Annotated in this window: 44 protein-coding genes, 2 tRNA genes and 1 CRISPR repeat array (1 of these 47 running past the window's edge); of the genes, 19 read left to right on the top strand and 27 right to left on the bottom strand. The window is 29.5% G+C overall.

Features of this window, described 5'->3' with window-relative positions:
- Together cas13b and FIA58_RS20380 are read left to right on the top strand one after the other, a co-directional pair.
- A protein-coding gene (gene cas13b / locus FIA58_RS20385) for a type VI-B CRISPR-associated RNA-guided ribonuclease Cas13b (RefSeq protein ID WP_140964549.1) crosses the window boundary here: on the top strand, positions 1–2,156 show its 3' portion. The gene continues 1,312 nt to the left of window position 1, outside the view; only the last 2,156 of its 3,468 coding nucleotides appear in the window; its start codon lies off the left edge, out of view; the stop codon is at positions 2,154–2,156.
- A 141-nt stretch (positions 2,157–2,297) separates the two neighbouring features.
- Positions 2,298–3,258: direct repeats of the CRISPR family, unit length 36 nt; unit sequence GTTGTGAAAGCCTTTATTTTGAAAGGTATATACAAC.
- A 588-nt stretch (positions 3,259–3,846) separates the two neighbouring features.
- Complete coding sequence (locus FIA58_RS20380; RefSeq protein WP_140964548.1) at positions 3,847–5,604, top strand: aromatic amino acid hydroxylase; 1,758 nt, start codon at positions 3,847–3,849, stop codon at positions 5,602–5,604.
- 144 nt (positions 5,605–5,748) lie between these two features.
- Here FIA58_RS20380 and FIA58_RS20375 read toward each other — a convergent pair whose 3' ends face one another.
- Positions 5,749–7,371: a T9SS type A sorting domain-containing protein gene (locus FIA58_RS20375; protein ID WP_140964547.1), complete on the bottom strand. Its 1,623-nt coding sequence runs from the start codon at positions 7,369–7,371 to the stop codon at positions 5,749–5,751.
- A gap of 99 nt (positions 7,372–7,470) precedes the next feature.
- Between FIA58_RS20375 and FIA58_RS20370 the strand changes: the two genes are divergently transcribed.
- Positions 7,471–7,779, top strand: a complete 309-nt coding sequence (locus tag FIA58_RS20370) for a rhodanese-like domain-containing protein (RefSeq protein WP_140964546.1) — start codon at positions 7,471–7,473, stop codon at positions 7,777–7,779.
- 136 nt (positions 7,780–7,915) lie between these two features.
- Here the strand turns inward: FIA58_RS20370 and FIA58_RS20365 are convergent, their stop codons facing one another.
- The 13 genes from FIA58_RS20365 to FIA58_RS20305 form a co-directional block, all read right to left on the bottom strand.
- Complete coding sequence (locus FIA58_RS20365; protein ID WP_140964545.1) at positions 7,916–8,545, bottom strand: DUF4230 domain-containing protein; 630 nt, start codon at positions 8,543–8,545, stop codon at positions 7,916–7,918.
- A gap of 74 nt (positions 8,546–8,619) precedes the next feature.
- On the bottom strand, positions 8,620–10,692 hold the full coding sequence (locus tag FIA58_RS20360; RefSeq protein WP_140964544.1) for an OmpA family protein: 2,073 nt from the start codon (positions 10,690–10,692) through the stop codon (positions 8,620–8,622).
- A 107-nt stretch (positions 10,693–10,799) separates the two neighbouring features.
- Entirely contained in the window at positions 10,800–12,872 is a 2,073-nt protein-coding gene (locus FIA58_RS20355; RefSeq protein ID WP_165928968.1) for an OmpA family protein, read from the bottom strand.
- Positions 12,873–12,954: 82 nt separating this feature from the next.
- Complete coding sequence (locus FIA58_RS20350; RefSeq protein WP_140964542.1) at positions 12,955–13,596, bottom strand: response regulator; 642 nt, start codon at positions 13,594–13,596, stop codon at positions 12,955–12,957.
- Between the two features lie 4 nt (positions 13,597–13,600).
- Entirely contained in the window at positions 13,601–13,858 is a 258-nt protein-coding gene (locus FIA58_RS20345; protein ID WP_140964541.1) for a hypothetical protein, read from the bottom strand.
- 24 nt (positions 13,859–13,882) lie between these two features.
- Positions 13,883–14,617 carry a DUF6498-containing protein gene (locus FIA58_RS20340; RefSeq protein WP_140964540.1) on the bottom strand — a complete coding sequence of 245 codons (735 nt, stop codon included), beginning with the start codon at positions 14,615–14,617 and terminating at the stop codon, positions 13,883–13,885.
- Between the two features lie 11 nt (positions 14,618–14,628).
- Positions 14,629–17,481, bottom strand: coding sequence for a CHAT domain-containing protein (locus FIA58_RS20335; protein ID WP_140964539.1), 2,853 nt, complete (start codon positions 17,479–17,481; stop codon positions 14,629–14,631).
- An 11-nt stretch (positions 17,482–17,492) separates the two neighbouring features.
- On the bottom strand, positions 17,493–18,236 hold the full coding sequence (locus FIA58_RS20330) for a hypothetical protein (RefSeq protein ID WP_140964538.1): 744 nt from the start codon (positions 18,234–18,236) through the stop codon (positions 17,493–17,495).
- A 188-nt stretch (positions 18,237–18,424) separates the two neighbouring features.
- Complete coding sequence (locus tag FIA58_RS20325) at positions 18,425–20,248, bottom strand: hypothetical protein (protein WP_140964537.1); 1,824 nt, start codon at positions 20,246–20,248, stop codon at positions 18,425–18,427.
- Positions 20,249–20,338: 90 nt separating this feature from the next.
- A complete protein-coding gene (locus FIA58_RS20320; RefSeq protein WP_140964536.1) occupies positions 20,339–22,231 on the bottom strand; it encodes a tetratricopeptide repeat-containing sensor histidine kinase in 1,893 nt (630 codons plus the stop codon).
- Between the two features lie 277 nt (positions 22,232–22,508).
- Positions 22,509–23,582, bottom strand: a complete 1,074-nt coding sequence (locus tag FIA58_RS20315) for a hypothetical protein (protein WP_140964535.1) — start codon at positions 23,580–23,582, stop codon at positions 22,509–22,511.
- Between the two features lie 81 nt (positions 23,583–23,663).
- Positions 23,664–24,614: a GSCFA domain-containing protein gene (locus FIA58_RS20310; protein WP_140964534.1), complete on the bottom strand. Its 951-nt coding sequence runs from the start codon at positions 24,612–24,614 to the stop codon at positions 23,664–23,666.
- Positions 24,615–24,727: 113 nt separating this feature from the next.
- Positions 24,728–25,507, bottom strand: a complete 780-nt coding sequence (locus FIA58_RS20305) for a hypothetical protein (protein WP_140964533.1) — start codon at positions 25,505–25,507, stop codon at positions 24,728–24,730.
- Positions 25,508–25,639: 132 nt separating this feature from the next.
- Here FIA58_RS20305 and FIA58_RS20300 point away from each other — a divergent pair, with 132 nt between their 5' ends.
- On the top strand, positions 25,640–25,981 hold the full coding sequence (locus tag FIA58_RS20300; protein WP_140964532.1) for a RidA family protein: 342 nt from the start codon (positions 25,640–25,642) through the stop codon (positions 25,979–25,981).
- A gap of 53 nt (positions 25,982–26,034) precedes the next feature.
- Here FIA58_RS20300 and FIA58_RS20295 read toward each other — a convergent pair whose 3' ends face one another.
- Both FIA58_RS20295 and alaS read right to left on the bottom strand, forming a co-directional pair.
- Positions 26,035–26,529, bottom strand: a complete 495-nt coding sequence (locus FIA58_RS20295) for a hypothetical protein (protein ID WP_140964531.1) — start codon at positions 26,527–26,529, stop codon at positions 26,035–26,037.
- A gap of 13 nt (positions 26,530–26,542) precedes the next feature.
- Positions 26,543–29,179 carry an alanine--tRNA ligase gene (gene alaS / locus FIA58_RS20290; RefSeq protein WP_140964530.1) on the bottom strand — a complete coding sequence of 879 codons (2,637 nt, stop codon included), beginning with the start codon at positions 29,177–29,179 and terminating at the stop codon, positions 26,543–26,545.
- Between the two features lie 209 nt (positions 29,180–29,388).
- Here alaS and FIA58_RS20285 point away from each other — a divergent pair, with 209 nt between their 5' ends.
- The 6 genes from FIA58_RS20285 (at position 29,389) to FIA58_RS20260 (ending at position 33,675) form a co-directional block, all read left to right on the top strand.
- A complete protein-coding gene (locus FIA58_RS20285; protein WP_140964529.1) occupies positions 29,389–30,366 on the top strand; it encodes a M23 family metallopeptidase in 978 nt (325 codons plus the stop codon).
- A gap of 82 nt (positions 30,367–30,448) precedes the next feature.
- On the top strand, positions 30,449–30,781 hold the full coding sequence (locus tag FIA58_RS20280) for a MerR family transcriptional regulator (protein ID WP_140964528.1): 333 nt from the start codon (positions 30,449–30,451) through the stop codon (positions 30,779–30,781).
- An 11-nt stretch (positions 30,782–30,792) separates the two neighbouring features.
- Entirely contained in the window at positions 30,793–31,386 is a 594-nt protein-coding gene (locus tag FIA58_RS20275; RefSeq protein WP_140964527.1) for a LemA family protein, read from the top strand.
- 7 nt (positions 31,387–31,393) lie between these two features.
- Positions 31,394–31,831: a TPM domain-containing protein gene (locus FIA58_RS20270; protein WP_140964526.1), complete on the top strand. Its 438-nt coding sequence runs from the start codon at positions 31,394–31,396 to the stop codon at positions 31,829–31,831.
- Positions 31,831–32,631: a TPM domain-containing protein gene (locus tag FIA58_RS20265; protein ID WP_165928967.1), complete on the top strand. Its 801-nt coding sequence runs from the start codon at positions 31,831–31,833 to the stop codon at positions 32,629–32,631. Before FIA58_RS20270 ends, FIA58_RS20265 begins: the two co-directional genes overlap by 1 nt.
- 156 nt (positions 32,632–32,787) lie before the next feature.
- Positions 32,788–33,675 (top strand): hypothetical protein, encoded by an 888-nt coding sequence (locus FIA58_RS20260; protein WP_140964524.1) that lies wholly within the window; start codon positions 32,788–32,790, stop codon positions 33,673–33,675.
- Between the two features lie 54 nt (positions 33,676–33,729).
- Here FIA58_RS20260 and FIA58_RS20255 read toward each other — a convergent pair whose 3' ends face one another.
- The 5 genes from FIA58_RS20255 to FIA58_RS20235 all read right to left on the bottom strand — a co-directional run bounded on the left by FIA58_RS20255 (position 33,730) and on the right by FIA58_RS20235 (position 40,894).
- A complete protein-coding gene (locus FIA58_RS20255; RefSeq protein ID WP_140964523.1) occupies positions 33,730–36,510 on the bottom strand; it encodes an outer membrane beta-barrel protein in 2,781 nt (926 codons plus the stop codon).
- An 83-nt stretch (positions 36,511–36,593) separates the two neighbouring features.
- Entirely contained in the window at positions 36,594–37,715 is a 1,122-nt protein-coding gene (gene leuB / locus FIA58_RS20250) for a 3-isopropylmalate dehydrogenase (RefSeq protein WP_140964522.1), read from the bottom strand.
- Positions 37,716–37,727: 12 nt separating this feature from the next.
- Positions 37,728–38,336, bottom strand: a complete 609-nt coding sequence (gene leuD, locus FIA58_RS20245) for a 3-isopropylmalate dehydratase small subunit (RefSeq protein ID WP_140964521.1) — start codon at positions 38,334–38,336, stop codon at positions 37,728–37,730.
- 1 nt (position 38,337) lies between these two features.
- On the bottom strand, positions 38,338–39,723 hold the full coding sequence (gene leuC / locus FIA58_RS20240; RefSeq protein WP_140964520.1) for a 3-isopropylmalate dehydratase large subunit: 1,386 nt from the start codon (positions 39,721–39,723) through the stop codon (positions 38,338–38,340).
- Between the two features lie 4 nt (positions 39,724–39,727).
- Positions 39,728–40,894: a 2-isopropylmalate synthase gene (locus tag FIA58_RS20235; protein WP_140964519.1), complete on the bottom strand. Its 1,167-nt coding sequence runs from the start codon at positions 40,892–40,894 to the stop codon at positions 39,728–39,730.
- Positions 40,895–41,049: 155 nt separating this feature from the next.
- Here FIA58_RS20235 and FIA58_RS20230 point away from each other — a divergent pair, with 155 nt between their 5' ends.
- The 3 genes from FIA58_RS20230 (at position 41,050) to FIA58_RS20220 (ending at position 45,747) form a co-directional block, all read left to right on the top strand.
- Entirely contained in the window at positions 41,050–42,594 is a 1,545-nt protein-coding gene (locus FIA58_RS20230; RefSeq protein ID WP_140964518.1) for a hypothetical protein, read from the top strand.
- A 169-nt stretch (positions 42,595–42,763) separates the two neighbouring features.
- The gene (locus tag FIA58_RS20225) at positions 42,764–44,659 is read left to right on the top strand and encodes a T9SS type A sorting domain-containing protein (RefSeq protein ID WP_140964517.1); all 1,896 of its coding nucleotides are present in this window, start codon (positions 42,764–42,766) and stop codon (positions 44,657–44,659) included.
- Positions 44,660–44,850: 191 nt separating this feature from the next.
- A complete protein-coding gene (locus tag FIA58_RS20220) occupies positions 44,851–45,747 on the top strand; it encodes a T9SS type A sorting domain-containing protein (protein ID WP_140964516.1) in 897 nt (298 codons plus the stop codon).
- 65 nt (positions 45,748–45,812) lie between these two features.
- Here FIA58_RS20220 and der read toward each other — a convergent pair whose 3' ends face one another.
- On the bottom strand, positions 45,813–47,123 hold the full coding sequence (gene der / locus FIA58_RS20215) for a ribosome biogenesis GTPase Der (protein ID WP_140964515.1): 1,311 nt from the start codon (positions 47,121–47,123) through the stop codon (positions 45,813–45,815).
- Between the two features lie 156 nt (positions 47,124–47,279).
- Between der and FIA58_RS20210 the strand changes: the two genes are divergently transcribed.
- Positions 47,280–47,768: a hypothetical protein gene (locus FIA58_RS20210; protein WP_140964514.1), complete on the top strand. Its 489-nt coding sequence runs from the start codon at positions 47,280–47,282 to the stop codon at positions 47,766–47,768.
- Here the strand turns inward: FIA58_RS20210 and era are convergent, their stop codons facing one another.
- Positions 47,769–48,653, bottom strand: a complete 885-nt coding sequence (gene era / locus FIA58_RS20205) for a GTPase Era (protein ID WP_140964513.1) — start codon at positions 48,651–48,653, stop codon at positions 47,769–47,771.
- A gap of 115 nt (positions 48,654–48,768) precedes the next feature.
- Here era and FIA58_RS20200 point away from each other — a divergent pair.
- Positions 48,769–48,841, top strand: a tRNA-Met gene (locus FIA58_RS20200).
- Positions 48,842–48,874: 33 nt separating this feature from the next.
- Positions 48,875–48,947: transfer RNA gene (locus tag FIA58_RS20195), tRNA-Met, on the top strand.
- 39 nt (positions 48,948–48,986) lie between these two features.
- On the opposite strand, the gene FIA58_RS20190 is transcribed toward FIA58_RS20195, so the two are convergent.
- Positions 48,987–49,817 (bottom strand): Shedu immune nuclease family protein, encoded by an 831-nt coding sequence (locus FIA58_RS20190; RefSeq protein ID WP_140964512.1) that lies wholly within the window; start codon positions 49,815–49,817, stop codon positions 48,987–48,989.
- Between the two features lie 8 nt (positions 49,818–49,825).
- On the bottom strand, positions 49,826–51,790 hold the full coding sequence (locus tag FIA58_RS20185) for a DUF4365 domain-containing protein (protein ID WP_140964511.1): 1,965 nt from the start codon (positions 51,788–51,790) through the stop codon (positions 49,826–49,828).
- Positions 51,791–52,425: 635 nt separating this feature from the next.
- Between FIA58_RS20185 and FIA58_RS20180 the strand changes: the two genes are divergently transcribed.
- The 3 genes from FIA58_RS20180 to FIA58_RS20170 all read left to right on the top strand — a co-directional run bounded on the left by FIA58_RS20180 (position 52,426) and on the right by FIA58_RS20170 (position 56,323).
- Positions 52,426–53,811 (top strand): hypothetical protein, encoded by a 1,386-nt coding sequence (locus tag FIA58_RS20180; protein WP_140964510.1) that lies wholly within the window; start codon positions 52,426–52,428, stop codon positions 53,809–53,811.
- A gap of 125 nt (positions 53,812–53,936) precedes the next feature.
- A complete protein-coding gene (locus FIA58_RS20175; protein WP_140964509.1) occupies positions 53,937–55,766 on the top strand; it encodes a BamA/TamA family outer membrane protein in 1,830 nt (609 codons plus the stop codon).
- Between the two features lie 110 nt (positions 55,767–55,876).
- Positions 55,877–56,323, top strand: coding sequence for a KTSC domain-containing protein (locus FIA58_RS20170; protein ID WP_140964508.1), 447 nt, complete (start codon positions 55,877–55,879; stop codon positions 56,321–56,323).
- A 215-nt stretch (positions 56,324–56,538) separates the two neighbouring features.
- Here the strand turns inward: FIA58_RS20170 and FIA58_RS20165 are convergent, their stop codons facing one another.
- Positions 56,539–57,210: a response regulator transcription factor gene (locus FIA58_RS20165; RefSeq protein WP_140964507.1), complete on the bottom strand. Its 672-nt coding sequence runs from the start codon at positions 57,208–57,210 to the stop codon at positions 56,539–56,541.
- A 5-nt stretch (positions 57,211–57,215) separates the two neighbouring features.
- Complete coding sequence (locus FIA58_RS20160; RefSeq protein WP_140964506.1) at positions 57,216–57,506, bottom strand: sensor histidine kinase; 291 nt, start codon at positions 57,504–57,506, stop codon at positions 57,216–57,218.
- Positions 57,507–57,671 lie beyond the last annotated feature (165 nt).

Below are 57,671 nucleotides of genomic sequence, written 5' to 3'. Positions count from 1 at the left end.
ATGATTATTTTGAAAAAGAAGAAAACAAGGAAAAAATTTTAGAATGGGAATTATTTCCAAATCCTAGCTATCATTTTCAAAAAGAAAACATTCCCATTTTTATAGATTTAGAAAAGAGTAAAGAAACTAATGAACTAGCTAAAGAATATGCTAAAGAAAAAAAGAAAATATTTGGAAGCTCGAGAAAAAAACAGCAAAATACTGCTAAAAAAAATAGAGAAGCAATTATCAATCTTGTTTTTGACAAATATAAAACAAGTGACCGTAAAACAGTAACTTTTGAACAACCTACTGCTTTATTAAGTTTCAATGAACTAAATGCTTTTTTGTATGCTTTTTTAGTAGAAAATAAAACTGGTAAAGAACTCGAAAAAATAATTATTGAAAAAATAGCGAACCAATATCAAATTCTAAAAAATTGTTCTTCAACTGTTGATAAAACTAACGATAGCATTCCAAAGTCTATTAAAAAAATTGCTCATCCAACTACAGATTCATTTTATTCCGAGGGCAAAAAAATTGATATTGAAAAACTAGAAAGAGATATTAAAATTGAAATTGAAAAAACGAATGAAAAATTAGAAACAATAAAAGAAAATGAAACATCCGCAAAGAATTATAAAAGAAATGAAAGGGACATTCAAAAAAGAAAACTATATCGAAAATATGTATTTTTCACAAACGAAATAGGAATTGAAGCCACATGGATAACCAATGATATTCTTCGTTTTTTAGATAATAAAGAAAACTGGAAAGGATACCAACATAGTGAATTACAAAAATTTATTTCACAATATGATAATTATAAAAAAGAAGCTCTTGGGTTGCTAGAATCAGAATGGAATTTAGAGTCTGAGGCTTTCTTTGGACAAAAATTAAAAAGAATCTTTCAAAGTAATTTCACTTTTGAAACATTCTACAAAAAATACTTAGATAATAGAAAAGATACTTTAGAAACTTATTTAAGTGCAATTGAAAATCTAAAAACAATGACAGATGTACCTCCTAAAATTCTTAAAAAAAGTTGGGCAGAACTATTTCGTTTTTTTGACAAGAAAATCTATCTATTATCTACTATTGAGACTAAAATAAACGAACTTATTACAAAACCTATCAATTTATCAAGAGGTGTATTTGATGAGAAACCTACTTTCATAAATGGGAAAAGTCCAAACAAAGAAAATGATCAGCATTTGTTTGCTAACTGGTTTATCCATGCAAAAGAACAAACTATTTTTCAAGACTTTTACAATTTAGCTTTAGAGACTCCTAAAGAAATTAACAACCTTAAAAAACAAAATTACAAATTAGAAAGAAGTATAAACAATTTAAAAATCGAAGATATTTACATCAAACAGATGGTTGATTTTTTGTATCAAAAACTATTCGAACAATCTTTTAAAGGGTCTTTACAGGATCTTTATACTTCAAAAGAAAAAAGAGAAGTTGAAAAAAGCAAAGCTAAAAATGAACAAACACCTGATGAAAGTTTTATTTGGAAAAAACAAGTTGAAATTAATGCTCTCAATGGAAGAATCATTGCAAAAACTAAAATAAAAGACATTGGAAAGTTTAAAAATCTTCTAACTGATAATAAAATAACTCATTTAATTTCTTATGATAATAGAATATGGAATTTTTCATTAGATAATGATGGTGATACTACTAAAAAATTATATAGTTTAAATACCGAATTAGAAAGTTATGAACGCATTAGAAGAGAAAAACTACTAAAACAAATACAAGAATTTGAACAATTTCTTTTAAAGCAAGAAACTGAATATAGTGCAGAAAGAAAACACCCTGAAAAGTTTGAAAAAGATGGTAATCCTAATTTTAAAAAATACATTATTGAAGGTATGTTAAACAAAATTACACCCGTAAATGAAATAGAAGAACTTGAGATTTTAAAAAGTAAAGAAGACGTATTTAAAATAGACTTTAATGAAATAGTAAAACTCAATAATGAAAGTATAAAAAAAGGATATTTACTAATTATGATTAGAAATAAATTTGCACATAATCAATTAATTGATAAAAACTTATTTACTTTTTCATTACAACTTTATTCAAAAAATGAAAACGAAAATTTCTCAGAGTATTTAGATAAAGTATGCCAAAAAATTATTCAAGAATTCATAGAAAAACTAAAATAACAATAATAACCGCTCCTTGAAATACTGTACTACTAGAAATTAAAAAATGACTATTTTAACACAAAAACCGTTCAAAAAATTCATTTTTTTTATTAAAAATATACTAGAATCCCTTTTAATATCTAGGTTTCTCGACTATACGTTGTGAAAGCCTTTATTTTGAAAGGTATATACAACCTAATTCTGCAAAGCTTTCGTTGTTTAGTGGTTGTGAAAGCCTTTATTTTGAAAGGTATATACAACCAACCGAACTTTTTACGGATGTAGTAAATGGTTGTGAAAGCCTTTATTTTGAAAGGTATATACAACTTTGTATATCTGTTTTTATCAAAGTATGCAGTTGTGAAAGCCTTTATTTTGAAAGGTATATACAACCAGTTTGGATTTCTATAGTTGGAAAGGCTGGTTGTGAAAGCCTTTATTTTGAAAGGTATATACAACTTAGTCATTTACCTAGTTACGCTTATAAAGGTTGTGAAAGCCTTTATTTTGAAAGGTATATACAACCACAACCTCCAGAACCACTATTTTGTGCAAGTTGTGAAAGCCTTTATTTTGAAAGGTATATACAACTGAGTTTTTCTTGTTTTTCTGAAACTTTACGTTGTGAAAGCCTTTATTTTGAAAGGTATATACAACGTCCTACTTCAGAATTAACTAATGCTATAGGTTGTGAAAACCTTTATTTTGAAAGGTATATACAACTGTCTTAGACTAAAAGAAACTAAGTCTTGAGTTGTGAAAGCCTTTATTTTGAAAGGTATATACAACAAGGCGAGCAAATCTCTTTTCCTTCTGTCCAGTTGTGAAAGCCTTTATTTTGAAAGGTATATACAACGCTTACCTTTTGATATTACGTTATGGATGAGTTGTGAAAGCCTTTATTTTGAAAGGTATATACAACTGTAAAAGCGTCCCTATAAAAGAATGAAGTGTTGTGAAAGCCTTTATTTTGAAAGGTATATACAACTTGGAAGTAAATCTATATCAAATGGAATACGTTGTGAAAGCCTTTATTTTGAAAGGTATATACAACGGAGAAGCTCGGCGACAAATTTTGAATGTGGTTGTGAAAGCCTTTATTTTGAAAGGTATATACAACTAAACCAGCAGCATATTTTACAGTTGACTTGTTGTGAAAGCCTTTATTTTATTCACTGTTCTTCTATTGCTTTTTATAGGAGTTCATGAATCTTCGATTTGAAAGGTATATATAACGATTATTTCCCTTTGACAAAGTTCTCAGCACAAACTAAAAACTTTGTCAAAGGTTTTTTAAAGAACTATATCATTTAAACCCAAATCCCCTAGCCCAGAGTATAATAAAACGCTTTTTGTGAAAGAAGGCTATTTTTTGTTTGGGTAAAAAAGCGACCAAAGGAAGCTCTTTTTAGTCTTTACAAAAAAAGCCTTCTTTGCAAAAACGTGTAATGGAAAGCTGGAAATGGCTCCTAAGAGAAGTTATCTGTTTTCTGTTGTCAGTACTCTACTTTCAATAGTTAGTCTATTCATACCCATTTTCTTTCTTCTTGCTTCTTTCCTCTTGCTTCTTTCCTCTTGCTTCTTTCCTCTTGCTTCTTACTTCTTGACACTTCCCTCATTTTACACATTCAACAAAAATTCCCTGCTTTTGGCTTAAAAAATCACGTAAAATTTTCGTATTTTTACACATATAATAATTAGCACTACTATGGAAACGCATTTTGAAAGCAACCCTTTGATAGACAGGTTACCTAAGCATTTGAAACAGTTTATAAAACCACAAGATTATAGCGATTATACACCTATTAATCAAGCCGTGTGGCGTTATGTGATGCGTAAAAATGTTGATTATCTATCCAAAGTGGCTCATGAATCGTATTTAGAAGGACTGGAAAAAACAGGTTTGGAGATTGATAACATTCCAAACATGTATGGCATGAACCGTATTTTGAAAGAGATTGGTTGGGCTGCTGTAGCTGTAGATGGTTTTATTCCTCCTAATGCTTTTATGGAGTTCCAAGCTTATAATGTGCTAGTTATTGCTTCCGACATTCGTCAACTTGAACATATAGAATATACACCTGCTCCAGATATTATTCATGAAGGTGCTGGTCACGCTCCTATTATTGCGAATCCAGAATATGCGGAATATTTACGTCGTTTTGGAGAAATAGGCTGTAAAGCAATTTCGTCTTCGCATGATAACGAAATGTATGAAGCAGTACGTTTGCTTTCTATTTTAAAAGAAGCAGAAGATACTCCTGAAGCGGAAATTAAAGCAGCAGAAGAACGTGTGGAATACTTGCAAAACAATATGGGTGAGTTATCGGAAATGGCTCGTATCAGAAATCTACACTGGTGGACAGTAGAATATGGTTTAATTGGTACTGTGGAAAATCCAAAAATATATGGTGCTGGTTTACTATCTTCAATAGGTGAAAGTGCTTGGTGTATGACGGATAATGTGAAGAAAATTCCTTACGACATCTCAGCAGCCGATCAAAGTTTTGATATTACAAAACCGCAACCTCAATTGTATGTAACGCCTGATTTTGCACATTTGAGTTTGGTTTTAGAAGAGTTTGCTAACACCATGGCTATCCGAAAAGGAGGTCCAAAAAGTGTGAAAAAACTAATCGACTCTGGTGCTTTAGGAACTATCGAGTTGAGTACAGGTTTACAAATTTCAGGTGTGTTTACCAATGTTATTGAGGATGAAGGCAAATCAGTTTACATTCAAACAACTGGTAAAACAGCTTTGGCTTCCCGAGAAAAAGAATTAGTAGGTCATGGAACAGAATATCATGCGGAAGGATTTGGTAGCCCAATAGGAATGTTAAAAGGCATCAATCTGGCTATTGAAGATATGGGTCCAAGAGACTTAAAAGCATATGATATTTATGAAGGCAAACAAGTAACTTTAGAATTCGAAGGTAACATAGTAGTTTCAGGTGAGATTGTAACTGGAACTCGCAATTTACAAGGCGAAATTGTTCTGATTAAATTTAAAAACTGTACAGTAACTCACAAAGATACTATCTTGTTCCAACCAGAATGGGGTATTTACGATATGGCTGTAGGAAAGAAAATCACCTCTGCATTTAGTGGTCCAGCTGATGTGAATAGTTTTGATATGATTACACATGTACCTTCTTCAACCACTATTAAAGCAAAAGTATCTCCTGAAAGACAGGAATTAGAGATTTTATATCAAAGTGTGAGAGACATTCGCGAAGGGAAAACAGCAACAACCACTTTAAAAGAAGCTTTTGGAGCAGTTTCTGCAAATCATCCTAATGATTGGTTGTTGTGTTTGGAAATTGCTGAATTGGTTTACAAACAAAATGATAACGACTTTTTAGATAAAATCATCAATCACTTAGAGTTAATAAAAGTCAAAAGACCAGAAGTCGTCCTTTTAATTAATAATGGTCTTGAATTAATTTTTGAGAAGAATTTAGTCTAAGGTTTAAATGATTTAGACATAAAATCGAGTTTTTTTCAATGTAAAGCAGTGAAATTGAAAATGTATCGAGATTCAAATATAGATTCTCGATACATTTTTACTTCGCTATATAAAAACAGTCAAACTGACGTAAAAAATAAAAACCTACTCTTTTTTAATCTTTTTCACTACTTTTCCACTACTCGTTTCTAAATGCAAAAAGTAAATTCCTGTTGGTAAAAAAGAAATATCTATTACACTTCCGCTAGCTTTAATAAATACTTTTTGACCTAAATGATTGAATAATTGCATTTTAGAAATCCTTTCTTTTGAATTAATAGTTATACTAGAAGTAGCAGGATTGGGATAAATCGTTACATCAAAGTTTTCAAAACTACTTGTACTCAAGCTTCCTAAACTTACTGTTTGAGATAAATTATTCATGCCACTTGAAGCTTCCCAAATACCATCATTAGCAAATCGTATCGCATATTTTGGATTGGTAGCTAAACTATTTTCACTATCTGGAAGGAATAAAAAACTGCTATAATCACCCATTGGCAAACTACTTACATCTATTATTTCAGATAAGTTAATGGTATTCTCCCAAGTTCGACAATCGGTATTTATTAAAAAACTAGTTTGTTGTGAAGTGGTGTTGTTTTTTAAAACCAAATACACTTTTCTTTCCTTAAAAATTCTAGCATAACCTTCATTAATAAGGTTAATTTGAACCGATAAATTAGTCCCTTGTAAATCAAAAATAGAATTATTTAAAACAAATCGATAGCCTAATTTTCGTTTGATATCATCAATATGATTTGAGTTTGTCCAATTGGTAATGTTTTGTTCGAAATAGTCTCTATTTAAGAAAGACCAATTGGTGTTTTCCAATTCTAAAACAGCATTTGCACCATCTGTTCTTGGTGGATTTAAACCATTTGTTTCACCAGACATTGGAAGATATTTAGTCTCATTACTAATATAAATATAGTCTGAAGTTCCCACAGGATTTTGATACTGACTACTTACTTCATAAGTACCTTGATCTCCGTAATCATTTAGAAAAGCATCGTTAAAAAAACCTATTCTAGCAATTGCTGTATTTTGATAAGCTGTTGAAGCTGTTAACGGAGTATTACCATACATTATTTTTTTCAAAGTAGCATAACGTAGTTGAATAGGAATCGAAACAGGTGTTGCCGTTAGCATGGCATCTACTACTTCTTTTCTATTTAACCATTGCGTTGGAGTAATGTTTCCATCTGTTCCAAATTCAGTAGCATTAGTATAATACCATTCGCCCCAAGTACCTATAAAACCAGCTTGATGTGAAATAATAATATCTTTATTGGTATTTATTATGGGCGCTAATTGATTCAAATGAGCAAGAATTAGGGCTTTATTAGCTTGTTGAACACCTGTTCCTTGCTCATTCGAATACGAAAATCTAATAATGCATTTTAAACCTGTTGTTCTAATTCTATCAAAATCCAACTGCATATTGCTTAAGTAAGTTGCATTAATATTGGTATTTAAAAAATCTTCTAAAAGAAAATACCTAAAAATAACGCTAACTTTATCTGGTCCTGAATACCAACCATTCAACTCATTTATACTAATATTACTATAATTAGCAGTAGTCGCATAATTAGCATCTGTAATAGAGTATTTCTGAAAGCCTCTTTCTGGATTGGCAAAAATTTCATTTGAATTTGTATAATTAACTGTATTTTGTGAAAATAGAGAGTGACACAAAATAAATAGAATGAAATTAATTTTTCTCATTTGTTTGTTTTGTTTGTTTTATTAATAACGTAACTTAGTAACAATTGTTACAATTTATTAGCAAATAGGAACTTACATTTGTATAAAAAATAAGAGATTATGGGAATTTTAGATATACTCGGTTTTGGAAACAAAGCCAATGAAATTAAAGAATTTGTGGCAAATGATGCCATTATTCTAGATGTAAGGACTCCAGAGGAATACAATGAAGGACATATTAAAGGCTCTAAAAATATAGCTTTACACAGTTTGAATGGAAAAATTGCTGAAATAAAAAAATGGAACAAACCCATTATAGCTTGTTGTCGTTCAGGAATGCGAAGTGCACAAGCAACTTCAATTTTAAAACAAAATGGAATTGAGTGTATGAATGGTGGTGGTTGGACGAGTTTACAAAGTAAATTGTAAAACAAACAACTTCATAAGAACTTTATAAAAAAATGTACCAAGACATCTCAATCTTGGTACATTTTTATTTCATTTAGTGATACTATTTACAAGCTAGATCTAAATTCTACTCAACTTGACAAACTGATTACTGAAATTACAACTTTAAATCGGCTTCTTTTTGAATGATATTTCCTTTGTATTGCAGTGTCCAACCCATAGAATTGGTTAAGACAAGCATTTTAGTTAATTCAGAAAGCAATCTGTTTTTAGCGTTTGATTTAAGTGTTGATTGCTCTATTTTCTTAGCTAAATTTTCTTTCGCTATTTTATTAATTTTATTGTAATCTTCTCCTTTAAATTCATTGAAAGTAGACGATTCCGTATTGTAATATTTAATATCTGGACTAATTTTAATCTCTTCTTTTGGGATATTGGTAATCGTTAAAATCTTATTTTCTGTATCAATATCGTATGTTACTTTACTTAAATCAAAGCCTACAGTTACATCTGCATTGATTACTACTAAGGCCTTTTTATCAAATGTCAATCCAGGAATATAGGTTTTCTTTTGGTCTTTATAGGTTAACACTTCTGCGAAATGCCCTTCAGTAACAACAAGCTTTCCTACATTCTTAATTTGCTGCTGGATTAAATTGGTATCATATTCAACAGTAGTTTCATTTGAAGTAGTAGTAAAATAGTTGTATCCAAAAAACAAGACTAAACCTAGTAAAATTACTACTAACCATTTTCTTAATTCGGAAATTGCGGAAAAAAGACCCATAATCATCTATTTTAATTCGTAACGAAGATACTAAACAAACAGATAAAAACGGAATGGCTTCAAAAAAACTTATTTTACATTGTCACAATGGAAAACTCTACTCTCCTATTCAGTTGTTTGCCATCTTCAGTTTCATTAGTAGCTATAAATTTTGTTTCTCCATAGCCTTTTGCCGTTAATCGCTCTTTCTTAATTCCTTTTGTTACAAGATAATTCATTACTGAATTAGCTCTATTAGTAGACAAAACTAAATTATCTTTATCACTACCAATAGCATCAGTATGTCCAGAAATTTCTATTTGCAACAGTTTGTTTTCCAATAAAACTTTATATAATTTATCCAACTCTGCATTAGATTCGGGAAGTAACTCATACTTTCCAGATTCGAAGAAAACATTATTTAAACGTATGGTTTGTCCTTTTTCAATAGGGTTCAAGTACAAATCCACTGTTATTTCTTTGTATTCTTTAAGATCAGATAAGTCTACATTTTGGGTAACTGCATAATAACCTTCCTTTTCTGCCATAAAACTATATTTTTCTCCATAAGGCAAGACGATAGAATAACTACCAGTTACAGGGTCAGAAGTAGCAGTTCCTAATTCTTCATTATTTCCTAGATTATTGTACGCTATAGGTGCACTTATAATTTGATTGGATTTGCTATCATACACTTTCCCTTTGACCAAAGCAACAGGATCTTGTTTTACTTTATTTGTAATTTCATACAAATCTTTATCTCTGCTCAAATAAGCTTTATCTCCTTTTGCAGTTAAAAAAATACTATAATCATTATTTGAAGAATTGATTACATTACCTAAATTTTTAGGTTTGGTCCAATGAACCCAAGAATCATCTAGTCTTTTACTAACAAACAAATCTAAACCACCGTAACCTGGATGACCATCACTAAAAAAATATAAAGTCTTTCCATCAGAAGCTAAAAAAGGATTTCCTTCATTGTATTCGGTATTAACAACATCTCCTAAATTTATGGGTGTAGACCATTGCTTATCTTCTTTTAAAAAACTAATAAATAAATCTAATTCTCCTAATCCCTCTTCTCTCTCAACAGACATTAATAGATGTTTATTGTCATTGGCTAGAAAAAAACCAACATAGTTACTTTTATTTACATAGTTTTTAATCTTCAATTCTTTTGGCAAACTCCACCCTTTGTTAGTTCTAGTACTCAAAGAAATACCTTGTCTATCATACATTCCATCTGACTTATATAAACCATTAACCAACAAACTATTATTATCTGGAGAAACTGAAATAATAAAATTATGAGTATCATTATTTATGGGCTTACCTATACTTTTTGGAGAGGTCCATTTTTTATTTACAAATTTTGAAAACCAGACTTTATTTTTATTTTCTTTACTCGAAGTAACCGAATTCTCTGTACGAACAAAGTAAAGTGTTTTACCATCTGAAGAAATAACAGGATTTTTTTCATCTGTTTTTGAATATGAAATATAATCTGGTAATTTTTGGATTTTTAAGCTAGGATCAAAATCAGGAACAACATCAATAGACAATGGAAATTCTGTTATTTTAAGGTTTTTAACTTTAATGGTCATTTTAGGATCAAGAATAAAACCAAAATTTTCTCCATAAGCAACTATATTGCTAGTCTTTACTACAAAGTTACCATTAATATAAATAGATATATATTGCGCTCTTTTACTTATCTTAATTGTATTATCTGAATTACTGCTAATTTTATGATTTGCAGTCCAAGGCAAATCATAATTATATTTTTGATTATTATACCAATATATTTGATTTTGCTTGTTTTTATTTAAATTGACAACATGATAATCAGAATAATCAGAATTACAAGCCCAAACTAAACCATAACTAGACAAATTTGAATTAGATTCTACCAATGAAATTGTGGTTTCAATATCAAAATCTATGGTTTCATATTGCTTACTAATATTTAATAATTGCCACTTTGTACTTTTTTTATGTTCATTTTTTAGAAACAAAGCCTCCTTTTCAAAATAAACTTTAAAATTCCCTTCATCTAAACTAAGGTTATAATTATCTACCTTAAAATCATCTTTAAAAATGATATTTTGAGAATACGATTTCAGAATTAGGAAAAGAAGTAGTGCCAAAAAATAATTTGATTTCATGCTTTTTTATCAAAAATATGAAAAATAAAACAATAGTTTTATTAAGCTTATTATTTTAATTTTCTAAATAATAAACTTAGTAAAAACTCACTTTTTTAAAATTTACATTACATTTCTACAATCGAAAACTCTACTCTCCTATTCAGTTGTTTGCCATCTTCAGTGTCATTTGTAGCCATAAATTTTGTTTCTCCATAGCCTTTTGCTGTTAGCCGTTCTTGTTTAATTCCTTGGCTTATAAGATAGTTCATTACAGCATTAGCTCTATTTGTAGATAGCACTAAATTATCTTTATCTGCTCCAACAGCATCAGTATGACCTGCAATTTCTATCTGTAATTGGTTGTTTTCCAATAAAACTTTATATAACTTATCCAATTCTGCATTCGATTCGGGAAGCAAATCGTATTTCCCAGAATCGAAGAATATATTATTCAAACGAATCGTTTGTCCTTTTTCTATAGGATTTAAAAATAGATCCACTGTAATTTCTTTATATTCTTTTAAGTTGGATAAATCCACATTTTGAGTAACCGAATAATAATCTTCTTTTTCAGCCATGAAACTATATTTTTCTCCATAAGGTAAAACTATTGAATAACTTCCTGTCTTGGGATCAGAAATAGCTGTTCCCAATGGTTCATTAGTTTTCAAGCTATTGTAAACTATAGGTGCACTTATAATTTGATTGGTTTTACTATCATATACTTTTCCTGTAACTAAAACTACAGGATCTTGTTTTGCCGTATTTCTACTTTCGTATAAATCACTGCCTCTTCCTATAAATGCTTTATCCCCTTTTGCTGTTAAAAAAAGGCTCAAGTCATCTGATGCAGAATTAATTACATTCCCTAAATTCTTTGGCTTAGACCAATTAGTCCAACTATCGTCTAATCTTTTAGTAACATACAAATCATAACCGCCATAACCAGGATGTCCTTTACTAGAAAAGTATAATGTTTTACCATCAGACGCTAAAAAAGGATTAGCTTCTTCACTAAAGGTGTTCACCATATTACCAAGATTAAGCGGTGTTGACCAAGAGCCTTCTTTTTCCAAAAAACTCACATAAATATCTTTTAACCCAAACCCTTCTTCTTTTTGAATTGCCAATAACAAATGCTTGTTATCATTTGCAAGGAAATAGCCTACATACTTATTTTTATTAGAGAAATTTTTAATTTTTATTTCTTTAGGAATTCCCCAACCCTCTTCATTTTTATAGGCTATTGAAAGGCCAGAACCTCTTAAGGACATACCATCTTCATTATAAACATTAGCTAAGAGCAAACTATTATTATCTGGAGAGACTGAGATTACAAAATTATTCCCATTATTGTTTATTGGTCTGCCTATATTTTGAGTTTCTGACCATGTCCCATTTTCAAAAGTTGAAAACCAAACATCTCCTTTCGAACTATCGCCTATGTTAAACTCACAATATTGTCTTTCAAAAAAGAGTGTTTTACCATCAGGAGCAATTACAGGGTTTTTTTCAGTATAGTCTTTTGAGGAAATAGTTTCAGGTAATTTTTCGATTTTAAGATTAGAATCATAGGTTTCAACTACATCAATTGACAATGGGAATTCCGTTATTTTAAGATTAGAAACTTTAATGGTCATTTTGGGTGCTAGTATAAATCCAAATTTATCGCCATAATAAATTGTATTATTAGTTTTCAAAATGATTTCATCGTTTACATAAACAGTAACATTTTGAGCTCTTTTACTTACTTTAATGGTGTTTTCTCTTTTGCTTTTTACATTTTTGTTATCAGTCCAATTCAAATCATAATAAAAATTTTTATTGTAATACCAATAGGCTTGATGTTGTCTTTTTTCATTTAAATTAACCACATGGTAATTTGAATTGTCATTATAGCAAGCCCAGACCAATCCGTAGCCAGAGGTTTCAGAATTTGTTTTTTCCAGACACATAGTAACTTCTACATCAAAATCGTTTGCTTCTAAATTGCGATTTACATCGATTAAACTCCATTTTGCATTTGTATCATGATTGTTTTCTAGAATCAAACCCCCTTTTTCAACATAAACATTATAATTATCATTATGTATGCTTAGATTATGATTGTCTTTTTCAAAAGTGTCGTTTAAGATAATGTTTTGGGAATAAGCATTCGATATGAATAAAAACAGAAAAAATAAGTAGTTATTTTGCATAGGATTCATTTTAAAAACAAAATTGAAAAAAATCCTACTCAAAAAAAATAAGGCAATTGCCTTATTCTATATCATTCATTTGTTAAATGAGGTTGTTGCGCTTGGCTTTTTGAACCGCTTCCAATTTTGAGTGTACTTGTAATTTTGAATAAATATTCTCAATGTGTTTTCTTACAGTAGAAGGAGATAAAAATAAATTTTCAGCTATTACTGTATAACTTAAGCCTTGTGCTAACTGTTCTAAAACATCAATTTCTCTAACTGTTAAATTAATCTCTTCTTTAGTTGCATCTTCAAAACTAATAGGATTTCGCAATAATTTTAAAGTCTTCAAAGCTATAGAAGGATTCATTGCCGCACCTCCATTTAAAGTTTCTACTATCCCATTAAATAAAGCATGTGGATTGACATCTTTTAACAAATAACCATCCGCTCCAGCTTTAATAGCATTGAAAATATTTTCATCATTATCAAAAACGGTAAGCATAATAATTTTAATTTGAGGGTATTTTTGTTTGACAACTAAAGTCGCTTCTATACCATTCATAATAGGCATTTCAATATCCATTAAAATAGCATCTAAGTGGCTATTTTTACCTAATTTTTCCATTAATTCTGAGCCATTAGATGCTGTAAACTTAATTTGGATTTCTTCAAAAAAAGACAATTTCTCTTTAATGGAAGAAATTAGAAAACTGTTATCATCTACAATTGCTATTCTCATTATTTTATTCTTTTATTTGAGAAATTTCAGTTAGTAAAGTTGCTTGCTGTTTTAGAATGTCTACTTTAAAATGAATACTTTCATAAACATTATTATCAGATGTGCTTTTAATTAGTGCATTTTTATTTTTTTGAAACGCAATCTCTTTTTCTAAATCAAACATTAAAACGAGATGTATTTGCTTTTCTTTTTTTATTATAGTGATATGCCAAACAATAATCGAAAGACTTATTAAAAGTAGAAAAATTAAAATACTATTCATAATTGTTTAATTTAATTTTGCTTTTTATTCTTCAAAAAAAACTTTTAAAGTAGCTTCAATTTTAGGTAATTCTTCAGGTTTATTTTGATCCATTATTCGTATGGCAAGTGCCTTAATTTTTTTTGAATCCTTAGCAATTGTAGTTAAATAATAATCTAATATTGTTCGCATAATTATTAATAGAATTGCTGCAGTTAAACCAACAGCATTTGTAAAAAACAAAAACAAGAATGGAATAATTGCCAGAAATTGTTGCATAAAAATACGCAAATAGGGTTTAATCATGTACGCTCCTAGATTTTGATTCTCATACTTTTTTGTCTTTAAAAAAGAAAAGTATAACGAAGCTACATGTGTTGCAAGTATAGACAAAGCGACCAACTTAAAGCCTTCTAAGTGAAATATTTCAACGAAATTAGAAAAACTTAACGAAGTTGAAAAACGATCATCATTAATAGCAAAAGCAGTGTATAAAAAAATACTCTGAATGGCTACAAAAATACCATAATGAATAATGAAGAAAGGAATTAAAAGAAAGTTACCTACTTTAGATTCTCTTTTCCCTGGTTTATTATTCCTGATGATGTAAAATAATTTCACTACATGAACTAATCCAATTATAATAGTTTCAAAAACATAAGCAAAAACAATTGCCATAGGATCTACTTTACCAATTAGCACAAGTGCTATTAAAAATAGAGCATTAGCTATTATTGAAGGATTATTTTGAAGCTTATTTTTAAAAAAATCATATTTCATAATTACCGTTTCTATCTTCCGTTGTATAAAAAAGGAGCCCAGAATTTAGGTGATTTTACATTCTCCCCAAAATCTCCATTTATAAAAGCTCTTTTAATATCATTCAAAACTACGTTTGCTTTTGCATTATTTTGAATGATATTTTTGAATAACAATTGCATAGTTAAAGCTGTGCTAGCATCATCCACTGACCAAAGGGATAACATAGTACTATTTGAACCTGCAACTAAGAAAGAAGTATTTAATCCATTGATACCTTCTCCACCATATAATTTACCAACACCAGTACTGCAAGCACTTAAAATAGTTAAGTTGGCATTTAGATTTAATTTTGCTATTTCTGGAGCCAATAAAAAAGTATCTTCTTTGCCATCACCTCCATTTGGTTGTGAAAACATAACACCACTAAACTCTGGAATTACATCTCCTGTAAAACCGTGAGTGGATATGATAAGGTTTTTATATTGTTTTAATTCCCCAGAAAGATTGGCTTTTTTGAAGTTACTTTCTGTCATATTTTGACCAGTAATCACTTTGGCATCATTTGAAAGTGTGCCAATATATTGTACTTCTTTCAAAGTGCCTTCTAAATATTTGGCCCCACCAAAACCAATGGCTTCTAATTCTGGTTTGAAGTTATAAATGCCTTGACTTAGTTTTTTGGACACAGCATCTGAAATTTGGTAAAAATCGTCTATGGTTCTAACAGTTGCTTTTACATTTCCTGAAGGTTGATATTGTGCTCCTCCATAAGCTATAACTGATTTTCTATCCTCACTATAATTTCTATTTGCAACCATTTTCCAAACGGTTACATTTGGAATATAACGTACATTATTCGTACTTACAAAGTATTGGTTTTTTGGATTTATAAAGGCTTCAAAAGGCAAATAATTTAATTCAGACGAAGCACTTATGATGACATTTTTGTATTGTGCCGTCAAATCTTGAACTGGAAGTAAAACTAAGTTGTACCAAAAATGAAGAAAATCGGCTTGTGGTTTTTGATATTCTGGCTTAGTTGAGTTTTCCAAAACATCTCTTGTCCATTGCACTAAAGTAAGCAAATCTTCTTTTTTAAAATTGGATTCCTTATTAGCATATCGAATCAATTTACCATTTTCATAATCAACATTATAATCTTGCATATAAGGATTCAAATCAGAAGGCACTTTTTTTATTCTATCGGTATAGGTCTTTTTGATAGTAATTAAGTTATCAATTGGATAATTATATCTGATTTCAGCTTTGTTTTTTGTAATGGCAGTTATGATAATTTCCCCTGGTTTTCCAATACTATAAGTCAATAATAACTCATCGTCTTTAAGCATGTTTTGTGCGTCTTTCACATTGGCAACAACCGAATTATTTTTTAACAACTCTTTTAAATAGCCACTTCTTGTTCGTTCTTGTAAATCAAATAATTTATCCGTTTGATTGGTTTCTTTATAACATAGAATCAAACCCGTATAGGCTCCTGAAACATTATTCATGTACTCTAATTTCTGTTTGGCATTCAACTCTTTTTTAATATTTTCCGCCAAAGCGATACTTTTTTCAAATTCAATAATGGCATTTCTGTAGTCTTTTCTGATGTAAAGAATAAAAGCCATATTATTGTAAAGATTTTGTGCATCTATATATTTTTTATCTTTTAAATAATTTTGAGCCAATTCTTCATTGATTTTTGATGCATCTGTGTATAAACCTTGCTTCACTTTTACCATGGCATAATTCTCATTTACTTCATTGGTAAGATTTTCATCGTTAACTGTTTTAGCTAAATTGTAAGCTCTGGTTATATATTCAGTCCCTTTTGCCATTTCTGATTGCTGTCCTTCCGTGAAATAATATACACCAAGAGAACTATAGGCTTTTACTCTAAAATAATCGTTATCGATATTTTTTGCGGTTTGTTCCAACTGAAAAGCCGTTTGCAATTTTTCGTCATTTTTATCTCCTAGCATTTTTAGTACTAAAATTTTATGCATTTGCATGTTTGCCAAAGCTAATGAAGCATAAGGCAATTTGGCATATTCGGCTAGTGCTTCATTTATGGTTACCAATGCTCCTCTACTATTGTAAGAATTATTCTTTATAACAGATAAAAAGTACAAAGCATAACTTCTTTTGCTATACAAAGCAGGATCGTTTTTACTAATTTCTATAAAATTTTCAAATTGCTTAATACTTTCATTGGCATTACCACCATAATAATAAGTAACAGCTTTTAGTAATGGCAACATTTTTTGAAACAAAGGATTGGCATTTTTCATGCTTGAAAACTGAGCAAATTGAGTATCTAAGTTTTCACATTCTGTTCCTGAAGTTAATATCCCATACACACAATTATCAAGGTTTAAAGCTTTATTAACATCAACTGTTTTAGCTTGATAGTAAGCAAGCCATTGTTTTTTTAAAACGGATAAATCTTTTTTTGTGAAAGACTCAATCTTTTCAATATCTTCCACTATATCTTTTGCCTCTTGAAAAGTACTTAATTGCATGGCCCATTCTAAATTTTTCAATGCATTAGCCGTATTTCCTTTGAGACAATCAATATAAGCTTGTGTATAATAAGGATATTGCATTAAAGGTTGAATATTCATAGCCTGAGTAGTACTGGCTTGAGCTTGGTTTAAATCACCTTTGAGAATTTGGTAATACGAATTGAGATAAAAGCCAGCAAACTCATCTGAAAAATAGGTTATCAAACCTTCACTTCCTGCTTTCATTTTCACTAAATCATTCGTTTTATAACCGTCTATATAGTTGTTATAATAATCGTCAAAGGTTTTTTGTGACCAAGCATTTGAAACACTAACTAAAAGTAAAATCACTGCAAATTTTATCCAATTCTTCATAACACTATTTTTTAAAGACTCATTTTTAGTTCTGCATTATCATAATATCCTTTTTCGGTAACAGTTCCATTTGCATCTAATTTAAAGCCTAAACCTTCTTGATTATTTTTATGCCAAGCACCTACATAAATACTTTTGTTAGGAAAAAAATAAACACCAAATTCTTTTCGTTCTCCTTGAATGCATTGTCCGTAATAAGAACCACCTGCATCCCAAACTTGAATAATAGGAAAAGCCTTTCTATTGTATGCAAAATATCCTAAAGCTATAGAACCCTTATATTGATCTATTCCAAAACCTTCTAAGACTGATTCTGGTCTTTTTGTATAATAATCAAAATCGTGATTAACCGTATATCCGTTTGGGTCTTCAATTCCTTTTTTAAATTGTTTGGTCCAAGCCACTTTGCCATTTGCCATTTTAAAAGCAGGTCCATCCATGATATTATTTCTGTAAGTATATAGAGTAATTTCACCCGTATTACTATTCATAATAATTGTGGTTCCATCCATGTCATGATCTTTATTGTAATTAGAATAAGTTCTTATCCCAGCTGCGTCTATATTCAATTGTGGACCAACTGGCAAATCGTCCATTCTAAAACCAATGCTTACATTTCCTTTATCATCAGTAGTGTTTACAAAAGAAATTAATCCTTTATCTACGTCTTTTTTCTTGACTTGTTTTCCGTAATCAATTTGTGAGAAACTTAAAGAAGTAATTAGTAAACTAATAAAAAGTAGGGCTTTTTTCATGACTTATAATTTTAATATTTATACTAGTAAAATTACTTTTGCAAAAGGAGTTTTGAAATGGGGCAATTGCCTTATATTACAATTGAGCTTTTAGATAGATTTTTTTTGCAGTAGGTAAGTATCTAAATTTATTATTTTACTTTATTGAATAATAGTGATTCTTTTTTTTAGTTAGGCTTTACTAGAGTTTAAAAAACTATTTCTCGGAAGACTCTCACACTGTTATCCACTTTTTTATTTCCAGTACCATTGCAAATAGGACAAGGAATGGTTTTATAATCATCAAATACTGTTTTTTCATGAGTATACGTTTGTTTTGTTTTGGTTGTATAATAAGTCGTGATGTATTCCCCTTTTACAACTCGTGTATCATACTTATACCCTGGAACTTCTCTAACTTCGTCAATCTTTTTATAGGTTTTTACATATTTTGTTGGTGGACAACCAATAGTCACATATCCTTTGTTTATATAGGTTAAATACACTGGTCCAGAATCTTTGTTGAGATATACTTCTTTTCCATCATTTTCAATAACTATGGCTTTTCTATTTAAATCTATCCTTTTAATTAAATAATTATAACCTAACCTTTCAACATGAACTTCATCTGTACCTTTTATTTGATTTAAATCAATTTTACCAATAATATTTTCTTTATATAAAACAAAATTCTCTCTTTTAATCCAATCGACACCTTCTATTTTATTTTTAGACCAAAAATTTAATGTAGGTTGATTGTCATTTTCTATGTTAATATCTCTTCCTTTAATCAATTTTCCTCCTTTAAAAATTCCGGCTTGTGCAACAACTTTTTCTGAAATAGATGAAGAGTTGTTGTCAAAATATTGATTTTCAGTAATAGGTTTGTTATAAAACGTTTTCATTTCACATCTGTAACCCAAACCCTCTAATTTTCCATTTTTAAAAAAACCAAGTTCTATAAAATGAGAGTCACCTAAACGGATGGAATCTTTCGAAATAAAATTAACTCCGTAACCATTCAACGTGTTTATATTCTTGTTTCTATAGACACCAAAATTAGTTCTGCATGTTGTCACTATATCGGCATAAAATTGGACTTTAGGATTTTTGATGAAACCTATAGTGTTTTCCAAATTATTCATAAGAACATCAAATTGAGGTTGTTCTTCTGCCTTTGCAGGTACACTCATCTCTATCTGATTGTCGACTACCAAAACCCATTCGTACTTTCCTTCAAATTCTCTAAAAAGTACAGAGGCATTACCTGCTGATTTTTGCATTGGAAATAAATATCCTGTAAAACTGCCGAATTTTTGAGAATCGTAAGTGCCTATAGTTGCAAATCCTGAATATCTATCTCCATTTTCAAGTAAAATAGTCGAAATTTCTTTACTTTGAGGAGCAATTATAAAATGATCAAAAGGATCTTTCCCATAAAATGAATTGGTATATAAATAGCCATATTTTTCGTTATATACGTCTGGTGCTTTGTCATCTTTATACGTATTGATTATAAAGTTATAGTTGGTATTGCTTTTTTGAGAGATTACTTTTTGCGTTATTTGATCTTCATTTAGTTCTTTATGAAATAAATAACTTCCATCTTCATTGTATATCGTAGGAAAATTTTTTAATTTAAATTCTTCAATATCTTTTAGGCCACAAAAAATTTGATTATTAGATAGATAAAACAAATCTGAGCTGGGTTCTATTTTAAAATAGTTGCGATTATTTTTAAATTTGACTTTCCCAGAGCAATATAATTTTATTCCATTTATTTCGAATTCAATTTTAGCATAATTTTTATTATTTTTTATTTGTAAATAGGAATTTCCATCTGCTAAAATTGATTTTGCATACTTAGACGATAACTCATCATATTTATGTATGAGCTGATAAACGGGAGCTGTATAGGGTTGGTAATATTTATAAAAAATCGGTTCCTCTAATGGAAAACTTCTAAACTTATTTTGCGCTAACAAACTAAAAGGTAAAATGGTTACGAAAAGTAAAAAAGTAAAGTATTTCATGACATTAAATTTATTAAACAAACCTAGCTCCGTTTATTTAAAAAATAAATACGTCAATTGCCTTATATTTTACTACTTGAATTTTTAAAATTATTCTAAATTAAACTTCAAACTTACTTTTGTTCCAGGTTCTAATGATTCAATTGAAAAAGTAGCATCGATTTCAGCAGCTCTCTTTTGCATACTTGATAATCCATTTCCAGATTCGGTAATGGTTGCATCGAATCCAGTTCCATTATCAATAATTGCAATTTCTATGATTTCTCCTATCACTTCAAAATTGACCACAATTTTAGTGGCTTGAGCATGTTTAATAGCATTATTAACTGCTTCCTGAATGATTCGATAAACATCAATTCCTTGTAAAGAATTTAGAGAAATACAATCTGAACTCTCAGGATAATTAAATTCAAAAGAAATGCCTAATAAAGATGTTTTTGCTGCTTCAATAAAGTTAGTCGTTCTTGTTTTTAAATCTTCAAAAGTAATAGCTTCTTTATTCATTGCCCAAATCGTATCACGCAAATCGGTAATAGTAGAACGGGTAAAAGTTCCAATGGAATCGAATTTTGTGTACAACTTGTCTTTGGTAAACTCAAAATATTTCAAATTATCTAAAGAGGAAATGATAAAAGTTAATTGGGAACCAATGTTATCATGTAAATCTTTAGAAATAGCCAAGCGTTGCTCTTGCAAATTATTTTGATTTTCGATGCTAATCAAAGCTTGTTTTAGTTCGTTTTCTTTTATGATTTGTTTGTTTTTCAAGCGTTGTTGTTTGTAGATTAAGTAAGTAAATAGTCCTAAAACTAGTATTCCCAGTGACAACAATAAAATGGTTGTATTTCTTTTTTTCTCAATAATCTCTTTTTCAAGTAAGAGTCGTTCTTTTTTATCTGTTTCATAGATAATTTCATATTCAGCAGTGGCTTTTTCTTTTTTTTCACTGGTCATTTTTTTATAATATTTCAATGACTCTTTCTTTGCTTCTAGTGCTTTTTGAGGTTGGTTACTTTTTTCATAAATATCAGACAATAACGTATATGAAGTGTAAAGGTTCACAGCAAAATCTTTCTCTTCAAAAAGAGCTACCCCCTTTTTTGCATAAGCTTCTGCTGTTGTGTAATCGTTCTTTAACATTGCCCAATTACTTAAATTGGCATACGAATCAGCAATATGTGTTTTATTACCTAATTTAATATCAATGGCTAAACATTGTTCGAAGTAAAATTTGGCACTATCTAATTGGTTACTGTACAAATAACAATTGGCTTTGTTACTCAAAAAAGTAACTTTATAAAATTCTGAATGGATGGAATCTGAAAGTTTCATTCCTTCCTTATCTAATGCCAAAGCACTTTCAAAATCATTACTCATGCCGTAAACATTTGCTAATGATTGTGATGCTTTTAAATACACATAATTAGTCTTTTTATTTTCTAACAATTTAGTGGCTTTTAACAAATTCTCTTTAGCCTTTTCTAAATCACCTTTATTCAAATAAATCTCACCCATTTCAGCATACGAATTGGCAATTTGTTCAATATCCTTTAATTGTTCATATTGTTTGATTGCTTCTAAATGAGTTGCAATTGCTAAATCATATTCATTGGCTCCTTTTAATAAAAATCCTTTTTGGTATAAGGCATACGCATGAATAGGATTGTTTTTTGACACTAAGTTTATAGCTTCGTCAATTTCTTTTTTAGCTAATTCATTATAGGTTTTTCTTCTATAATCTATTGATTTAAAAATTTTAGCTATCGCCTTTACTTCTGGATTTTTACTGTTTTCATATTTTAATAATTGTTCTGTAAAATAATCTAAAGAGTCTCTTCTAACTTTTAAATTTTCTTTCGTTTTTTCGTAAATGATATAAGCTGTAGCATCTATTCTTTTATCTATTTTATTAGTGGAGTTATCTTTTTGATTACAAGCAAATAGTTGAAATAAAAATAAAAAAAGTAAATATCTATACTGCATATCAATTTATTTTAAAGGTTGACTTGTTCTTTTAAATTTATCTAAAAATAACAAAAAAGTCAGATTTGTAATACCAAATACTATTAATAAATTACTATTAAAAAATATCAAATTATATAGTCAAATAAGGTTGTGTCAGTAAAAAAATGAAAAATGATTATTTATGTATTGGTTAACTATTCGCAAGTTTTCATCCTCATTTTTTTAAGTACCAAATGCTATTATAAATATAAAATAGGGATTTACATCCCTATTTTATAATAACAAACAAAACAAATTATTTAAACTCACTAGAAAAGGCATCTAAATGGTATTTCAAAAATTCTTTTCCAGCTTTTACAACTCCTTCATTGTATTTTTTAGTATCTATAGGGATAATTGTTGTCTTAGCTGATGACTTATTTTCGGCTTCATAATATTTTCCAAAATAAGTATCAGTTCCTACAAAATCCACAGCCCCTTTTGCATAACTTTGAATTACTTTTTCATCAATTACATTATTGATTATTAAATCTTTTTTTAAGGTGCCTGTGTATACCGATTCTGCACTACCACCAATTGCATATTTACCACAAACAAACTGAATACTATTAATTCCTGTAGCATATTCTACTTTCTTTCTAAAAGCAATCCCTTTATCATTACTTTTTGCTGAAACTGCTTCATTCGCCACTAAACTCAACTGTGTCTTAATTTTAATGTTAGCAGCATTTCCTTGAAAAGCATATAAATCTTTCATAAAGAACACATACAAATCCACATCAACAACAATGGCATCTTCCATTTCTTTTGATAAAGTTTGGAGTGTTTTATCCATTGCTGCAAATTTGTTTCCAAAAAATTTGCCTGCTTTTGTTTGCTCTTTGTAATAAAAAGTATAATCTTCTGGATAAGCTGTAATGATACCTGGCATTTCTGAAACTTCAAGTTTTGGTCCACTTGCCTTTGTCCATCCTTTATATGTATCTGTTTTTCCTGCTACATCTGCACTTAATATTTCAAATCCTTTACTTTTTAAATCACTTACAAAATCTTGATATAAAGTATTTGTAATGGTTTGAAAATCATTTTCACTCAAACTTCCTAAACCTACCATTAACTCAGCAGTTGCATCTCCTCGAACCCCTTTGTCTCGAAATAATGAACCTCCTTTTTTGGTTTTCTCTTTTTCGTTAAACAATTGATAGTTAATCGAAAAATTAGAAATATAAATTTTCTTTGATTTTGAATTTAGTTTTCCAAGTCCAAAAGTATCGTCTTTTGGTTTAAATTCGCCAAGTTCTTGTGCTGATACATTTTGGATAAATAATAGAACCACAAAAAGTAAAAATGAAGTTAATTTTGTTTTCATAAGGTATTGTTTATAATGATTAACAATACAAAATTGTAGAAAACTAGCTAGTTAATCAATACGGCAATTGCCCTATTTCATTTAAAATTGAACAAAGGGGAATTGGTCTTGAAGTAATTGTATTTTTTTATGAAGGTTCATAAGAAATTTTTTATGACTTTCAGAATTAGGATTAAAAGGTCGATGTGCTAATGCTTTTTGAATTGCTTCTATTTCATCCATAGTTTGAAATACCTCTTCAAAAATAACACTTTCTTTAAAACGTTGCCAAATATAATCGATAGCCACTTGATTAGGATGTAACATATCTTCCGCATAAAATCGGTAATCTCGAAGTTCGTCAAGTAAAATTTCGTAAGAAGGAAAATAATTAATGGTTGATGGTTGATAATTAATGATTTTATGAATGGCACTAATTAAATGCGCTTTACTAATAGTGTTTTCTACAAAACCATCTTTTATATGTCTCACTGGTGAAACAGTAAAAATAAATTTCACACCTTTATTTATTTGGTGTACCAATGCAACAATATTTGTGATACTTTTTTCTATGGTTTCCACCAAAAGTAATTCTTTGGTAAACTGTTTTTGTGGTACTTTATGACAATTAGCAACAATTTCACCAGAATCAATATTTCTGTAAACCCAAGAAGTTCCTAGCGTAATAATTACATGTGTAGATTCTAGAATTTGATGACTTAAAAATGCTACAATACTATTTAATCTCTTAAGAAAAACTTCTTTATTTGGATTTGAAAGTTCGGAATGCACTTCATAACAATGCCATAAATCATTATGATAAAAAACATCTTTCTCTGTAAATTGAATTCCATTTACTATTCTGTTTACCAATTTTTCAATAGAAACAACATTAAAAATAATTCCAAAAGGATTGGTTGTTGTTTGGAATTTATAATACTGGAATTTAGCTCCTATATTTTCGGTAAAACAAGATCCTAAAGACAAAATTTTAGAATTGTAATCTATTGGGTTATTGCTTTTTGAAATGGGAATTTTTGTTGTGAATTGCATCTAAAGGAATGTGTCAATTTGAAAATATGTCTATGATTCAATTATTTTCAAAAGTAATAATAAAAAAGAAACCCAAAACGAATCGTTTTGGGTTTCTTTTTTATACTCTTCTCTTAATTATAGAAATATTGAGCATTTACAGTTGCTTCAGTAGGACTATTTTTAAAAACAAACTCTGCAGTTACTGGATAGTTGTTTGAATCATAAGTATATGTGCCCCATAACCCAATATTGGTATTTACTGCTAAAGATACATAATTACTACTTGCTCCATAAAACTCATAATCACCCATATGTGCATCTAAAATAATAGCATTATTCAATCCTATAACATTTTTAAAAGGACTATTTTTACCATCATGTATTCCAATGTAAGTACCATTAGAATTTTCAATTTTACTTATCTCTCCATTTGTCAAATAATAAACCGAATCATAAGTTATTGTTGGAACTGTAGTACTTCCTATACTACGATGAAAATTCTTTACCGTAATTGTGCCGTTCGAATTATAGGTATAAAGATTTACATCTTCAAAATCATCTAAAATATCTCTAAATTTGTAATCTACTAATTGACTAGTTGAATTATAAGTAAAAATCTCTTCATATACCAGTACATTAGTTAAATCATACGTTTCAATTTTTGTTAACAACTCATTACTGTATGTGTATTCATCACGACCATTATCATGTGTTACAGTTGTAATTTTATTACCATTATATGAAAAATTATAAGTAGAATTGTAATAACTATCATCATCTTCATCAGTAGATGTTAAAATCATTTTTTTAACTAGAACTGAAGAAGAAGTCTCTTCAGAAGGGGAATCATCTTTTGAACATGAAGTAAAAACTAAAGCTATTATGCTCAAGGTTGTAAGAATTTTTTTCATTTTATACTTTATTGGGTTAATTCGCAAAGAAAATAAAAAAAAACTACTTAAGATAAGTAAATTTGACAAACTACTTAATTTTTAACATACTTAAAAAAATGGCTGCATTTTCTAAAGAATACCTCAATCCAAATGAAGGTTTTCACAAACAGTAGTTGTTACAGCGGGAAACATAAAAACGCTATTTCAGTTCAAATTGGAGATGGGAAAAATTTAGAAGAACAAACTATCGCTACATTTAAAAATTTAGAACACGAATTAAAAAACGGTAATGCTTCTTTTAAAGATGTAGTAAAAATGAACACCTACATTGTAAATTTCACTCCAGAAATAGACTTACCAATTTTTAGAAAAGTTCGAAAAGATTTTTTAGGTAAAGATAACTATCCAGCAAGTACTTTAGTAGGCATTCAAGCCTTAGGTAAAAAAGAATGGCTCATTGAAATTGAAGCGATTGCTGTTGTGGAAATTTAAAAAACCTCTTAATTACTTAATTAAGAGGTTTTACTATAAAAATAAATTTTTCATTATAGCTTTTTCTTTTTCTTCAATTCTTTCTCTTTCTTTTTTGCTTCAAGTTCTTTTTTTGTTTCTTGAATCGTTTTTTTTAATGCTACTATTTTTTTTGAAGAAACTGTTATTTTTTGAGTGACTTTATCAATCTTATTATTTATTTTATCTAATTCCTTATTTAGCTTCTCTTTCTTTTTAACCTTATCAATTTCAGATAAATTATTTTCACTCTCAAGAATTAGTAACTGATTATTTTGTTCTTCTAATTGTTGCGATAATTTTTCTTTTTTAATTTTAGCATTAAAAACTTTAGTTTCTTCTTTTTCCAATTTCTCTTCATTTGTTACCACTTTGTTTTGCATCATGCGCATCATTTGTTGCTGTTGCATCATTTGATTTTGTTGACTCATCATCTGATTATTAATCTGACTAGTAGAAGGTGGTGATGGGAAACGTTGTGCATTTCCTAAAAAAGGCAATACTAATAATAGGGCTAAAATAAATTTCATAAATTACTTTTTATTACTTCACAAAATCAACTGATTTCTCCAAAGCCTCTTTAATTCCATTTACATTTTTTCCACCAGCAGTTGCGAAGAACGGTTGTCCTCCTCCTCCACCTTGAATGTATTTTCCTAATTCACGAACCACTTGTCCTGCATTTAATCCTTTGTTAGCTACTAATTCTTTGGAAATATAGCACGTTAACATAGGCTTTTCATCAGCTGCAGTGGCTAAAACTAAGAACAAATTAGTTTCATTATTCCCTAATTCGTAAGCCAAATCTTTTGCTCCATTGGCATCTAAATCCACTTGGGTTGCTAAAAACTTCACTCCATTTACTTCTTCAATTTGAGCTACCAATTCGCCTTTTAATCCTTTTGCTTTATCTTTTAATAATTGTTCTACTTGTTTTTTCAATTTCGCATTTTCTTCTTGTAAAGAACCTACAGCCTTTAAAACATCTTGTGGATTTTTTAGCGTTTCCTTAATTTCTACTAAAGTGCTTTCTTGATTCGCAAAGAAATCTTTCACAGCATCACCAGTTATTGCTTCTATACGTCGAATTCCAGCAGCAACAGCACCTTCAGAAATGATTTTAAAATGCCAAATATCTGCTGTGTTTGACACGTGAATTCCTCCACACAACTCCATAGAATCACCAAATTTTATGGCACGAACGTTATCTCCATATTTTTCTCCAAACAAAGCCATTGCTCCTTCGTCTAAAGCTTGCTGGATAGGAATACTTCTTCTTTCAATTAGTGGCAATTGTTCTTGAATTCTTTGGTTTACAAAATCTTCTACTTGTTTCAATTCTTCCTCTGTTACTTTCGCAAAATGAGAGAAGTCAAATCGTAAATAATTTGGATTCACCAATGATCCTTTTTGCTCTACATGTGTTCCTAAAACAGTACGCAAAGCCAAATGCATCAAATGCGTAGCTGAGTGATTTTTTGATGATGAAGTTCTTAAATCTGTATTTACTTTGGCTACAAAACTAGCTTCCAAGTTCTCTGGCAACTGCTTTGTAATGTGCAATATTAAATTATTCTCTTTTTTAGTGTCTATAATTTCAATCTTCTCATTTGCAGAAACTAAAGTTCCTCTATCACCTACTTGTCCTCCTCCTTCTGGATAAAAGGGAGTGTTATCTAAAACAATTTGGTACAAAACGCCATCTTTTTTAGAATCTACTTTACGAATACGCGTGATTTTAACTTCATTTTCAGTTTGGTCATAACCAACAAATGTTTCTACATTTCCAGGAATTAAAACCGACCAATCTTCAGTTGACACTTCTGATGCGGCTCTTGAACGTGCTTTTTGCTTTTGTAATTCAACTTCAAATCCTTTTTCGTCTAAAGAATACCCTTTTTCTTTTAAAATTAAAGCGGTTAAGTCCTTTGGAAAACCAAAAGTATCATATAATTCAAATGCTTTTGCACCTAAAACTTCCTTTCCATTTGTTTCAGCAATAACAGTATCTAATAATTGTAATCCTTGTTCTAAAGTTCGTAAAAAAGAAGCTTCTTCTTCACGAATTACATTAGTAACTAAAACTTGTTGTTTCTTAATTTCAGGGAAAAACTCGCCCATTTGATTTGCCAAAATAGCTACTAATTCATAGATAAATGGTTCTTTGGTATCCAAAAAAGTAAATCCATAACGAATAGCACGACGTAAAATCCTACGAATTACATAACCTGCACCTGTATTGGAAGGCAACTGTCCGTCAGCAATAGCAAAAGCGACAGCTCTTACGTGATCAACAATTACACGAATCGCAATATTGGTTTTATTTTGTTCCTCTGATATATTTTTAACTTCGTTTGAAGTGTATTTTAATCCTGTAATTTGTTCTACTTTTTCAATAAGTGGTGTAAAAACATCGGTATCATAATTAGAAGTCACGCCTTGCATGGCCATACACAAACGTTCAAATCCCATTCCAGTATCTACGTGTTGTGCTGGTAATTTTTCTAAAGAACCATCTGCTTTACGATTGAATTCCATAAAGACATTGTTCCAAATTTCCACTACTTGAGGATGATCTGCATTTACTAAATCACGCCCTGAAACTGCTTTTCTTTCTTCCTCAGTTCGCAAATCAATATGAATTTCAGAACAAGGTCCGCAAGGTCCTTGGTCACCCATTTCCCAAAAATTATCTTTTTTGTTCCCCAAAATAATTCGGTCTTCTGGTACAAATTGTTTCCAAATATCAAATGCTTCTTGATCGAAAGGTACATTTTCAGCTTCATTTCCTTCAAAAACGGATACATACAAACGGTCTTTATCTAATTTTAAGACTTCTGTTAGAAATTCCCAAGCCCAAGGCAACGCTTCTTTTTTGAAATAATCTCCAAAAGACCAGTTTCCAAGCATTTCAAACATGGTATGGTGATAGGTATCAAAACCTACATCTTCTAAATCATTATGTTTTCCTGAAACACGAAGACATTTTTGAGTGTCGGCTATACGATTACTTTTAGGGGTTCCATTTCCTAAAAAATATTCTTTGAATTGAGCCATACCTGAGTTATTAAACATCAAGGTTGGATCGTCTTTTAACACAATAGGTGCTGAAGGAACAATTAAATGTCCTTTACTTTCAAAGAATTGTAAATACGCTTTGCGAATGTCTTGTGATTTCATTAAAAATATTTTAATTGTTTTTAGGCATTACTTCTGTTTTGCCTTTGTCATTAAAAATCAAATAGATGTATTCTATTTTAAACCTTATTATATAAAAAATCAAAAAGTTTCGTTATAAAAAACAGATTAGAATGAAACATTTTTTAATTTTGTTCGTATAACTAATGTATACACCTATTAATTTGGTGCAAAAATAGTAATTTTAAAACATGTCTAAAGTAAAATATTATTACGATTCTGAAAATTTAGCATATAAAAGGATAAAACCGCAACGTCGTAAAAAATTTGGATATGCATTTCTATTCTTGTTAGCTTCCGCTTTATTTGGTTTTTTATGTCTTATACTATTAATAAATACGCCTTATTTTGAAACACCTAAAGACAAATTATTAACTAGTGAATTAGAGTCTATGAAGCTAAATTACAAGCTTCTTAACAAGAAAATGGATCTAATGAACGAAGTTTTAGGAGCTATAGAGGATCGGGACAATAATATTTACAGAATCTATTTCAACACATCTCCAATTAAAGAAGAAGAAAGAAAAGCAGGTTTTGGAGGTGTAAATCGCTATAAAATGTTGGAAGGTTTTGATAATTCAGAACTGGTAGTTAATACAACTAAAAGAGTAGATCAATTGACAAAAGAATTAGTGATACAATCTAAGTCTTTGGATGAAATTATTATTTTGGCTAAACAAAAAGAAAAACTATTAGCTGCAATTCCAGCCATTCAACCAGTTAAAAATGAAGATTTAAAACGTATGGCATCCGGATTTGGATATCGAAGTGATCCTTTTACAAAGATTAGAAAGTTCCATTACGGAATGGATTTTACTTCTCCAACAGGAACTCCTGTTTATGCTACTGGTGATGGAGTAGTTTTAAAAGCCGATAACTCACTTTCAGGATACGGAAATCATATTGAAGTAAATCACGGTTATGGCTATGTAACTTTGTATGCTCATTTAAGCAAATACAATTGTACTCCTGGACAAAAAGTAAAAAGAGGTGACATAATTGGCTATGTAGGAAGTACGGGGCGTAGTGAAGCACCTCATTTACATTATGAAGTAATTAAAAATGGAGAAAAAGTAAATCCGATTAATTTTTATTATGGAAGTATTTCTGCTGAAGAATACATTGCTATATCAAATTTAGCTACCCAGGAGAATCAATCTTTAGATTAATGTTATAATGTGTAAGTTATCAATTTAGTTATGCTTTCTAAATACAATAAGTATTTGAAATTAATTTAGAATTAAAACAAGTATGTACATCGATTTACCAAAAGATAAGTTATATTACAACATTGGTGAGCTAGCAAAGGCTTTCGATGTCAATGCTTCCTTAATTCGATTTTGGGAAAAAGAATTTGATATTTTAAAACCCAAGAAGAATGCCAAAGGAAATCGGAAATTCACTCCTGAAGATGTAAAGAATCTACAACTTATTTTTCATCTAGTTAAAGAAAGAGGGTTTACTTTAGAAGGAGCTAAAACACATTTGAAAGAAAATCAAAAGAAGACATTAGACAAGTTTGACATTATTAGAAAATTAGAAAACGTAAAAACGCAATTATTAAATATTAAAAATCAACTTTAAAAACTAAAATTATGAAAAAATTCTTACCGTGGATAATTATTGGAGGCCTAGTTTTAATAGGTATATTTTGGTATATCAGTGTAAAAAACGGTGCTGTTACTGTTAATGAAAATGTAAAGAAATCATGGGGAAATGTAGAAACCTCTTATCAAAGAAGAAATGATTTAATTGGTAACTTAGTTAAAACAGTTAAAGGTGCTGCTGATTTTGAAAAATCTACGTTAGAAGCAGTAGTTAATGCTAGAGCAAAAGCAACTTCTGTTACTATTGACCCAACTAATATTACTCCTGAACAATTGGCAGCATTTAATCAGGCTCAAAGTGGTGTAAGTTCTGCATTATCAAGATTATTGGTTACTGTAGAAAGATATCCTGATTTAAAAGCCAATCAAAATTTCTTAAAATTACAAGACGAATTAGCTAGTACAGAAAATCAAATTCTAACCGCTAGAACTCGATTTAATGAATCTGTTGAAGTTTACAACAACTATGTATTAAAAATGCCAAGAAGTCTAGTTTTATCTGATTATAAAGAAAAAGCTTATTTTGATGCTGTTGCTGGAGCTGAAAAACCAGTTGATGTAGAATTTGATTTTGGAAAATAATAATAAAATGTCAAAAACAGAAGATTTCTTAACAACAAGTGAAGAACAAGAAATTGTTCAAGCTATTGTTGCAGCAGAAAAAGACACTTCAGGTGAGATAAGAGTCCATATTGAAGATCATTCAGAAAAACCCCCTCTTGAAAGAGCTCAGGAGGTTTTTTTATCTTTAAACATGGCCAATACTAAAGATAGGAATGGTGTCTTATTTTATGTAGGAGTGGCTAACAAGCATTTTGCTATCCTTGGTGATGAAGGTATCAACAAGGTAGTAGGAGCTGATTTTTGGAATTCAACAAAAGATATAGTTATAGAAAATTTCAAAAGCAATAAAAACAAAGAAGGATTAGTAAAAGGAATTATTGAAGCTGGCAAAAGGTTAAAAAATTACTTTCCTTACCAATCTGACGACACCAATGAGTTACCTAATGAAATTTCAAAAGGATAATGATACAATTTATATTTAAATCAATGAAATATCTTTTAGTGATAGCCTTATTTCTTTTACACACTTTAGGCTTTGCACAATTTGATATTCCCAAAAAACCTTCCTTTCAAACTTCAATTTATGATTATGCTGATGTATTGAATGAAAGAGAAGAAAGTCAACTAGAAAATAAACTCGTACAATTCTCAGATTCTACCTCTACACAAATCGTTATTGTTACTATTGATGATTTAAAGGGAGAAAGCATCGGAATTTTAGCTCCTAAATGGGCACAAGAATGGGGAATTGGTCAAGCCAAAGAAGATAATGGAGTTATTGTTTTGTTATCGAAAAATGACAGGGAAATTTGGATTTCACCTGGATATGGCTTAGAAAATAAACTTACAGCTGGTATTACTGGAGAACTTGTTCGTAATGTAATCATTCCAGAATTCAAAGCTGGTAGTTATTATAAAGGGCTTGACAAAGGAACAACTGCTATTTTTGAGATTATAAAAGGAACCTATAAAGGAACTAGAAAAGGTAAAAATAGCGGAAGTGGATTTCCAATACTAATCTTTTTTATCATTTTTATCATCATAATGATTATTATTTCAAAAGGAAAGAATAATGGTCGTAACGGCGGTTCTGGAGGATTTGGCTCAAATTTAATGGATGTAATCATTTTAAGCAGTCTTGGTCGCGGTAGCGGTGGAGGAAGTTTTGGTGGTGGTTCTTCTGGAGGATTTGGAGGCGGTGGCTTCGGTGGAGGATTTGGTGGTGGTGGTTTCTCTGGAGGAGGAGCTGGTGGAAGTTGGTAAACTAAAATAAACACCTATAATAATACATAAAACTAAACACCTTTTTTAAGAAGGTGTTTTTTTATTAGGAACATAATTGCTTTTTTTGTAGTAAATTATTTATAAATAACGATATTTGTGCACTTTAACTAAAATCAAGCACTAAAATATCAAGAAATGAAGAAATTGTTATTAATCTACATTCTAATCCTATTTTTACCATCCTCCTTACAGTCACAAGAACTAATTAATGGAAATTTAAATAGTAACTGCATTGGCAATGGTTTTACAGCTCCAACTTGTGTCTCTGATTGGTATGCTAGTCATGGAACTCCTAATATAGAAGGAAATATTACTAAAAACACATGGGCCTCTTTAACTTCTACAAAAGACAAAATAGAAGGTGTTTTTACGAATTATGAATTCCTCTCAGGAAAAAGCTACCGAATTTCTTTTAAGATGAAAATTACAACTTCTATTAACGCTGCCGATAAAATACTTGCAAGTGCTAATGTGAGAACATCAAATGAACTAAACGCTAATTTTCAAAGCCAAAACCCTCCATTACCAAATAAAAGTGAGTTAGTTTGGACAAAAAACATAACAAAAGGTAATCCAAATTGGGAAAACATCTCTATTTCCTACACTCCTAAAGAAAATAATTCACAGTTATGGTTCTATACATCTCTTAAATCACAATTAAGTACCTCAGAAAACAAATATGTTCAATTTGAGATTGATGATATAAGCATTAGTACTTCTGGGCAAAAAAGAGTAACTACTACTGAAAAAAATGAAAGTAATTTAAATCAAGATGCTTTAGAATATATTTTCCCAAAAGTGGTTCAAAGAAATGATTATTTGAATGTTAGAATTAATTCTGGAGAGGTAAGGGAAATACAAATTATTGATTTAGCAGGTAGTATCTTTAAAAATCAATTTACTATTTTAAATAAAAATTACATCAATTTAAAACTAAAAAAAGATATTTATGAAGGTAATTATATTGTAAAGATCATTAAAAAAGACAATTCAACAATAACAAAGAATTTGACCATTAAATAGTATAAAATAAGGTACTCAATTGAGTACCTTATTTTATACTATTTAGTAATAATCTTAATGGATAATTATTCTATTATTATCTTTCTTTTTACCAAATTTCTCCAACTTGTACGTTAGTGAAAACATAACATATTGTTGCAATACAGTATTTTCTTCATCTGTAATCGCTGTCGGTGTAATAGTTCTAGTAGCATTTACATTTTGGTTTAACAAATCATACACCTTCACTTTTGCTAATAATTGATCTTTAAAGAAATTATAACCTAAACTTACATTCCATAGGTAAAAATCTTTTTGAAAACCATTTGCAATATTTGAATTATAGGTATACCCAAAATCATTCCCTAAAACTACATTTTTAGGCCAATATGTTGTTGCTTCAATTTTAAAATTATGTCTGAATGTATTGGTTTTATCAATCACATAGTTTTCAAAAGCTGTTTCATTATAGGTATATCTATAAGAAGGAGCAATGGTAACTAAATCATCAATTGACCAAGAAAGATTAACTCTTGGGTTTAGCTGAATTCCTTTTGCTTTATACAATTCCGCATTGGTCAAACCTTGATTAAAATCGTAATTCATCCCAATTCCAAAGCCATATTTAAAAGTTCTTTTTTCTTTTTTTAGAGATTTACTAAAGCTAAAACCAGTAAAAAGATTATACGTTTGATCTATATTTTGATACGTAGTATTTGCTTTAAAATCGGAATCATATACTGTAGAACTTACGATTTGATTTCTTCTTAAATTTCCACCAAAATAAGTATATAAACCTGATCGAGTAGCATAATCATAATTGTTATAATTCATGTATAAATTATGGGTTTCTACGGGTTTTAAAAAAGCATTTCCTATAATAGTATTCAAAGGGTTTGCAAGGTTTTCAAAAGGCAATAATTGTTCTGCAGAGGGCAAATTCACATTATAAGTATATCTACTGTAAATGGACTTTGATTTTGCCAATTTATAACTCAAATAAGCCGTTACATTCGGATACATATAATTATTCTTTATCGTTGTTTGATTTCCCAAATAAATAGATTGATTATCATAATTTAAAAAATCAGTTCCTAAATCAAGATTAAATCTATACTTCTTCTTTGTAATATTTATTCCAACTGATCCATTGAAAGTATTATTTCTAGAAGTGATTTCATTAGACAACAAATCATTAAAATTTGAATAATCATTCGTAAAAGAATCAAAATCGAATGTTTGCTTACTATTTCTATTTTTTTGAGTTTTAAATGAGGTTTCAAAAGTCAACTTCAAAGAATCTGTTATTGGTTCAGAATAGCCCACTTCAAATCGAATCATATCCATTTTATTGGTATCAAAACGATTTTGATTCCTACTATCATTTGGTGTTCCTGACTGATAAAAAACAGTATTTGTAACAGTATTTAAATTGGACTCATTATTGCTGTTTTCGTTATCTACAGTTAAACTAAATCCTCTCCCTTTTCGTTTTAATTTTTTATATAAATATAAATTATTGGCAAAGTTAGATCGATCATCTTGTTGGAAATTATTGGTTGTGTTCTCATTCAACAAATCATTCGTGCTATCAAAAGAAGTAGCCTTACTAGTATAGTTATCCAATGTTTTATTCTTTGAAAAATTTGGAGACACATACAAAGTTGTCGTAGAATCTATTTTTATTTCAAAATCAAAATTAATTGAATTTCCAGTAACATCTGTTTTAGAATTAGACTCTGAATTAGTACTTGTATTTCCAGTGGGTAATAAATTAGTTCTGCTCGTTCTATTTCTATTTTCTGAAATAGCGTTTGAGAAATAATAACTTCCATTTGGATCTACCTTTTTATTAAACCATTCATCAGAAAAATTAATTCCAACCATATTAGATTTCGTAATTCCTGAATTGCCACCAAAACGCATTCCATTAATACCGAAGCTTCCATTACTATTAACATAAATCGATTGGTTGCGACCACCACCCATATTATCAAAAATTTCATCCATGGAAAATCCAACCGAGTTGATATTATTAGACGATCCTAGAACACTTATTTTTCGTGTATCTTTAAAATAATTGAATAACAAACTCGATTCATATCTGTCATCAGAACCATAACCAGCCGTTGCTTTCCCAAATAGTCCTTTATTTTTATCTTCTTGAATCGTTAAATTAATCGTACTTGTATTATCCGAAGCAGCCTGACCAGATAATTCTTCTTTTTTGGTCTTCGTATCAGTCACTTGTACTTTGTCAATCATTTCAGCAGGAAGATTCTGAGTAACAATTTTTCCATCTTTACCAAAGAAAGGTTTTCCGTTTACCAAAATATTATTGACTTCCTTACCATTTACCGTAATTTTTCCATCCGTATCAATTTCTACACCTGGTAATTGCTTTAAAAGTTTCTCCACATTCGCATCTGGTCCTACTTTAAAAGAAGAAGCATTAAACTCTAAAGTATCCGTTTTTACAGAAATAGGTGGAATTTCCGATTGAACAATTACTTCATTTAAAGTCGAAACATTTTCTTTTAAATTGATTAACCCTAAATCATACTCTCTGTCAATTGAAGGAAACTGTTTCTTGAAATCCAAATAACCATAGTAGGAAACTTTAAGTTTTACTGGATAATCTATGGCTTTTATTTTAAAATTAAAATTTCCGTTTTTATCAGAAATAGTATAATCAACCACTGTAGAATCGCTCACTTTTGAAAAATAAATAGTAGCTGATTCTAAAGGTAATTTTGAGCTTTCGTCTACCAGTTTTCCACTAACAGAAAACGTGTTTTGGCTAAAACTAATAACTGTAAAACAGAAAAAAACGAATAAAAAGTAAATTTTGTTCATAAAAAAATCGCGATTAATAACTAACCGCGAAATAAAGTCTTTTCTTACAGTATAAAAAAAAAATCAACTTTTTTAACTTAAATTTATATATATACCGATTTGCCCAACTTAATATTCTCAAAATGAGAACCTCCAATAGACACCTCTTGACTATCAATTAGTTTTACAATGACATCTCCTATTTCTGAGGTGGATGATGGATTTTCTTTATTTAAATCGATTGTTCCAATGTTTTCATTCAATAAGATTTCTACTGCTTTGTTAATCAATCTAGCTTCATCATGTAAAGAAAATTGTTCTAACAACATAGCTGCACTCAATATAGAAGCAATTGGATTAGCTATGTTTTTTCCTGCAGCTTGAGGATATGAACCATGAATAGGTTCAAATAGAGCTGTTCCACTTCCTACAGAAGCAGAAGCTAATAAGCCTATTGAACCACCTATTACACTACCTTCATCTGAAATAATATCTCCAAACATGTTTTCTGTTAAAATAACATCAAACTGACTAGGATTTAAAATCATTTGCATAGCTGCATTATCTACAAAAAGAAAGTCTAATGCTATATCTGGATATTGTTTGGCTAATTCAGTCACTACTCTTCTCCATAATCTTGAAGATTCTAAAACATTCGCTTTATCTACTAACGTTACTTTTCTCTTTCTTTGTTGAGCTGTTTTAAAAGCTAAATGAGCAATGCGTTCAATTTCAAATTGTGAATATTCACACAAATCAGAGGCTACTTTACCATCTTCACTTAATTTCTTTTCTCCAAAATAAATTCCTCCAGTTAATTCTCTGTAAATAACCATATCAGTTCCTTGAATGATTTCTCTTTTCAAAGGAGATTTATCCAATAAAGAATCATATGCTGTAATCGGACGAATATTAGCAAACAGACCTAGTTCTTTACGCAACTTTAACAATCCTTGTTCTGGTCTTACTTTAGCATCTGGATTATTGTCATATTTTGGATCACCGATTGCACCAAACAAAACCGCATCACTTTCTTTACATAAATTTAGAGTCTCCTCTGGCAAAGGATTTCCTGTTTTATCAATAGCAATAGCACCTACTAAAGCTTCTGTAAATTGAAAATCATGTCCGAATGCCTCTGCAATGCCTTCTAAAACTTTAACCGATTCTTTTGTTACTTCTGGACCAATTCCGTCTCCAGATAATACTGCTATTTTCATCTTCATCTTTTCTATATTTTAAATGACTATGGATTCTTTTTTACTTCTATTTACTTCGAAAGCTTCTATTTTATCTTTATTACTTACTAAAAAATCAATATCATCATAACCATTTATCATGCATAATTTTTTATAAGGATCAATTTCAAAAGATTCTTTTAAATCGATACCATCAACTTGTATCGTTTGATTTTCTAGATCAACAATTATCTTTGTTTCTGGTCTTTTAGTAACCAAACCTAGCACTTCTTTTAAAAATTCTGGAGAAACCTGAATAGGTAATAAACCATTATTTAAAGCATTTCCTTTAAAAATATCAGCAAAGTAACTAGAGACAATCACTTTAAAACCATAATCGGCTAAAGCCCAAGCAGCATGTTCTCTACTACTGCCACAACCAAAATTATCTCCAGCTACCAAAATCTTTCCTGAATAAGTATCATCATTTAAAACGAATGATGCTGTTGGCTTATCAACATCATCAAAACGCCAATCTCTAAAAAGGTTATTTCCGAAGCCTATTTTATTAGTTACCTTTAAAAAACGAGCTGGAATAATTTGATCTGTATCTATATTTTCCATTGGTAATGGAACTGCTTTTGACTGTAATGTGGTAAACTTTTCCATTTTAATTTAAATATTGGGTGATATCAATAATTTTGCCTTCAACTGCAATTGCTGCAGCTACTAACGGACTTGATAGAAGTGTTCGCGAACCTTGTCCTTGTCTTCCTTCAAAATTCCTATTGGAGGTAGAAACACAATATTCACCAGCTGGAATTTTATCATCATTCATAGCCAAACATGCAGAACAACCTGGTTGACGAATTTCAAAACCTGCTTTTTCGAATATAGCAGTTAAACCTTCCTCTTGGATTTGTTTGGCTACTTGTTGGGAACCAGGCACAATTAAAGCATTTACATTGGACGCTTTTTGTTTTCCATTAATATATTGAGCTGCAATTCTAAAGTCTTCAATTCGAGAATTGGTACAACTACCTATAAAAACATAATTAATTGGTTTATTAACCAAAGATTCTCCTTTTTGGAAACCCATATAATCTAAAGCTTTCAAGAAAGATTCATCTTCATTAACAGGAATAGTTCCATTTATTTTGATTCCCATTCCTGGATTGGTCCCATAAGTAATCATTGGGGCGATATCTTCAGCATTAAATGCATATTCTTTATCAAAAGTTGCTCCTTCTTCAGTTGGCAATGTTTTCCAATAAGCAATTCTTTCTTCTAAATCTTCTCCTTTTGGAGCAAATGTTCTTCCTTTTATGTATTCGAAAGTAACTTCATCTGGTGCAATCATTCCGCCTCTTGCTCCCATTTCGATACTCATATTGCAAACCGTCATTCTTCCTTCCATTGACATTTCTTGGAACACATTTCCTGCATATTCACAGAAATAACCTGTTCCAGAATTGGTTCCAATTTGGGAAATGATATATAAAATAACATCTTTAGGAGTAACTCCTTTCGCTAATTTTCCATTCACATTTACACGCAAACTTTTGGGTTTATTCAGTAACAAACATTGACTAGCAAAAACTTGTGCTACTTGACTGGTTCCAATGCCAAAAGCAATTGTTCCAAAAGCACCATGAGTAGAAGTATGACTATCACCGCAAACCATGGTCATTCCTGGTAAAGTAATTCCTAGTTCTGGTGCAATGACATGAACTATTCCTTGATATTGATGACCTAAATCATATAAAGTGATGTTATTCTTTTCACAGTTTTTTGTAAGTTGTTCCAATTGATTTTTAGACAATAAATCTTTAATAGGAAGATGCTGATCCTTTGTGGGAACATTATGGTCGGCAGTAGCAACAATTTGATTGGGACGAAAAACAGGAATATTACGTTCTTCCAATTCAGCAAAAGCTTGCGGACTTGTTACTTCATGAATTAAATGTTTATCTATATATAATATTTGTGGACCATTAGGCACTTCACTAACGACATGACTGTCCCAAACTTTATCAAATAAGGTTTTCTTTTCCATTTTTTTAAGCTACAATTCCAATATTATTCGTTTCAATAATTCTATGAACATCATCATCGATGACTTCTTTTTTTCTATCGGCTACTTTTAAAAATTCTTGGTATACTATATCTAATTGTAGTTTTGTCAATTCGTATCCTATTTTTTTAGCTCTGTAAGCCAAAGCAGCTCTCCCACTTCTTGCAGTAAGAATAATTGAAGATTCAGAAACTCCAACATCTTCTGGATTGATTATTTCGTATGTCTCACGATTTTTAATTACCCCATCTTGATGAATTCCTGAGCTGTGTGCAAAAGCATTTGCTCCTACAATGGCTTTATTTGGTTGCACTAACATACCCATACTTTCTGATACCAAATGACTCATTTCGTTTAGTAATTTGGCATTCACATTGGTATCCAAACCTAAATTAGGGTGTTGCCTTAAAATCATGACAACTTCTTCCAAAGACGTATTTCCTGCTCTCTCCCCTATTCCGTTTATAGTACATTCTATTTGTCTGGCTCCATTAATCACACCTGAAATAGAATTGGCTGTAGCCAAACCCAAATCATTATGACAATGACACGACAGAATAGCTTTATCGATACCAATAACATTTTCAGAAAGGTATTTTATTTTAGCACCATATTCTTCAGGCAAGCAATAACCAGTAGTATCTGGAATATTTAAAACTGTTGCTCCTGCTTTAATAACTTCTGAACATACTTTCGCTAAAAATTCATTATCAGTTCTTCCTGCATCTTCAGCATAAAATTCTACATCTTCAACAAACCTTTTAGCGTAAGCAACAGCTTTAACTGCTCTTTCGATAATTTCTTCTTTAGAAGCATTAAACTTGTATTTTATATGAGAATCCGAAGTCCCAATTCCAGTATGAATTCTTGGCTTTTTTGCATATTTCAAAGCTTGAGCCGCTACTTCAATATCTTTTTCAACCGCTCTTGTAAGTCCGCAAACCGTTGCATTTTTTACTATTTTACCAATAGCCTCAACGGCTTCAAAATCTCCAGGACTAGAAATTGGAAATCCAGCTTCTATCACATCCACTCCTAGTTCATCTAAACGTTTGGCAATAATTAATTTTTGCTCTTTGTTCAATTTACAACCAGGTACTTGTTCTCCATCTCTTAATGTGGTGTCGAATATTTGTACTTTCCCTTTATCCATAAAAGAATTATTAAACTTAATTTTACTATATGAATACAAATTTATACTTTGCTTAGCGTAAGGATGGTTTTTAAATTTTCCTTTTACAGTATTAAAATCATTTTTAAAATACACAATTTACTGATTTACAATAAATTAAGATTCATTTATTTACAATGGCAAACTTATCAAAAGACAATTTATTTATCTTAATCAAATCGCTTTCAAGGTCAGAAAAGCGTCAGTTTAAATTATATGCCAATCGACTTGACATAAATGTGAATGCAAAATTTCTTTTATTATTTAATTTATTAGACAAGATGAATGATTATAATGAGGACATTATATTAGATAGCAAAATAGTAACCAAACTACAACTTTCTAATTTAAAAGCGCATTTATACAAGCAAATTTTAGTCAGTTTACGGATGAATCCTGTCAATCAGAATAATCGCATTTTAATTCGTGAACAACTCGATTTTGCCACTATTTTATATCACAAAGGACTTTATAAGCAGAGTTTGAAAATATTAGAAAAAGCCAAAGGTATGGCTCTTGAAAATGAAGAAAAAAACATAGCTTATGAGATTGTAGAGCTTGAAAAAATAATTGAATCGCAATACATTACTCGAAGTATTGTTGGAAGAGCAGATGAATTAACAACACAGGCAAGAAAACTCAGTAAAGAAAATGTTATTGCAAGTAAATTATCTAATTTATCCTTGCAATTATATAGTATCATGTTAAAAAGTGGTTATGCAAAAAGCGATGCTGAAATGCAAGAAATAACTGCTTATTTCAACAAAGAACTTCCTAATTATACTATTTCTGATTTAGGTTTTAGAGAAAAATTATGGCTTTACAAGGCTCATTTATGGTATAGTTTTTTAATTCAAGATTTTTTGTCTTGTTATAAATATGCAAAAAAATGGGTCGATTTATTTTATGACAACCCAAAAATGATTTTCTTAAATCCGGTTTGGTATATAAAAGGAGTGAATTATCTTTTAGAATGTTTGTATTTAATAAAACACAAGACTTTATTTAAAGAAACTTTAGAAAAACTAGAAGCAACAATTTCACTTGATGATTTTCCCAAAAATGACAATGTAAACATTCTTACTTTTTTATGTATTTATAATAGCAAATTAAATCTACACTTTTTAGAAGGAAGCTTCGATAAAGGAATTTATCTAGTGGATGAACTATTAAAAAAAATAAAAATAAATCAAGATAAAATAGACGACCATCACGTTATGGTATTTTACTACAAAATTGCTTGTTTGTATTTTGGTGTTGGAAACAACACAAAATGTATTTTTTATTTACAGAAAATTATAGACAATAGAAATTTAACCATGAGAGAAGATTTAATGTGTTTTGCTAGAGTTTTAAGTCTTGTAGCTCATTATGAAGCGAGTTTAGATTACAAATTAGAATTACAATTAAAAAGTACTTATAAATTCTTAATTAAAATGAATGACCTTCATGAAGTACAACGTGAAATGATTAAATTTTTAAGAAACTTAGGCAATATCTATCCACATCAATTAAAAAGTGAATTTAAAAAACTTCATGAGCGACTAAAAGAATATGAAGACCATCCTTATGAAAGAAGAGCTTTTTTATACTTAGACATTATCTCTTGGCTAGAAAGTAAAATTAACAATAAACCAATTATGGAAGTCATTAAGAAAAAAGCAACTAACTCAATAAGATAAATAAACACCTAAAGTACAGCTCATTAAATTGATAGCAATTAAAAAAGGGTAAAAACCCCCTTTTAATTAAGGTTTATCGATAAAACGTTTTGACAGCAGAAGTTACAATCTTTGCAATGTGATCACAACAAAACAATTTTATTATAAACAAATAATTAATTTAATCAAGATGAAAAATTTATTTACAATTATAATATTCCTCATTTGGAGTATTTCGAATGCACAATGTTTAACAAATGGAACTTTAGATGCTACCAGCATAGGTAACAATGGTATCACCAGTGTTCAAAGTTGGCAAGGCACACATGGTTCACCTAGTACATCAGGAGTAGTAAACACAAACACTTGGGTTTGGATGTGGTCACATACTAATAGAGGTGAAGGTATTTTCACCAATTATAACTTTGTGGCTAATAGAACCTATCAAATTTCTTTTGACATTAGAACCGATGCCAACATCAACAACCCAAATAACACAGTACTAAATTCTTGGGTTTATGCAAAAGTATTTAATAACTTAACCACAAACAGTAGTAATGCTATTCCTCCTGCGTTACTAAATAGCGGACAAATAGTTTTACAAAATACTGTTTCTGCCTACAGAGGAAATAATTGGACAACTGTAACCATTAGCTTTGTTCCAAATCAAAACTATACACAATTATGTTTTTTTCCTGCAATGACTGCTAGTTCAGCATTAAATGGAAGAGCGCAAATAGAAATGGAAATAGATAACGTTACAATCACACCTCCTGTAACTTCTGTTTTTCATTTTGAAGACGCTTCTAGTAATATGAAAACAGATTTTTGTGAAGGTGAGGACATTTTTTTAAACGGAACGGCTTCTTTTGGAGAAAATCAATATTACTTAGACATTTGGAGAAGACCAATTGGTTCAACTGGAGCTTTCCAGTGGCAAGATAAATTAGGCAGTAATGGATGGACTTCTGGGCAATTAGGTGTTTTAAATTTATCGTCACTATTTGGAAGTCAAGGATATAATTTCATTCCTGGTTATGAATATGAAGTAAAAGTTGCAACCTCATCAAGTCCTTGTGTAGGATGGGTTCCATCTACCCATATTTTTAGAGTTTTAAGCTCAAATGGATCACCTGCTTTTACTTTCAATTCATTCTGTGCTCCAAATGGAACTATTTCAGTTACTGTAACTGCTACTGATACTACAGTTGGTTTAAATCATTGGTGGGGATTAATTGAAACATCAGTAGCTGGTTCTACTACAGATGCGACTAGTTTAGGATTAGTAGGCTCAATACAAAGTGGCACTACAACAACTTTTACAGGATTATCCAAAGACAAAAACTACTACATTAAGCATGGTGTTTATAACAGTTGTGTTTCTTGGAGAGAATTAAGAATAGCTTTACCACAAAATGTATATTGGTCAGGATATACAACTAACTTTTCAATCAATGCGTCAAATATTGGAAATAATGTACATGTTACAGCTATTGCAGCTTCAAACCCAGTTTTCGTTAGTCACCATTGGTCTATTTCTTATGCTCCAAATGGTAGTACAACAGGGAATAATCCAGTTGGAGTAACTCCTACCTTATCTCCAGATGGTATGACTGCTACTTTCAATTCTGGTTTAGTGATAAATACTTGGTATTATATTAAGCACGGAACATGGAATGATTGTGCTCCATGGGGAGAAACCAGAAAAGCTTTTAAAGTTGTAATCCAAGGTTTATTAGCAAATGGAGAACCCGAATACGCAGTACAGACAAAAGATGTAAAACAAGTTGAGAATATTTCTTTAGGAAAAACTACCAATAAATTAGAAAACATTGCCACACAAGAACAACTTTATCCTAATCCTGTAAAAAGGGATGCCTTCTGTTCCCTTACAACAGATTCTAAAAACGTAAGTAAAGTTGTAATAGCTGATTTATTAGGAAAAACAAAAACTATATTATTTTCGATTAAAGATACTAACACTATTACATTTCAGATTGACAATTCCATTACTAAAGGAATTTACATCGTAAAAATAATTAAAAAGGATAATACAATTACCTCAAAGAAACTAATTGTAGAATAATTATAGTTCTTTTTTAAAATCAAAAATTTAGGATGTCTACAAAGGCATCCTATTTTTTTATTAAAAACCACCATAAAAAAAAGGGGGTTTTTCCCCTTAAAAATGAGGAGATTTCTTAATGTTTTATCACCTAATAGTTTGAATATTTGCATATCTCTTAAAACAAATAAAAAATCTAATTTAAAATAGACATGAAAACAATAGTATTCTTTACTGCATTATTCTTTACTTCAATCACTAGCAATTCACAAATAGTAACTAATGGAAGCTTAACTGGAAATTGTACAGGAAATGGTTTTAGTGCTCCAAGTTGTATTAAAGGTTGGGCCGCAAGTCATGGAACTCCTATGGTTTTAGGAAACTTAAATAACAACACTTGGGCTTGGTTAAGTATCTCGAAAGAGAATAGTGAAGGTATCTATACAAACTACAACTTCACTGTTGGAAAAAAATATGAAATTTCATTTAAAGTAAAGGCTTATACTAGTATTGATTCTCATGAGGCTAAAAAACAAATACCAACAGCGACTATTAGAGCAACTAATGGCTTAACAAGTTCTACTTCACAAAGAAAGCCTAAGATTGATCAAACTAGCGAGGTAGTCTGGTCTAAAGAAGTAAGTAAGTCTAAATCATTTTGGCAAATTGTAAAAATCACTTATATTCCAACTAAAGACAATTCACAGCTTTGGTTTTATCCTTCAGTTCAAAATCAATCCAAATTGAATGAAAATTCAAATTTACAAATGGAAATAGATGATATTGAAATTACACCTATAAATGAAAATGCATTAAGCGCGTTTCAAGCAACAGATAATGCTTCATTAGAAGATTCTTATAATGTGACTTATATCATTTCAAATCCAATCTACAAAGGTCAGGTTTCTAATATTTTCACAAAGCAAATTGACTTAAAAGAATTGACTTTAATTGATTTATCAGGAAATACTAAAAGATTAGAATTCACAATTGCTGATAAAGAAACCATACAATTTATAGTAGACGAAACGACTAACAGTGGTATTTATACATTAAAAATGCTAAGAAAAAACGGAGCAGTAATTACAAAGAAAATAATTGTACAATAATAATGAATGAGGTTATTGTGCATACTAAAAGAGCTTTCAAATTGAAAGCTCTTTTTTTTGTTTTATTATTTTTGTCTAAAATAAATATCTATTGGTACACCAGAAAAATTATAATTTTCACGTAATTTATTTTCAATAAATCGTTTATATGGATCTTTTACATATTGAGGCAAATTAGCAAAAAACACAAACTGAGGTGTTGGTGTAGGCAATTGCATACAATATTTAATTTTTACATACTTTCCTTTTAATGCTGGTGGTGGCATTGCTTCAATAATAGGCAACATTACATCATTAAATTTTGAAGTGGCAATACGTTGTTTTCTATTTTCATAAACTTCAACTGCTACTTCTAGCGCTTTTAATAATCTTTGTTTCGTTAAAGCAGAAACAAATAAAATAGGAACATCTGTAAATGGTTGTAATTCCTCACGAATTTTTCTTTCGTAATCTCTAGTTGACATGGTATCTTTTTCTACTAAATCCCATTTATTAACTAAAATAACAACACCTTTTCTGTTTTTTTCGGCTAACCAAAATATATTTTGATCTTGTCCTTCAAAACCTCTAGTTGCATCAATCATAAGAATACAAACATCACTGTGCTCGATAGCTCTTACGGAACGCATTACTGAGTAGAATTCTAAATCTTCTTTAACCTTGGCTTTTCTTCTAATTCCAGCTGTATCTACTAATTTAAATTCGAATCCAAAACGATTATAAGTTGTATCGATTGAATCTCTAGTAGTTCCAGCAATATCTGTGACAACAAAACGATCTTCACCAATTAAAGCATTAATAAAAGAGGACTTTCCAGCATTTGGTCTACCTACAACCGTAAATTTTGGCAAAGGATTTTCTTCTTCTTCTACTTCAGGTAATTCTGGTAAAACTCTTACTAATTCATCTAAAAGCTCACCAGTTCCACTTCCATTCATACCGGCAATAGTAAAATACTCTCCTAATCCTAGAGAATAAAATTCAACTGCATCTTTTTCCCTTGCACCATTATCTACTTTATTAACTGCTAATAAAATTGGTTTTGTTACCTTACGAAGTAATTTTGCAACTTCGGCATCCATTGGAGTTACCCCTTCTTCTACATCCACTAAAAAAATAATAGCATCCGCTTCATCAATAGCTAATTCCACTTGACGTCTTATTTCTCCTTCGAAAACATCATCCGAGCCTTTAATATATCCTCCTGTATCTATTACAGAAAAGGCTTTTCCGTTCCATTCACTTTTGCCATAATTTCTATCTCTAGTAACACCACTAACAGAATCAACAATAGCATCTCTACGTTGTATTAAACGATTGAAAAATGTCGATTTTCCTACATTTGGTCTACCTACTATGGCTACAATATTATTCATTATTTATTTTTTTGAAAGTGCAAAGATAATCATTTAGAATTTAGAAAAACAGATTTGCTTTTCCTATTTAATCAATTCAATAACAAGCTTGTAAAGTTAATTTGATATTCTTTTATTAATATTTTTTTCGTAGATTAGTAACATAAATCCCAATTTATGGAGAAAAACTTTACCCTTCGACTTCGATTCTATACTGTTGCTGAAAAATCCTTAGATACAATTTTAAAAGAATTTGAAGTATTAAAATCTGAAATTGAGCCCGATTACAAAGTAAAAATCCTAGACAATCATATTTGGTTGAGTTTAGGAATTCTCAAAAGAGAAAAATATTCTCCCCATTTACACCTTCATCTAGAACCTATGGAAGATGGAAACACTGCCATTAACGGGTTATATGGTCCAGATCCTGTCTTATGGACATTTTTTATTTTTCTCCATTTTCTTGTAGGTGTAATTTTCTTTATTGCTTCAATATCAGCTTATACAAAAGTAAAACTACATCAGAACTATACTATTGAAATTATTATTATTGCTTTAATGGTATTCTTATGGTTTCTACTCTATTATATTGCTAGAAAAAACAGAAGAAAAGGAATTCCAGAAATGAATCAATTACAAACAATTATGGAAAGAATTATCAACTAATTATTTTTGGTTGTAACCAAATCTTTTCAATTGATTCATATTACTTCTCCAATCTTTATTAACCTTAACATAAGTCTCTAAAAAAATTTGTTTCCCAAAGAATTTTTCTAAATCAGCTCTAGCTTGAATACCTACACGTTTTAAAGCAGCACCTTTATGTCCTATTATAATCCCTTTTTGGGTATCACGTTCTACCATTATTACTGCTCTAATGCGAATAATTGCATCGTCTTCTTTAAATTCTTCAGTATCAATTTCTACGGCATAAGGAATTTCTTTATCATAATTTAATAGAATTTTTTCCCTAATTGTTTCATTTACGAAAAAACGTTCTGGTTTGTCTGTTAAAGCATCTTTAGGATAAAATGGTGGTGAAACTGGCAACAATTCAATTACTCTATTAAATACTGCTTGAACATTAAAGTTTTCTAAAGCAGATATAGCAAAAATTTCTGCATTGGGTACTTTTTCAGCCCACATTGCTACTTGTTCCTCTAACTGTTCTTGATTGGATTTATCAATTTTATTTAACAATAATAAAACTGGTATTTTAGAATGTACAATTTTATTAAAAAAAGCTTCATCTTTTAGTTCCTTCTCTCCTATTTCAACCATATAGATTAAAACATCTGCATCTTCAAAAGCATTTTTTACAAAACCCATCATAGAATTTTGTAATTCATAAGCAGGTTTTATAATTCCTGGAGTATCGGATAATATCATTTGGAAATCGTCTCCGTTGACAATTCCTAAAATTCTATGTCGAGTGGTTTGTGCTTTACTTGTTATAATAGACAAACGCTCACCAACTAGTGCATTCATCAAGGTTGACTTTCCAACGTTTGGGTTACCTATTATATTTACAAACCCAGCTTTGTGTTCCATTTTAAAATATTTATGTTGCAAAGGTAGTCATATCAGGTGAATAGAAGAAATTTTAATTTTTTTATGTTTTTTACTTGCTTTTTCATTTAACGATTGTATCTTTGCACTCACAAATCGCGGGATAGAGCAGTAGGCAGCTCGTCGGGCTCATAACCCGAAGGTCACAGGTTCGAGTCCTGTTCCCGCTACTAAGAATTTTTATTGAAATTACAAACGCACATCGCGGGATAGAGCAGTAGGCAGCTCGTCGGGCTCATAACCCGAAGGTCACAGGTTCGAGTCCTGTTCCCGCTACTAAGAACCTTTTCAGAAATGAGAGGGTTTTTTATTAACTTATATTCTAATTTTATCTCTAATATTATTTAATTTCTTCTTTTCACGTGTAATCCAATCAGTCGTTTCAATTAAATTATCATAATGCAATATTTTTATATTATTTATTCCTTTTCTCTTTAAACGATATGTTTTTTCATTGAAATGTTTTCTTTGACCAGCAATTACAAGATAATGTATTCTAGTTTTATCTAATTCATAAAATTCTGAAGGTAAATTTTTATTGGTATTTTGATATTTTTTAAAAACTGTTCTTAAATTTTGAAAATTTGCATCTATCCACTCATCCCAATCTTCAATCTGCTTAATTCCTTTTCTAAACGAATTACCTAGACTTCCATCTATTAGTGTCACTTCCTTGTTTGGATGTTCAAACTCAATAAAGATAAATTCATAACCAGATGAATTTTTCCCTACTAATAAATAATCTACTATGTAATTGGGAGGTAATTCAAATTCTTTAAATAGATATGCATCATGATGACCAAAGTTGTATTTAAAAAAGATTGAATCAAGTATAAAATAATATTCATTTTTATTAATGAAATTTAAAATTGCTCTCTCATCAGTTTCAACTGATTTTATCAAATTAATAAAATCATTCAAACCTTTATCTAGGGTTTCATTGCTAGTATCATAACCAGAATGTAAATAATTATTTGGAAAATAAGATTTATAATTATAAGCAGATTTAGGAAGCATTTTATGAAAAATGTTTAGTTGGTCAACACTTATTCCTTTTTTCTTCAAATCTGCAATATAATTTTCTGCTTTTTCAATTTGATTTAATTCATCCTCACTTAAAATTCTATAATCTTTTTTAAACAGCATACTCTTATTTAATTAAATTTTAATTCTGTTCTTTGAAAATTATTCTCATAAAACGCTTTTCTAATTTTATACATTTTACGATAACTTTCTATACCAGTATATTCCAAATTACCATTTAACGCACCTTCGTTTTCAATTTTAGAAACGTAAATATTTGCAATTGGAATAATAAACTCAAATAATTGCAAATAATGAGATTTGAGATCATTGCTTTCTATTTCAAGTACATCAAACACCTTTTCAACTTCATCTTTTGGAAATTTAAAGTAACCTATTGGAAATAAATGTATTGTTAAAGGATCTTTATATTTAATTTTATTGTTTTCTTCAATTTTATCAATCTCGATTAATTCATTTCTCATTTTATCAACCTCATCTTTTAAAATCCTTACCTCTTTTCTTTTATTAACTATATAATTTACAAAAGTTCCACCAGTTTTGATAAAATCAATTTTAACTTTTAACTCTGGATTGTAATACTTTTCAATATATGTATCTAATTTCAAGATTGTTTCTTCAATCTTATTAATATCTTCAATATTTTGATATGCTTCTAGTAAAACTGATAAAGAATATATTTGAATGTTAACGTGACCAATCTCTAAAAAATAATCATACGCTCTCAAAATAGCAATAATAATATCGTCTAATATATCTTTACCTATTCCTTCAGGAAAATTTATTTTATAAAGTGCATCGAATTGAATTAAAAATTTGTTATGAGTTAATGTACAATTATAAAGTAGAAAATCGGAATCAGAATTTTGAATCTCTAGTAAAACATTTCTAAACTCTTTATTCAATTCCGTAAAATTTAGATGCAAATATTCAAAATTTGAAATTGCAAGTATAAAAGGGGTTTGACAAATTAATTTTTCAGCTTTATAATTTAATAAACTAATTTTTGCATGATGTTTTATTCGGTAATGAATACTTTCATTATTTAAAAAATCATTGATTTTATTTTCAAAAGTTAGTGATTGAAAATTTTCAGATGAGTACATTTCAACTTTAAAAGTTTCAATTTCATCTAATTCTATGTAATGCTTTAAACTGGAATTTTTTATGGCTTTTTGAATCTCTTTTAAATATTCCTCCTCTTTAATTAAACCAAATAATAAACTCAACTCTGCATGATAATATATTAAGTAATCATTAATATCTTTTGATAAAGTATTACTGTTTAATTTAGCTTTTCTAAAGTGTTCCAATGATTGTAAATAACTTCCAGAATAAAGAAGTGACAAGCCTATTATAAAGTTGTATAATGCCGATTTCAAAGACCCTGTTGAGGTTTTATTATGCAATATAAGTATTTCGTTCCATCTGCAACTATCATTCAAGAAAAGACCGTATTTATTTATAAAATTTTCTATTTCCTCATCGGAATCTAAATTACCATTGTAATCAATTATAATTTTACTATCACTTTCTAAATTATCAATATTTTCAGCTAGTTTAGAGTGAATCTGTCTTATTAAGTTCCCTTCTTTTAATGTAGTTTCAAAAATCTCATTAATTGTATCTAAACTTAATTGTTTAGTAAATCTTATTGAGTGATTATTTTGATTTTGCCAATTTGGGTCTTTTTTATTTAATTCAAAAATTATAGTTTTTAAGTTTTCAAAAAAGAATTTGTCTTCATTTACTATATAAAATCCATAATATGCTGTTTGACCATTATTTAAAAGATATTCAATATTTGAAGTTTCAATTGATTTGCTATAACTACCATCATTATTAGAATTTGTATTTTCTGAACTTTTTAATTGAAAATTTAATCCAAAACCAATTTTAATTCCATCGTTTTTTAATTCAATGCGAAAATCAACACCATTATCAATAGGTTCTTCTTTTAAAATGAAGTTTTTTTCATCAAAAAAAAGTCTAAATTTATTTTTAGAGATTGTTTCTAATTGCTCATTTCTTGAATCTTTTGGTAGTTTAATATTGTCTAAATTATGTTTCATCATAAAAAAATATTTTATCCAAATATTCCACTAAGATACAATTTCATGCATTATGTAATTAAATTAATTCAACAAATACTCAATAAATTAATTCTTAATTTAATCCATAAACACTTCTATAATAACAATATATAGTTATTAATAATTAAATATATTATTCAAGAAAGAATCTAGTAAACTTCAATTCAGCGGACTACTAAGAAAACCTTTCAGAAATGAGAGGTTTTTTTTATAAATAACCCAATCAAACAAACCACTATTTTTCAACACATTACATTTTATTGAAAAATATTTTTACTATTTCTTGTAACATTTCACATTTCTTTAACGTAAAACTATTATACAAAAAAAATGAAATCTAAGTCATGAAGACCAAAACAACATCAGTATTTAAAAAGCGTATCAAAAGCTTTTGTGATAAACTTCCAGATTACTTTGGAACAGCTATTGTTTTGGTTAACCCAGTTCAAACAACTTAGCAAAACCTTATTTCTTATTACAACCATTTATAACGCAATCATTGATTAAACATCAGGATGCTGTAACTTCTTATGCTTCCAAATTAAAATTGGCTTTGCTCAGTATTGTATTTTTTTAACCCTTTTATACTATTATTAATCCTTTTAAATTTATTTATTATGTTATCATTTTTAGGCTATTTACTTGTGTTTTTTGCAATTATCTTAACCGTTATTTACCCTTATTTATCGAAAAAAAATAGCGAAATAGATAAAGAAAATGGGAAAACGCCTCCCTATTTAAGTTTTCTAGCAATGCTCAACTTTAAGGTAAGAGCAGGACTTTTTATCTTTGGAGTTTTCATATTATTATTAGCTGAATCTGTAATTTTCGCTAAAGAAGGACATCAATATTATATTTTAAGCCCAACAGGTGCTCGTTCTACAATCATGTCACCAGGAATTAAATTCATCGTTCCTTTTAGTAAAATTCAAGAATGGGAAAAATTCATTGACATCAAATGTGTGGCTTTAGATAGAAAAGGAAACTACAAGCAAGATGTTACAGGAATTGAAGGTATTATTCCTAATGGTATTAATGTACGCTTTATTGATAAAGTAGATGCTAATGTATATGCTTCGGTTCGATTTGAAATGCCAAGTGACGATATGGCTTTTATTAAATTAGTAGAAACGTATAGACAACCTTCTAACTTAATCAACAACACCTTATTACCAACAGTTTCCGAACAATTAAAAAACGTAACATTCATGTATTCTGCTGAAGATTATGTTTCTGGTTCTGCAACTGATTATAGAATGACTATTGAAGATGCTTTGAAAAACGGTGGTTTTGTTGTTAAAAAAGTAGAAGTGAGAGATACTATCTATAATGAAGTTGGAGTAGATTCAATTTTGAAAAAGAAAAGAGGTATTAAAGAAATTAACAAGTTCATTCGAAATGAAAAGATCTTTGTTAATGGTATTCCTAAAAGAATTCCTCATGAAATTAACGTAAACAAAATTGTAACAGCTCAAGTCATTATTGATGATGTTGATTTAAATAAAGCTTTCGAAGACAAATTAAAACAACAAAGAGACATCTCTGCTGAAAAAATTATCGAAATTCAAAAAGTAGAAACTGCTAGAGCTGCTCAACAACGTATTGTTGCTGAAGGGGAAAGAGACAAAGCTGCTGAGCGTGTAAAACAAGAAAAAATGCAGGTTAATACTTTAATTGCTATTGAAACAAGAGTAAAAGAAGAAGAATCTAATAGACAATTAGCAGAAATAGCTGTAAAAACAGCAGAATTAGAAGCTAAAGCATTATTAATTAAAGAAAAAGCTCAGGCTGATGCTAACCGTCTTAAAGTAAATGCTGGTTTAACACCTCAGGAAAGAGCAAAAATTGAGAAAGAAACTCGCATTGGGGTTGCTCATGAGCTATCAAACATGCAAGTACCAGCTAATATGATTATTTCTGGAGGTAACTCAAATAATAACACTACTGAATCTTTATTACAAATTAAACTTTTAAATGACCTTACTAATAATAAGAAACAGTAAAAGTTAAAAAAGTTAATTTTAGAGTCACTCAGCAATGAGTGACTTTTTTTTATTTATATTGGTTCGAAAATAATTTCATAGTTACTTTGCCGTTCTATAAAGCAATAGTTATTTTCGTTTAAATCATGACAAAAAGAATTGTACTTTTATTTTTTCTCAATCTATTGTTTGTAACTAGTTGTTTTTCTCAAAAAAATACAGTTAAAAATGATTCTGTAAAAATTTATCATGACATTCATAAATATTCTCAAAAAGGAAAATTTTCAAAATTTGTTTATCGTTTATTTTTCCGCTCTTCTAAATTAAGTGAAACCGTTACTAAGGCTAAAAAACCTGATGTAAAAAATGATCTAACAAAATTTAATGGCAAGATCATTAGAAATATAAATATAAAATCGTTAGATCCTTTTGGATATTCAATTAATGATTCTACTAAAGTTCCTAAAAACAGTTTTGAGAAATTTGGAAATACCATACATATAAAAACAAAGAAATTTACTGTAAAGAACCTTTTGCTTTTTAAAAAAAATGATGTTTTCGATAATTTGGCTATCAAAGAATCCGAACGTCTTATAAGAGACCAACGCTACATAAGAAGGGTTATTATCAACCCTAAATCAATAAGTGCTAGTTCTGATTCTATTGATGTAGATGTTACCCTTTTAGACTCTTGGAGTATATTACCTAATGGAAGTCTTTCCTCTAATCAAGGTAATTTTACTCTTCGTGAAAGAAACCTACTAGGGTTAGGGCATCAAATAAACGGAAATTACAAAGAACGTTTCTCCGATGGTTATAAAGCCAAATCTGTTTCTTATTCAATAAATAACATCAAAAATAGTTACATTAGTTTTAATGCTATTTATGATAATGATTTTGACAATAATAGCAGACGAATTGTTTCAATTAACAGAAGCTTTTTCTCTGCCTTAACTAAATGGGCTGGTGGATTGTATTTTGAAAACAGATTACAAAACGAACCTTTTATAATTTCTGCAGATAGCATTGTTACTAATTCGTTAAAATCAGAATTTCAGGAATATTGGATAGGACGGTCATTTAAAATATCTAATAAAACAGATTACAACAGTAGAACAAAAAGACTAATTACTTCTCTGGCCTATAATAAAAAGATATATTCACAAGTAGCGACTAAAGAATTAGATCCAACCTCTTTTTTTTCAAATGAAACAAATATTATTTCTCAAATAGGTATTGCTTCCCAAAAATATTACAAGGATAGTTTTATTTTCAATTATGATATTGTAGAAGATGTTCCTTATGGTGAAATAGCAGCAATTACTGTTGGACTTCAAAACAAAAATGATTTAACCCGATTATATCTTGGAAGTAAAGTTTCACAAGGTAAAAAATATTCATTTGGCTATTTAAGCAATTCTGTTGAATGGGGTAGCTTTTTTCATAATGGAAATCCTTATCAAAACACATTAAAAATTGAACTTAATTATTTTAGTCCGCTATTTCAAATTGGAAAATGGAAAACAAGACAATTCATAAAACCCTCTTACATATGGGGAAACAATCGTGATTTATCTCAAAAAGACTTAGTAGATTTAGAAGGAAAGAATGGTATCATTGGTTTTACAGATTTACTTAAAGGAACTCAAAGATGGGTATTATCTTTACAAACACAAACGTATTCACCTGGTAGCTGGAAAGGTTTCCGTTTTAGTCCTTATTTGAATCTTACAATGGGTTCTATTTCAGAAAAAAATGAAAATCTACTCAGCAGTAAAGTGTATTCTAAAATAGGAATTGGCTTATTAATTAATAATGACTATTTGGTTTTTAATAGCTTTCAAATCTCATTTTCTTACTACCCTACTATTCCATTTGAAGGAACAAATATTATCAAAACCAATTCCTTTGAAAATGATGATCTATCATTACCTCAATTTAGACTTTCAAAACCATATCATATTAGATATCAATAAAATAATTTTTATTTAACCATATTAGTTATAAATTATATTACTTTTGCCGCTAATTTATTTTTTTACAAATTACTTTATTGTAAAGTATTTTATCTCTTTTGAATATGAATATGAAAAAAATTGTTGAGTACAGAAAACTACTTAACGTTACTAAAGATGTAACTCTTAGCGAATTAAAATCAATCTACAGACAAAGCATGAAAGAAAATCATCCTGATAAATTTACGGATGAAGAAAAAAAGAAAGAAGTGGAAGCAATAAGTACTTTGACTATTGAAGCTTACCATTTTTTAGTTAGTGTTGCCAATGAAACTCTTGAGAAAGATAAAGAATTGTATTTAAAAACAACTTCTTCCATTAATATTGAAGATTTCTATATGGACAATAATGTTTTATACATTCAGTTCTTAGATGGAAATAAATATGAATATTTTGGAGTTCCCAAAAATACTTACATAAAAATGATAAATGCAGAATCTCCAAGTCGTTTTGCAAGAAGACATATTTATTCAAATTTTTTATATAGAAGTGCTTCAAAATTAGTTGCTGCAGAATAATTTTCATATCCTTATAAATCAAAGAAGCTACCCATTACTTGGGTAGCTTTTCCTTTTAAGCTTATTTATAGAAACAAGCTTAGCAAAACAAACTCTAAACTATCTTTAACAAATTTAAATGGTTTTATTCAAAAAAAAAATACGTATAAATACGTATTTTCAGCGTTTTTTAATACGTATTTACACGTATATTGTTATACCTAGTAGTGTTTTCCTTAAATTTCCTCAAGAGCAATTAATTGATATTTTAATGCAAAAACCACAACACCTATAAAGTTTTTTGAATTAGTCTTCTCCATAATATGTTTTCTGTGTGTTTCAACCGTTCTCACATTAATACTTAAAATTTCAGAAATTTCCTTACTACTTCTACCATTGGACACTAATTTAATAATTTCAATTTCTCTAGAAGTTAAACAATTTTCATCAACATCAATAAGAGTATCATTTGAGTTAGCCATATTTTTCTTTTCCCAAAGCATTACTTCTCGAATTATTGGCCCTAACTCATTTCCAAAATAATAACCATTTTCTTTTATGCTAACAATAGCATTTTGAAGTTGATCTGGATCTGAATTTTTTGTAAAAAACCCGTGAGCTCCTAATTCCATTACTCTATGTATACTCTCTTTAGTTGTAAGTTGAGAAATAATTAAAACATAAATAGAAGGATATTTATCTCTTAGCACTTTACATGTTTGAAACCCGTCCATTTCTGGCATTTGAATATCCAATAGTACTAAATTAATTTCATACGCATCAATACTGTCTAAAAACTCTTTACCATTATTGGCCTGAAAAACAACATCAATATCATCAAATGAATTCAGTAAATGGGCCAGACTTTTTCTAAAAAGTTGATGATCATCTACTATTGCTACCTTCATCTTGTCTATTTTTTTACCGAAATTACAAATTCATTTCCTAAAACGGTTTGATTTTGTTTAAAAATTGCGTCAATCACTTTTAATCGTGAGCTAATATTTTTCAATCCAGTACCTTTTGAAACCAAATATTTTTCTTTAAAATTAAAAGAAGTTCCATCATCTTTTATCAAAAAAAGATAACTATTCTCTTCTTTATTTATTGCAATTTCACAAGACTTTACATTACCATACTTAATCATATTAGTAGTTAGTTCTTGTATAACTCTAAAAACTTCGTAAGATACTTCATTAGACAAATCTATCAATTCTTCGTCCGTATTTACAGTAAAACAAGCGTTAGTTTTAGAGTTTAATCTTGAAGAGTTATTAAAAAACCAGAAGTTTCTAGCAAAGGAGGCATTAATTTATAAGAAACTAAGCGAGTATTTTCAATTGCAGCTTCCACACCAATTCTAATATCG

This window comes from Flavobacterium jejuense (assembly GCF_006491595.2).
In the GTDB taxonomy this organism is placed as follows: Bacteria; Bacteroidota; Bacteroidia; order Flavobacteriales; family Flavobacteriaceae; genus Flavobacterium; species Flavobacterium jejuense.
Note: the sequence above shows the minus strand (reverse complement) of the source record. Positions and strands in the feature narration are given on the sequence as shown.

What these genes read in the sequence shown, in the direction of transcription:
- FIA58_RS20350 (WP_140964542.1), bottom strand. Translation starts at nt 13,596, where the DNA reads ATGAGAATAGCAATTGTAGATGATAACAGTTTTCTAATTTCTTCCATT.
- FIA58_RS20380 (WP_140964548.1), top strand. Translation starts at nt 3,847, where the DNA reads ATGGAAACGCATTTTGAAAGCAACCCTTTGATAGACAGGTTACCTAAG.
- FIA58_RS20170 (WP_140964508.1), top strand. Translation starts at nt 55,877, where the DNA reads ATGAAAAAAATTGTTGAGTACAGAAAACTACTTAACGTTACTAAAGAT.
- FIA58_RS20345 (WP_140964541.1), bottom strand. Translation starts at nt 13,858, where the DNA reads ATGAATAGTATTTTAATTTTTCTACTTTTAATAAGTCTTTCGATTATT.
- FIA58_RS20365 (WP_140964545.1), bottom strand. Translation starts at nt 8,545, where the DNA reads ATGGGTCTTTTTTCCGCAATTTCCGAATTAAGAAAATGGTTAGTAGTA.
- FIA58_RS20330 (WP_140964538.1), bottom strand. Translation starts at nt 18,236, where the DNA reads ATGAAAAAAGCCCTACTTTTTATTAGTTTACTAATTACTTCTTTAAGT.
- FIA58_RS20210 (WP_140964514.1), top strand. Translation starts at nt 47,280, where the DNA reads ATGGAGAAAAACTTTACCCTTCGACTTCGATTCTATACTGTTGCTGAA.
- FIA58_RS20185 (WP_140964511.1), bottom strand. Translation starts at nt 51,790, where the DNA reads ATGATGAAACATAATTTAGACAATATTAAACTACCAAAAGATTCAAGA.
- FIA58_RS20265 (WP_165928967.1), top strand. Translation starts at nt 31,831, where the DNA reads ATGATACAATTTATATTTAAATCAATGAAATATCTTTTAGTGATAGCC.
- FIA58_RS20340 (WP_140964540.1), bottom strand. Translation starts at nt 14,617, where the DNA reads ATGAAATATGATTTTTTTAAAAATAAGCTTCAAAATAATCCTTCAATA.
- FIA58_RS20370 (WP_140964546.1), top strand. Translation starts at nt 7,471, where the DNA reads ATGGGAATTTTAGATATACTCGGTTTTGGAAACAAAGCCAATGAAATT.
- FIA58_RS20235 (WP_140964519.1), bottom strand. Translation starts at nt 40,894, where the DNA reads ATGGATAAAGGGAAAGTACAAATATTCGACACCACATTAAGAGATGGA.
- FIA58_RS20355 (WP_165928968.1), bottom strand. Translation starts at nt 12,872, where the DNA reads ATGCAAAATAACTACTTATTTTTTCTGTTTTTATTCATATCGAATGCT.
- FIA58_RS20295 (WP_140964531.1), bottom strand. Translation starts at nt 26,529, where the DNA reads ATGAAATTTATTTTAGCCCTATTATTAGTATTGCCTTTTTTAGGAAAT.
- FIA58_RS20325 (WP_140964537.1), bottom strand. Translation starts at nt 20,248, where the DNA reads ATGAAATACTTTACTTTTTTACTTTTCGTAACCATTTTACCTTTTAGT.
- FIA58_RS20230 (WP_140964518.1), top strand. Translation starts at nt 41,050, where the DNA reads ATGGCAAACTTATCAAAAGACAATTTATTTATCTTAATCAAATCGCTT.
- FIA58_RS20275 (WP_140964527.1), top strand. Translation starts at nt 30,793, where the DNA reads ATGAAAAAATTCTTACCGTGGATAATTATTGGAGGCCTAGTTTTAATA.
- FIA58_RS20335 (WP_140964539.1), bottom strand. Translation starts at nt 17,481, where the DNA reads ATGAAGAATTGGATAAAATTTGCAGTGATTTTACTTTTAGTTAGTGTT.
- FIA58_RS20360 (WP_140964544.1), bottom strand. Translation starts at nt 10,692, where the DNA reads ATGAAATCAAATTATTTTTTGGCACTACTTCTTTTCCTAATTCTGAAA.
- FIA58_RS20255 (WP_140964523.1), bottom strand. Translation starts at nt 36,510, where the DNA reads ATGAACAAAATTTACTTTTTATTCGTTTTTTTCTGTTTTACAGTTATT.
- leuB (WP_140964522.1), bottom strand. Translation starts at nt 37,715, where the DNA reads ATGAAGATGAAAATAGCAGTATTATCTGGAGACGGAATTGGTCCAGAA.
- FIA58_RS20285 (WP_140964529.1), top strand. Translation starts at nt 29,389, where the DNA reads ATGTCTAAAGTAAAATATTATTACGATTCTGAAAATTTAGCATATAAA.
- FIA58_RS20180 (WP_140964510.1), top strand. Translation starts at nt 52,426, where the DNA reads ATGTTATCATTTTTAGGCTATTTACTTGTGTTTTTTGCAATTATCTTA.
- FIA58_RS20320 (WP_140964536.1), bottom strand. Translation starts at nt 22,231, where the DNA reads ATGCAGTATAGATATTTACTTTTTTTATTTTTATTTCAACTATTTGCT.
- FIA58_RS20190 (WP_140964512.1), bottom strand. Translation starts at nt 49,817, where the DNA reads ATGCTGTTTAAAAAAGATTATAGAATTTTAAGTGAGGATGAATTAAAT.
- FIA58_RS20225 (WP_140964517.1), top strand. Translation starts at nt 42,764, where the DNA reads ATGAAAAATTTATTTACAATTATAATATTCCTCATTTGGAGTATTTCG.
- FIA58_RS20305 (WP_140964533.1), bottom strand. Translation starts at nt 25,507, where the DNA reads ATGAAAAAAATTCTTACAACCTTGAGCATAATAGCTTTAGTTTTTACT.
- FIA58_RS20175 (WP_140964509.1), top strand. Translation starts at nt 53,937, where the DNA reads ATGACAAAAAGAATTGTACTTTTATTTTTTCTCAATCTATTGTTTGTA.
- FIA58_RS20375 (WP_140964547.1), bottom strand. Translation starts at nt 7,371, where the DNA reads ATGAGAAAAATTAATTTCATTCTATTTATTTTGTGTCACTCTCTATTT.
- der (WP_140964515.1), bottom strand. Translation starts at nt 47,123, where the DNA reads ATGAATAATATTGTAGCCATAGTAGGTAGACCAAATGTAGGAAAATCG.
- leuD (WP_140964521.1), bottom strand. Translation starts at nt 38,336, where the DNA reads ATGGAAAAGTTTACCACATTACAGTCAAAAGCAGTTCCATTACCAATG.
- FIA58_RS20315 (WP_140964535.1), bottom strand. Translation starts at nt 23,582, where the DNA reads ATGAAAACAAAATTAACTTCATTTTTACTTTTTGTGGTTCTATTATTT.
- FIA58_RS20260 (WP_140964524.1), top strand. Translation starts at nt 32,788, where the DNA reads ATGAAGAAATTGTTATTAATCTACATTCTAATCCTATTTTTACCATCC.
- FIA58_RS20220 (WP_140964516.1), top strand. Translation starts at nt 44,851, where the DNA reads ATGAAAACAATAGTATTCTTTACTGCATTATTCTTTACTTCAATCACT.
- leuC (WP_140964520.1), bottom strand. Translation starts at nt 39,723, where the DNA reads ATGGAAAAGAAAACCTTATTTGATAAAGTTTGGGACAGTCATGTCGTT.
- FIA58_RS20300 (WP_140964532.1), top strand. Translation starts at nt 25,640, where the DNA reads ATGAAGGTTTTCACAAACAGTAGTTGTTACAGCGGGAAACATAAAAAC.
- alaS (WP_140964530.1), bottom strand. Translation starts at nt 29,179, where the DNA reads ATGAAATCACAAGACATTCGCAAAGCGTATTTACAATTCTTTGAAAGT.
- FIA58_RS20165 (WP_140964507.1), bottom strand. Translation starts at nt 57,210, where the DNA reads ATGAAGGTAGCAATAGTAGATGATCATCAACTTTTTAGAAAAAGTCTG.
- FIA58_RS20270 (WP_140964526.1), top strand. Translation starts at nt 31,394, where the DNA reads ATGTCAAAAACAGAAGATTTCTTAACAACAAGTGAAGAACAAGAAATT.
- FIA58_RS20310 (WP_140964534.1), bottom strand. Translation starts at nt 24,614, where the DNA reads ATGCAATTCACAACAAAAATTCCCATTTCAAAAAGCAATAACCCAATA.
- era (WP_140964513.1), bottom strand. Translation starts at nt 48,653, where the DNA reads ATGGAACACAAAGCTGGGTTTGTAAATATAATAGGTAACCCAAACGTT.
- FIA58_RS20280 (WP_140964528.1), top strand. Translation starts at nt 30,449, where the DNA reads ATGTACATCGATTTACCAAAAGATAAGTTATATTACAACATTGGTGAG.